Annotated in this window: 51 protein-coding genes and 1 pseudogene (2 of these 52 running past the window's edge); 24 read left to right on the top strand and 28 right to left on the bottom strand. The window is 62.9% G+C overall.

Annotated elements, in window-relative coordinates:
• From P0D96_RS14275 to P0D96_RS14245, 7 genes are all read right to left on the bottom strand, one after another.
• A protein-coding gene (locus P0D96_RS14275; RefSeq protein WP_408313950.1) for an ABC transporter ATP-binding protein crosses the window boundary here: on the bottom strand, positions 1–87 show its beginning. Its footprint begins 1758 nt before the window's first position; the window shows 87 of its 1845 coding nt (coding positions 1–87); the start codon lies at positions 85–87; the stop codon falls past the left edge of the window.
• Positions 87–1037 (bottom strand): ABC transporter permease, encoded by a 951-nt coding sequence (locus tag P0D96_RS14270; RefSeq protein WP_408313948.1) that lies wholly within the window; start codon positions 1035–1037, stop codon positions 87–89. The genes P0D96_RS14275 and P0D96_RS14270 overlap by 1 nt, the downstream gene beginning before the upstream one ends.
• Positions 1034–1987 carry an ABC transporter permease gene (locus P0D96_RS14265; RefSeq protein ID WP_132381910.1) on the bottom strand — a complete coding sequence of 318 codons (954 nt, stop codon included), beginning with the start codon at positions 1985–1987 and terminating at the stop codon, positions 1034–1036. Before P0D96_RS14265 ends, P0D96_RS14270 begins: the two co-directional genes overlap by 4 nt.
• A 131-nt stretch (positions 1988–2118) precedes the next feature.
• On the bottom strand, positions 2119–3735 hold the full coding sequence (locus P0D96_RS14260) for an ABC transporter substrate-binding protein (protein ID WP_408313946.1): 1617 nt from the start codon (positions 3733–3735) through the stop codon (positions 2119–2121).
• 81 nt (positions 3736–3816) lie between these two features.
• On the bottom strand, positions 3817–5091 hold the full coding sequence (locus tag P0D96_RS14255; protein WP_132381906.1) for an NAD(P)/FAD-dependent oxidoreductase: 1275 nt from the start codon (positions 5089–5091) through the stop codon (positions 3817–3819).
• Positions 5092–5159: 68 nt separating this feature from the next.
• Positions 5160–5828, bottom strand: coding sequence for a haloacid dehalogenase type II (locus P0D96_RS14250; protein WP_132381904.1), 669 nt, complete (start codon positions 5826–5828; stop codon positions 5160–5162).
• A 237-nt stretch (positions 5829–6065) separates the two neighbouring features.
• On the bottom strand, positions 6066–7550 hold the full coding sequence (locus P0D96_RS14245) for an aldehyde dehydrogenase family protein (protein WP_408313943.1): 1485 nt from the start codon (positions 7548–7550) through the stop codon (positions 6066–6068).
• Positions 7551–7828: 278 nt separating this feature from the next.
• Between P0D96_RS14245 and P0D96_RS14240 the strand changes: the two genes are divergently transcribed.
• The 4 genes from P0D96_RS14240 to P0D96_RS14225 all read left to right on the top strand — a co-directional run bounded on the left by P0D96_RS14240 (position 7829) and on the right by P0D96_RS14225 (position 11765).
• Positions 7829–8701 carry a GNAT family N-acetyltransferase gene (locus tag P0D96_RS14240; RefSeq protein WP_408313941.1) on the top strand — a complete coding sequence of 291 codons (873 nt, stop codon included), beginning with the start codon at positions 7829–7831 and terminating at the stop codon, positions 8699–8701.
• A gap of 5 nt (positions 8702–8706) precedes the next feature.
• Complete coding sequence (locus tag P0D96_RS14235) at positions 8707–9633, top strand: 2-hydroxyacid dehydrogenase (protein WP_408313939.1); 927 nt, start codon at positions 8707–8709, stop codon at positions 9631–9633.
• A gap of 183 nt (positions 9634–9816) precedes the next feature.
• A complete protein-coding gene (locus tag P0D96_RS14230; RefSeq protein ID WP_408313937.1) occupies positions 9817–11214 on the top strand; it encodes an aspartate aminotransferase family protein in 1398 nt (465 codons plus the stop codon).
• 53 nt (positions 11215–11267) lie between these two features.
• Entirely contained in the window at positions 11268–11765 is a 498-nt protein-coding gene (locus P0D96_RS14225) for an Lrp/AsnC family transcriptional regulator (RefSeq protein WP_011491802.1), read from the top strand.
• 50 nt (positions 11766–11815) lie between these two features.
• On the opposite strand, the gene P0D96_RS14220 is transcribed toward P0D96_RS14225, so the two are convergent.
• Positions 11816–12763 (bottom strand): LysR substrate-binding domain-containing protein, encoded by a 948-nt coding sequence (locus tag P0D96_RS14220; protein WP_132381894.1) that lies wholly within the window; start codon positions 12761–12763, stop codon positions 11816–11818.
• Positions 12764–12898: 135 nt separating this feature from the next.
• Between P0D96_RS14220 and P0D96_RS14215 the strand changes: the two genes are divergently transcribed.
• The 6 genes from P0D96_RS14215 to P0D96_RS14190 all read left to right on the top strand — a co-directional run bounded on the left by P0D96_RS14215 (position 12899) and on the right by P0D96_RS14190 (position 18913).
• The gene (locus P0D96_RS14215; protein ID WP_408177848.1) at positions 12899–13981 is read left to right on the top strand and encodes a tartrate dehydrogenase; all 1083 of its coding nucleotides are present in this window, start codon (positions 12899–12901) and stop codon (positions 13979–13981) included.
• A 33-nt stretch (positions 13982–14014) separates the two neighbouring features.
• Positions 14015–15004 carry a succinylglutamate desuccinylase/aspartoacylase domain-containing protein gene (locus P0D96_RS14210; protein WP_408177847.1) on the top strand — a complete coding sequence of 330 codons (990 nt, stop codon included), beginning with the start codon at positions 14015–14017 and terminating at the stop codon, positions 15002–15004.
• Between the two features lie 34 nt (positions 15005–15038).
• A complete protein-coding gene (locus tag P0D96_RS14205) occupies positions 15039–15383 on the top strand; it encodes a cupin domain-containing protein (protein WP_132381888.1) in 345 nt (114 codons plus the stop codon).
• A gap of 370 nt (positions 15384–15753) precedes the next feature.
• Positions 15754–16956 (top strand): porin, encoded by a 1203-nt coding sequence (locus P0D96_RS14200; protein WP_132383248.1) that lies wholly within the window; start codon positions 15754–15756, stop codon positions 16954–16956.
• A 75-nt stretch (positions 16957–17031) separates the two neighbouring features.
• Positions 17032–18390 (top strand): MFS transporter, encoded by a 1359-nt coding sequence (locus P0D96_RS14195; RefSeq protein WP_408177846.1) that lies wholly within the window; start codon positions 17032–17034, stop codon positions 18388–18390.
• Positions 18391–18583: 193 nt separating this feature from the next.
• Complete coding sequence (locus tag P0D96_RS14190; protein ID WP_132381884.1) at positions 18584–18913, top strand: hypothetical protein; 330 nt, start codon at positions 18584–18586, stop codon at positions 18911–18913.
• 16 nt (positions 18914–18929) lie between these two features.
• Here P0D96_RS14190 and P0D96_RS14185 read toward each other — a convergent pair whose 3' ends face one another.
• The 6 genes from P0D96_RS14185 to P0D96_RS14160 all read right to left on the bottom strand — a co-directional run bounded on the left by P0D96_RS14185 (position 18930) and on the right by P0D96_RS14160 (position 26607).
• Positions 18930–20090: a glycoside hydrolase family 53 protein gene (locus P0D96_RS14185; RefSeq protein ID WP_408313934.1), complete on the bottom strand. Its 1161-nt coding sequence runs from the start codon at positions 20088–20090 to the stop codon at positions 18930–18932.
• A gap of 138 nt (positions 20091–20228) precedes the next feature.
• Positions 20229–22193, bottom strand: a complete 1965-nt coding sequence (locus tag P0D96_RS14180; RefSeq protein ID WP_408313932.1) for a beta-galactosidase — start codon at positions 22191–22193, stop codon at positions 20229–20231.
• Between the two features lie 37 nt (positions 22194–22230).
• Positions 22231–23082 (bottom strand): carbohydrate ABC transporter permease, encoded by an 852-nt coding sequence (locus tag P0D96_RS14175; RefSeq protein ID WP_408286460.1) that lies wholly within the window; start codon positions 23080–23082, stop codon positions 22231–22233.
• A 19-nt stretch (positions 23083–23101) separates the two neighbouring features.
• Positions 23102–24007, bottom strand: coding sequence for a carbohydrate ABC transporter permease (locus tag P0D96_RS14170; protein ID WP_132381878.1), 906 nt, complete (start codon positions 24005–24007; stop codon positions 23102–23104).
• 85 nt (positions 24008–24092) lie between these two features.
• Positions 24093–25346, bottom strand: coding sequence for an ABC transporter substrate-binding protein (locus P0D96_RS14165; RefSeq protein WP_408177841.1), 1254 nt, complete (start codon positions 25344–25346; stop codon positions 24093–24095).
• A 121-nt stretch (positions 25347–25467) separates the two neighbouring features.
• A complete protein-coding gene (locus P0D96_RS14160; protein WP_408313929.1) occupies positions 25468–26607 on the bottom strand; it encodes an ABC transporter ATP-binding protein in 1140 nt (379 codons plus the stop codon).
• A gap of 204 nt (positions 26608–26811) precedes the next feature.
• Here P0D96_RS14160 and P0D96_RS14155 point away from each other — a divergent pair, with 204 nt between their 5' ends.
• From P0D96_RS14155 to P0D96_RS14100, 12 genes are all read left to right on the top strand, one after another.
• A complete protein-coding gene (locus tag P0D96_RS14155; RefSeq protein WP_408177839.1) occupies positions 26812–27828 on the top strand; it encodes a LacI family DNA-binding transcriptional regulator in 1017 nt (338 codons plus the stop codon).
• 180 nt (positions 27829–28008) lie between these two features.
• Positions 28009–29481 carry an NAD-dependent succinate-semialdehyde dehydrogenase gene (locus P0D96_RS14150; RefSeq protein WP_408313927.1) on the top strand — a complete coding sequence of 491 codons (1473 nt, stop codon included), beginning with the start codon at positions 28009–28011 and terminating at the stop codon, positions 29479–29481.
• A gap of 544 nt (positions 29482–30025) precedes the next feature.
• Positions 30026–31384, top strand: coding sequence for an MFS transporter (locus P0D96_RS14145; RefSeq protein WP_408177837.1), 1359 nt, complete (start codon positions 30026–30028; stop codon positions 31382–31384).
• Between the two features lie 57 nt (positions 31385–31441).
• Positions 31442–32659 carry an acyl-CoA dehydrogenase family protein gene (locus P0D96_RS14140; RefSeq protein WP_408177836.1) on the top strand — a complete coding sequence of 406 codons (1218 nt, stop codon included), beginning with the start codon at positions 31442–31444 and terminating at the stop codon, positions 32657–32659.
• 23 nt (positions 32660–32682) lie between these two features.
• A complete protein-coding gene (hpaC, locus tag P0D96_RS14135; RefSeq protein ID WP_408313924.1) occupies positions 32683–33240 on the top strand; it encodes a 4-hydroxyphenylacetate 3-monooxygenase, reductase component in 558 nt (185 codons plus the stop codon).
• A 2-nt stretch (positions 33241–33242) separates the two neighbouring features.
• The gene (locus P0D96_RS14130; RefSeq protein ID WP_408177834.1) at positions 33243–33950 is read left to right on the top strand and encodes an EthD family reductase; all 708 of its coding nucleotides are present in this window, start codon (positions 33243–33245) and stop codon (positions 33948–33950) included.
• A 29-nt stretch (positions 33951–33979) separates the two neighbouring features.
• Entirely contained in the window at positions 33980–34930 is a 951-nt protein-coding gene (locus P0D96_RS14125; RefSeq protein ID WP_408177833.1) for a LysR family transcriptional regulator, read from the top strand.
• Positions 34931–35015: 85 nt separating this feature from the next.
• On the top strand, positions 35016–35936 hold the full coding sequence (locus P0D96_RS14120) for a LysR family transcriptional regulator (protein ID WP_408177832.1): 921 nt from the start codon (positions 35016–35018) through the stop codon (positions 35934–35936).
• Between the two features lie 103 nt (positions 35937–36039).
• Positions 36040–37362 carry an MFS transporter gene (locus P0D96_RS14115; protein ID WP_408177831.1) on the top strand — a complete coding sequence of 441 codons (1323 nt, stop codon included), beginning with the start codon at positions 36040–36042 and terminating at the stop codon, positions 37360–37362.
• 97 nt (positions 37363–37459) lie between these two features.
• Positions 37460–38509, top strand: a complete 1050-nt coding sequence (locus P0D96_RS14110) for an amidohydrolase family protein (RefSeq protein ID WP_408313922.1) — start codon at positions 37460–37462, stop codon at positions 38507–38509.
• Positions 38506–39174, top strand: a complete 669-nt coding sequence (locus P0D96_RS14105; protein WP_408286478.1) for an RraA family protein — start codon at positions 38506–38508, stop codon at positions 39172–39174. The genes P0D96_RS14110 and P0D96_RS14105 overlap by 4 nt, the downstream gene beginning before the upstream one ends.
• 11 nt (positions 39175–39185) lie before the next feature.
• Positions 39186–39584 carry a hypothetical protein gene (locus P0D96_RS14100; RefSeq protein ID WP_408286480.1) on the top strand — a complete coding sequence of 133 codons (399 nt, stop codon included), beginning with the start codon at positions 39186–39188 and terminating at the stop codon, positions 39582–39584.
• A 124-nt stretch (positions 39585–39708) separates the two neighbouring features.
• Here the strand turns inward: P0D96_RS14100 and P0D96_RS14095 are convergent, their stop codons facing one another.
• From P0D96_RS14095 to P0D96_RS14035, 13 genes and pseudogenes are all read right to left on the bottom strand, one after another.
• A complete protein-coding gene (locus P0D96_RS14095) occupies positions 39709–39996 on the bottom strand; it encodes a PAAR domain-containing protein (RefSeq protein WP_408313920.1) in 288 nt (95 codons plus the stop codon).
• A 13-nt stretch (positions 39997–40009) separates the two neighbouring features.
• Positions 40010–40933: a hypothetical protein gene (locus tag P0D96_RS14090; RefSeq protein WP_408313918.1), complete on the bottom strand. Its 924-nt coding sequence runs from the start codon at positions 40931–40933 to the stop codon at positions 40010–40012.
• Entirely contained in the window at positions 40933–42102 is a 1170-nt protein-coding gene (locus P0D96_RS14085) for a DUF2515 family protein (RefSeq protein WP_408177826.1), read from the bottom strand. The genes P0D96_RS14090 and P0D96_RS14085 overlap by 1 nt, the downstream gene beginning before the upstream one ends.
• Positions 42032–42415 carry a PAAR domain-containing protein gene (locus tag P0D96_RS14080; protein ID WP_408177825.1) on the bottom strand — a complete coding sequence of 128 codons (384 nt, stop codon included), beginning with the start codon at positions 42413–42415 and terminating at the stop codon, positions 42032–42034. Before P0D96_RS14080 ends, P0D96_RS14085 begins: the two co-directional genes overlap by 71 nt.
• A gap of 13 nt (positions 42416–42428) precedes the next feature.
• Positions 42429–43352 (bottom strand): hypothetical protein, encoded by a 924-nt coding sequence (locus P0D96_RS14075; RefSeq protein ID WP_408177824.1) that lies wholly within the window; start codon positions 43350–43352, stop codon positions 42429–42431.
• Positions 43352–44521 carry a DUF2515 family protein gene (locus P0D96_RS14070; protein ID WP_408177823.1) on the bottom strand — a complete coding sequence of 390 codons (1170 nt, stop codon included), beginning with the start codon at positions 44519–44521 and terminating at the stop codon, positions 43352–43354. The genes P0D96_RS14075 and P0D96_RS14070 overlap by 1 nt, the downstream gene beginning before the upstream one ends.
• 14 nt (positions 44522–44535) lie before the next feature.
• Positions 44536–47235 (bottom strand): type VI secretion system Vgr family protein, encoded by a 2700-nt coding sequence (locus P0D96_RS14065; protein WP_408177822.1) that lies wholly within the window; start codon positions 47233–47235, stop codon positions 44536–44538.
• A gap of 366 nt (positions 47236–47601) precedes the next feature.
• A complete protein-coding gene (locus tag P0D96_RS14060; RefSeq protein WP_408177821.1) occupies positions 47602–48456 on the bottom strand; it encodes an AraC family transcriptional regulator in 855 nt (284 codons plus the stop codon).
• Between the two features lie 20 nt (positions 48457–48476).
• A complete protein-coding gene (locus P0D96_RS14055; protein ID WP_132381842.1) occupies positions 48477–49190 on the bottom strand; it encodes an alanyl-tRNA editing protein in 714 nt (237 codons plus the stop codon).
• A 164-nt stretch (positions 49191–49354) separates the two neighbouring features.
• Positions 49355–50026: pseudogene (locus P0D96_RS14050) on the bottom strand (hypothetical protein); the annotation flags it as partial.
• Positions 50027–50299: 273 nt separating this feature from the next.
• Complete coding sequence (locus tag P0D96_RS14045) at positions 50300–50707, bottom strand: hypothetical protein (RefSeq protein WP_132381840.1); 408 nt, start codon at positions 50705–50707, stop codon at positions 50300–50302.
• Entirely contained in the window at positions 50704–51858 is a 1155-nt protein-coding gene (locus tag P0D96_RS14040) for a cupin-like domain-containing protein (protein WP_408313913.1), read from the bottom strand. Before P0D96_RS14040 ends, P0D96_RS14045 begins: the two co-directional genes overlap by 4 nt.
• A complete protein-coding gene (locus P0D96_RS14035) occupies positions 51855–52736 on the bottom strand; it encodes a TylF/MycF/NovP-related O-methyltransferase (protein ID WP_408313911.1) in 882 nt (293 codons plus the stop codon). The genes P0D96_RS14040 and P0D96_RS14035 overlap by 4 nt, the downstream gene beginning before the upstream one ends.
• Before the next feature lie 390 nt (positions 52737–53126).
• Here P0D96_RS14035 and P0D96_RS14030 point away from each other — a divergent pair, with 390 nt between their 5' ends.
• Both P0D96_RS14030 and P0D96_RS14025 read left to right on the top strand, forming a co-directional pair.
• Positions 53127–53789 (top strand): DUF3455 domain-containing protein, encoded by a 663-nt coding sequence (locus P0D96_RS14030; protein WP_132381836.1) that lies wholly within the window; start codon positions 53127–53129, stop codon positions 53787–53789.
• Positions 53790–53809: 20 nt separating this feature from the next.
• Positions 53810–54886 (top strand): LLM class flavin-dependent oxidoreductase, encoded by a 1077-nt coding sequence (locus P0D96_RS14025; RefSeq protein ID WP_408313909.1) that lies wholly within the window; start codon positions 53810–53812, stop codon positions 54884–54886.
• Between the two features lie 47 nt (positions 54887–54933).
• Here the strand turns inward: P0D96_RS14025 and P0D96_RS14020 are convergent, their stop codons facing one another.
• Positions 54934–57671, bottom strand: the 3' portion of a protein-coding gene (locus tag P0D96_RS14020) for a hypothetical protein (protein ID WP_408313907.1). 793 nt of this gene lie beyond the right edge of the window; the window shows 2738 of its 3531 coding nt (coding positions 794–3531); the start codon falls outside the window, past its right edge; the stop codon is at positions 54934–54936.

Genomic DNA, 57671 nt, shown 5'->3' with positions numbered 1-57671 from the left:
ACCCTTGACGATCTCCGTCACCGGCCCCGGCGCGGCCCCCGCGACGACTCTCAGGCCCTTCACTTCGATCATGTCGCGATCAGCCATCACGCACCTCCGTGGCTACGGCTGCGACGCCGCAGGTTGTCGATCAGCAGATTCATGCCGATGGTCAGCGTCGCAATCGCGACGGCCGGCATCAGCACGGCGGGCGCGCCTTCCGACAGGCCGCCGATGTTCTCGCGCACGAGCGAACCCCAATCGGCGTTCGGCGGCTGCACGCCGAGACCGAGGAAGCTCAGCCCGCTCAGCAGCAGCACGATAAACACGAAGCGCAGACCGAAATCGGCGAGCATCGGATGAATCATGTTGGGCAGCACCTCGACCCGCGCAATATAGAAAATGCCTTCGCCGCGCGCTCTCGCCACCTGCACGTATTCGAGGCCCATCACGTTCACCGCGAGCGAGCGCGAAATGCGGAACGCGCCGGGAATGTAGGCCACCGCGGCCACCGTCATCAGCATCGGGATCGACGAACCGAACGCGGCGATCACGACGAGCGCGAACACCTTGCTCGGAATCGAAATGAGCGCGTCGAACAGACGGCTCAGGATTTCATCGACCCAGCGGCCCGACACCGCCGCGAGCAGCCCGAAGAACGTGCCGATCACGCTGGCGAGCACCGCCGCGGCAAGCGCGAGGCCGACCGTGTAGCGCGCGCCGTAGAGAATCCGGCTGAGCATGTCGCGGCCGAGATAGTCGGTGCCGAGCGGATAGGCCGCGCTGTAGCGGCCGAAAATTTCCGTCGAGGTCAGCGCGCCGCCTTTGTATGGCGCGACCAGCGGTCCGATGAACGCGACCAGCAGCCAGAACGCCACCATCAGCAGACCGATCAGGCCGAGTATGGAGAAGCGGTGCACGAGGCGTTTGAGCACGCCGTGTTTCAGCGCCTCTGCTTCAACAGGAGCCGGTTCGACGACCACTTCGTCACGGCGCACGTCGTACAGCTCCGTGCCGGCGTGAGGCACGTGGTGGGGATTGGTAGGTTGGCTCATCATCGACGCAGCCTCGGGTTGGATATGATTTGACACAGGTCGGCGATCAGCACGAGCGCGAGATACGCCGCGCAGAACACCATCACGCAGCCCTGCACGAGCGGCATGTCACGGTTGGTCACCGCGTCCACCATCAGGCTCGCGAGACCGGGATAGTTGAAGATCGACTCGACGATCACTACGCCCCCGAACAGATACGACAGGCTCAGCGCCACGGCGTTGGCAATCGGGCCGATGGTGTTCGGCAACACATGCCGCCACACCACGCGCACCGGCGAGGCGCCCTTGAGCAAGGCCATTTCCACATACGACGAATTGAGCTGATCGAGCACCGCGGCGCGCGTCATGCGCGCCATCTGCGCGACCAGCACGCAGCACAGCGTCATCACCGGCATCGCGTAGATGCGCAGCAGCGCGCCGAACGAATGCACCTCCGACAGATACGACAGCGCCGGCAGCCAGCGCAGCTTGACGGCAAAGATCAGCACGGCGATCGTCGCGATCAGGAATTCCGGCACGGCCACCGTGGAGAGGGTCAGCACGTTGAGCGTGCGATCGAGCAGGGAGCCGCGGAACATCGCCGACGAAATACCGATCAACAGCGCCACCGGCACCGAAACCAGCGCCGTCAGACCGGCCAGCACCAGCGAATTCGGCAGGCGCGTCGCGATCAGTTGACTGACGGGGAGATTGTTCGATAGTGACGTGCCGAAGTTGCCGCTCACCACGTGAAGCAGCCACACGAAGTAGCGTTGCAGCGCGGGCTGGTCGAGGCCGAACTGATGCCGCAAGGCGGCCACGGCTTCGGGGGTCGCCGCCTGGCCGAGCGCCTGCTGGGCCGCGTCGCCGGGAAGCAGCCCGGTGATGGCGAACACGACCGCCGACACCAGCAGCAGCGTGAGCAGCGCGAGGCCGAGGCGTGCGGCGATGAGACGTTGCGCATGTGCTTTCATCGTGAGTCTCCTCTGTCGACCAGAGTTAGCGCTTTAGCGCTTACTCTGGTCCCATGCAACGTAGTTGCAGTTAAAGCCGCGCGCCGCTCGATCCGCGGCGCGCGTGTTGCAGGGTGTGACCTGGGTCCGGCTCAGGTTTCGAGCCAGACGTTTTCCGCGAACATGAAGCCCATCAGCCCGGCAAGCGGAATCGAGCCGAGGCCCTTCAGCTTGTTCGTATACGCGTCGAGCGAACTCTGGAACAGAGGAATGCCGATACCGCCCGTTTCATGCACCAGCACCTGCATGTCGCCGTAGATCTTCTTGCGCTTGGCGTCGTCCGGTTCGCCGCGCGCGGCCACCAGCATCTGGTCGAACTTCGGGCTTTTCCAGTTCGCTTCGTTCCACGGTGCGTCCGACTTGAAGAACTGCGTGAAAATCACGTCGGCGCTCGGCCGCGCGTTGATGTTGCCGAAACCCAGCGGATGCTTCATCCAGTGGTTCGACCAGTAGCCGTCGGCCGGCACGCGCGAGACCTGCAGATTCAAGCCGGCTTGCGGCGCGACCTGCTGAAGGAACATCGCCATTTCAACGGAGCCTTCCGCGGCCGGCGACGCGAAGATCTGGATCGGCGCGCTGCCGACCTTGGCCTTCTGGAAATGGAACTTCGCCTTGTCCGGATCGAAGGCGCGCTGCGGCAAGCCGGCCAGGTAGTACTTGTTGGTCGGATCGATCGGCTGGTCGTTGCCGATCGTGCCGTAACCCTGGAAGATCGCGCGGCGCATCTGCTCGCGGTCCTGCAGGTACATCATGCCGCGCCGGAAATCGTCGTTGCCGGTCAGGCCGCCTTCGTCGCGCACGATCAGATCGGTGTACAAGCCGGTCTTCGTCTCCAGCACTGAGAAGCCGCCGGCGCCCTTGATCTGCGCGGTCGAACGCGGGCTCACCGCGTTGATCAGTTGCACGTCGCCGGAGAGCAGCGCGTTCACGCGCGCCGACTCGTCGCCGATGCCGATCAGTTCGACCTCGTCGAGATGCGGCATGCCCGGCTTCCAGTACTTCTCGTTTTTCACACCGACGGTGCGCACGCCCGGCGAGAATTCCTTGAGCTTGAACGGGCCCGTGCCGACCGCCGTTTTGAAATCCTTGGTGCCGTCCTTGATGATCTGGAAATGCGAGGTGGCGAGAATCACTGGCAGATCGGCGTTCGGGCCGTCCAGCGTGATGGTCACTTCATTCGGGCCGGTTGCCTTCACTTCCTTGATCTGGTCGGCCAGTGTCTTCGCTTTCGAAGCGGTGGCCGGATCCTTGTGGCGCATGATCGAGTACACCACGTCGGCCGGGGCGAGCGCTTTGCCGTCGTGGAACTGCACGCCGTTGCGCAGCTTGACGACCCACACGGTCGCGTCTTTCGTATCGAGCGAGGTCGCCAGCGACATCTTCGCGCCCAGATGCGGGTCGAGCTCGGTCAGGCAGTTGTAGAACATGAAGCCACGAACGTAATCGGTGCCGAGCGCGCCCTTCGCGGGATCGAGCGTATCGGCCGCGGAGGCGGACTGCGTCGCCACGCGGATCTTGCCGCCCTGCTTCGGCTTGGCTTGCGCCAGGGCCTCGCCGCTCGCGGTCAGAAGACCGGCGCCTGTCACTGACATCATCCCGGCTGCAGCCATCGCGCGCAGCACACCGCGCCGCGACGCACCTTTGGCGGTCAACCGCTCCAACTCGCTGCCGAGCTGAAGAGCGCCATGTTGCGAGTTTTCCTTATTCATCGAACTTCTCCGCGAGGGTAAGCAATGGGGGTTGAGCAGACTTGGCTGCGTGGTTTTAATTGCCAATCGAACAACGAACGATCAATAAAAAATGTCCTTGATGCGGTAGTACGTGCCCACGAGCGGCAGGAACCAGGGTTTGCCGGTATGGCCGGGAATCGCGGGCCACTCCGACTCGCGCCACGGATTCTGGTCTTCATGGCCGTCCATCACGTCGGCCATCACCTGGCCCATGTGCGTCGACATTTGCGTGCCGTGACCGCTGTAGCCCATAGAAAAATAGATGCCGTCGTGCTGGCCGGCGTGCGGCAAACGGTCGGCGCTCATATCCACCAGACCGCCCCAGCAATAGTCGATGCGCGCGCTCGCGAGCATCGGGAACATCGCGGCGAGGCCTTCCTGCAGGATGCGTCCGCTCTTCGCATCGGACGGCCGCTCGGACGCCGTGAAGCGCGCGCGGCCGCCGAACAGCAAACGCGAATCGGGCGTCACGCGGAAGTAGTTGTGCATCAAACGCGTAGTGGTATACGCGCGCCGGTTCGGAAACACTTGCGCCAGCAACTCCGGCGACACGGGCTCCGTCACGACGATGAACGAACCGACCGGCGCGAGACGCCGCCGATACCAACCAAACGGCCCATGCCGCGACGGGCCGGTCGCGATCAGCACCTGCTTCGCGCGCACTTCGCCACGCGCCGTGGTGATGCGAAAGCCGCCGCCGTCTTTCACGATGGCGGTGACCGCCGCGTTCTCATACAACTTGGCGCCGCGGCGCACCGCGGCCTCGGCGAGACCGACGGTGAACTTGCCCATATGCATCTGGCCGCCGTGCCGTTGCAGCAATCCGCCGTAAAAACTGTCGGACTGGATTTCGCTGCGGATGCGGCTGCGGTCGATCAGTTCGATATCCGTATCGACTTCACGGCGGATTGCCTCCGCCGTCTTCTCCAGATGCGCAAAGTGATGCGGCTTGGAGGCCAGCTTCAGCTTGCCGGTCGCAATATAATTGCAGTCGATGTTTTCCTCGCGGATCAACCGCTCGACCGTGTCGACCGCATCCGAAAACGCGCGATAGCACGCGCTCGCGCGCTCCACACCGAGTTGCGCGACCAGCGCGACGAAATCCTGCGCGACCCCGGTATTGACCTGTCCGCCGTTGCGCCCGGACGCGCCGCCGCCGATGCGGCCCGCGTCGAGCACGGTCACCGCGGCGCCGCGCTTACCCAACGCTTGCGCCGCCGACAGTCCGGTGAAGCCGCCGCCGATCACCACCACATCGGTCTGGCCGTCGACCGGACCCTCGCACGCCGACAGCAGTGGCGGCGCGGTGTCGAGCCAGTAGGAATCGAGCTTCATCCGGTCTGTCCTTGAGATGGGCAATGAGCGAGGCGGCAGGCAGTCTTTGGCGCGTGAAAAAACGGCGCTTACAGGCCGAGTTCCGAAGCCAGATGCGGAATGTCGTTGACCTCGTAGTACTGGTAGTACGGCGTCGACGGTTCATGGCCGCGCTTGACGAACACCTTGTGCTTGATGCCCAGGTCGTGCGCGGTCATCAGGTCGTAGCGCAGGCTCGACGACACGTGCAGCACGTCTTCCGGATTGCAGTTGAGCTGATCGAACATGTATTCGAAGCCTTGCATGCGCGGCTTGTACGACTGCGCCTGCTCCGCCGTGAAGACCTTATGGAACGGCGCGCCGAGCTTGTCGACATTGCTTTGGATCTGGTTGTTCGAAGCGTTCGAGAGAATCACCAGCTTGTACTTCTTCGCCAGACGAGCGACGCCTTCCGGCACGTCCGGATGCGGACCCCACGTCGGGACTGCGTCATAGATGCTCTGGGCGCCCGCTTCGTTGAATTCGACGTTCATGCGCTTGCAGGCACGGCGTAGCGCATTGACCACCACCTCGCGGTACGGCTTCCACGCACCGAGCACTTCATCGCGACGATAGCCCGAGTAAAACGCGATGAGCTTTTCCAGGTCTTCGCCGTTCAGCAAGTGGCCGTACTGTTCGCGCGTCATGTCGGCCATGTGGAATTTCGTCAGCGTGCCGTAGCAGTCGAAGGTGATGTATTTCGGTTCGAATTCGATCATGGTGCAGTCCTATCGTGATGGTGAACTCGCTGTCGGAGCTCATTGGCGAAAACAGGCAAAAGCTCATTCCTGTTAAAGATTTAATCAGCGCAAAAACATAGATGTTCCTGATTAGGGCATGGCTGGTGACACAAACCAGGCGTTTTGAGGCCGCGGACAGCACAGAATGCGGTGATCGGCCCGAAAGCCTTGCCCATAATGGGTTTGCGGCCGGCATGCCAGGCGGATGACACGCGATCAGGCGCGCAGGTCGATCAAGACGCTCTTGAAACGCAGGTTCGCCTCGTAGGCCTGGCGGCCCAGGTCCTTGCCGATGCCGGAACGCTTGAAGCCGCCCGTGGGAATCATGAAGTCCGAGGTGCGGCCATAGCGGTTGACCCACACCGTGCCCGCTTCGAGTCCACGCACGAAACGCAGCGCCCGGCCGAGGTCGGCGGTATGCACACCAGCCGCGAGGCCGTACTCGGGATGCTGCGCGAGCGCGAGCGCTTCTTCTTCGGTATCGAAGGTTTGCAGCGTCAGCACCGGGCCGAAGACTTCTTCGCGTACCGCTTCGGAGTGCGCCGTGACGTCCGTCAGCAAGGTCGGGCTGTAGAACGCGCCGTCCGCGCCGCCGTCGGCACGGACGCCGCCGTAGCGCAGCGTCGCGCCGGCTTCCAGCGTGCGTCCCACGATGCCTTCGATGCGCGCCGCCTGCGGCGCCGAGATGATGGGCGAAAGCGTGGTGCCGGCGGCCCATGTCGCGCCGGGCTTCAGCTCGGCGAAGATCTTGCCGATGCGCTCGGCAAGCGGCTCGGCGAGACTTCGCTCGACCAGGAGACGCGAGCCCGCCACGCACACTTGCCCCGCGTTGCCCGTGATCGCGCCGGCGATGCGGCGCGCCACGTCGTCCAGACGCGGCGCGTCGGCGAAAACGATTTGCGGGCTCTTGCCGCCCAGTTCGAGCGTGACCGGCTTGGTGCCGCTGTTCGCACACGCGGCCATGATCGACGCGCCGGTGCGCGTGGAACCCGTGAAAGTGACCTTGCTGATCTTCGGATGACGCACCAGTTCGTCGCCGGTCACGCGCCCATCGCCCTGAATCACGTTGAAGATGCCCGCGGGCACGCCCGCCTGCACCGCCAGTTCGGCGAGCCGCAGGACCGAGAACGGCGTCATCTCCGAAGGCTTCAGCACCACCGCATTGCCCGCCGCAAGCGCGGGCGCGATCTTCCACGAGGCCATGACCAGCGGGAAATTCCACGGTGCGATCGCGCCGATCACGCCGTACGGCTCGGCGATCGTCATGCCGAGATGATCGTGATCCGTGGCCGCGACGTCGCCGCCCAGCTTGTCGGCGAACTCGGCGTAAAAGCGAATGCCCTCGGCGGTGAACGGCACGTCCCAACCGATTGCCTGCGCAATCGGGCGCGTCGAGCCGAGCGCTTCGAGTCTGCCGAGCGTCGGCGCATCGGCTTCGACCAGCTCGGCGAAGCGGCGCAGGATCTTCGCGCGCTCACGCGGCGCCATGCGCGCCCAGCCACAGTGCTTGAAAGCCTGCCACGCGTTCTCGACCGCGCGGTCCACCATGCCGGCATCGGCGAGCGGCACCGACGCGTACACCACGCCGTCCGACGGCCGCGCCACTTCGATGCGGCGCTCGCCCGCCTCTACATCTACATATTCACCGCCGATGTAATGGCCGCTGCGAATCGCGACGTCGTCCGGATTGAAGCTGTCCATGAGCAAGGTTTCCTGTGTGACTGGCTGGTGGTCCGTGCGGTGCGTTTCGTGAACGCCGCCGCCATGACAAAATCGTAGAGCCGCGGGCGTGGCATATGTCGCCGACAAAAATCGCCACGCAGCAGAACTCACCTGTAATGCGCGCCCAGACCTGGCGTTTTGTATCGAATTTGAACGGGGCCCTTTCCGGGGCCCGCGATAAAAAGATCGTCCTAGTCACACCGCGCACCGGATGACACAGTGACGGCGTAAGCCTTCAGTCAATCAGGGAGTACGGCGTGGCCGATTCGATTACCTATAGACGCTTCACCCTCGACGACATCGCCGCCGCGCACGCGTTGACGGTCGAACTCAAATGGCCGCATCGCGCGGACGACTGGAGATTCGTCGCGCAGCTGGGCGTGGGTTTCGTCGCGGAAGACGCGAGCGGCGTGATCGGCACCGCCCTGTGCTGGAAATACGGCGCCGAGTGCGCCTCGCTCGGCATGGTGATCGTGTCGCCGGCAAGCCAGGGGCGCGGTATCGGCAGAAAGTTGATGGACCTGGTGCTGGACGAACTGGGCGGCCGCGTCACGTTCCTGCACGCCACCACCGCCGGCCAGCCGCTCTATGAAAAGCTCGGCTTTCGCGCGGCCGGCACGCTCGACCAGCATCAGGGCGCCGCGTTCCAGCCGCCGCTCGTGTCGCTGCCGCCGGGCGAGCGTTTGCGCCCGCTCGGTTCGAGTGACACCGCGCGGCTGGTCGAACTGGCGTCGCGGGCCAGCGGTCTGGATCGCGGCGAAGTTTTGCCCGCGCTGCTCGGCACCGCCGACGGCATCGCGCTCGACCGCGACGGCGAACTGATCGGCTTCGCACTGTTTCGCCGCTTCGGACGCGGCTTTGCGATCGGTCCAGTGGTCGCGCCCGCCTCCGAGGATTCGAGCCGCGCCAAGGCACTCATCAGTCACTGGCTGGCGCTGAATGAAGGCGTGTTCGTGCGTATCGATACCCCCGGCGATAGCGGTCTGACGGAGTGGCTGGAACAGTTGGGCTTGCCGCGCGTGGACACGGTCGTCAAAATGGTCCGCCCCGCCACGCCGGTCGAACCCGCGAGCGGCGCACAGGACGCGCATTACCTGCAATACGGCATCATCAACCAGGCAATCTGCTGACCATCATGGCCTTCCTCTATAAAGCCGACCCGGCGCGCGGCGCCCAGTGGGCGAAACTCTTCGCGCAGAAGGCGCCGGAGCTGCCGTTTCATATCTGGCCCGATCTCGGCGATCCGGCCGCGATCCGTTATCTCGCCGCCTGGCAGCCACCGGAAGATCCGACGCGCACCTTCCCTAATCTGGAAGTCGTGTTCTCGGTCGGTGCGGGCATCGACCAGTTCGATCTTTCGGGCGTGCCGGAGCATGTGCCGGTCGTTCGCATGATCGAGCCGGGGATCGTCGAAGGCATGGTCGAGTACGTCACGCAAGCCGTGCTGACGATTCATCGCGATCTGTTCGACTACGGGCTTCAGCAACAGCAGCAGGTCTGGCGCGAGCTGCCGCTCAAGCCGGCCAGTCAACGCCGCGTCGGCGTGCTCGGGCTTGGCGTGTTGGGCACGGCCGTGCTGGAAAGGTTGCGCCTGTTCGGCTTCGACTGCGCGGGATGGAGCCGTTCGGGTCGCGAGATCGAAGGCGTGGCGTGTTATGCGGGTGAAGGCGCACTGGATGCGTTTCTCGCGCGCACCGATATTCTGATCTGCTTGTTGCCGCTCACGCCTGCCACGCGCGGGCTGCTCGACGCGCAGTTGTTCGCGAAGCTGCCGCGCGGCGCGTCGCTGATTCAAACGGGCCGCGGTCCGCATCTGAATCAGCAGGACCTGCTGGCGGCGCTCGAGAGCGGCCAGTTGCAGAACGCCATTCTCGACGTCACCGATCCCGAGCCATTGCCCGCTGGGCATGCGCTGTGGACGCATCCACGCGTGCGCGTCACGCCGCATATCGCCAGCGCGACGCGGCCCGAAACCGCCGTCGAGGTGGTGCTGGACAATCTGCGCCGCCATCGCGAAGGCTTGCCGATGGTCGGCCAGATCGACCGCGCGCAAGGCTATTGAGGGCAGCACCGCATGAAACGCCCGCGCGGCGCCGCTATTCAGCGTCCGCAGCAGAAAATGCCAAGACCGCGCATCAAAACGCGTCGTGCGCGCTTTTCAGGCAATTGTTTAGGTGAGCAGGCGATCGTCGCTGATCAGTAGTATGGAACGGTCAACAGCCCCTTCCCGCGACGAGAAACCATCATGCCGATTCAATCGCTCATTGAAGCCGACCGCAAGCATCTGATTCATCCGGTCATCAACTACCGCGTGCACGAAGCACGCGGCGTCACCGTCCTCGAGTCCGCCAGCGGCGCATTTCTGCGCGACGCGGCCGGCAACGAACTGCTCGACGCGTTTTCCGGACTCTGGTGCGTGAACGTCGGCTACGGCCAGCAGAGCATCGTCGATGCCGCGACCGCGCAGATGCAGAAGCTGCCCTACGCGACCGGCTACTTCCATTTCGGCTCGGAGCCCGCCATCGAACTCGCGCAAAAGCTGGTCGAGGTGTCGCCCGCTTCGCTGCAACACGTGTACTTCACGCTCGGCGGCTCTGACGCGGTGGACTCGGCACTGCGTTTCATCACGCATTACTTCAACGCCACAGGGCGTCCGTCGAAGAAGCACATCATCGCGCTGCAACGCGGCTACCACGGCTCGTCGACGACCGGCGCCGGCCTCACCGCCCTGCCCGCGTTCCACCGCAACTTCGATCTGCCGCTGCCGAACCAGCATCATCTGCCGTCGCCGTACGCGTACCGCAGCGATTTCGCCGACGACACCGCGCTGATCGCCGCCTCGGTGGCCGCGCTCGAAGCGAAGGTGGCCGAACTCGGCGCCGACAACGTCGCCGCGTTCTTCTGCGAACCGATTCAGGGCTCGGGCGGTGTGATCGTGCCGCCGGTCGGCTGGCTCAAGGCGATGCGTGAAAGTTGCCGTAAGCTGGGCATCCTCTTCGTCGCCGATGAAGTCATCACCGGATTCGGCCGCACGGGTCCGTTGTTTGCGTGCCAAGGGGAAAACGTCGAGCCGGATCTGATGACGGTGGCCAAAGGCCTGACCTCGGGCTACGCGCCGATGGGCGCCGTGCTGATGTCGGACGAAATCTATCAGGGCATTGCGAACGGCGACGCTGAAGCGGTGGTCGGTCATGGCCATACGTATTCGGCGCATCCGGTGAGCGCGGCCATTGGTCTCGAAGTGCTGCGCCTGTATCACGAAGGCGGGCTGCTCGCGAACGGCGTGGCGCGCGCGCCGCGTTTCGCGCAAGGCCTCGACGCGCTGCTCGCGCATCCGCTGGTGGGCGACTCGCGCCACCGTGGCCTGCTCGGCGCGCTCGAACTCGTCGTCGACAAGGACAGCAAGGCGGGCTTCGACCCGGCGTTGAAACTGTCCGAACGGATCGCCGCCGCCGCGTATGAAAACCGCCTGATTTTCCGCGCCTTCGGCGACAACATTCTCGGCTTCGCACCGGCGCTCTCGTACACCGAGGCCGAGTTCGATCTGATGTTCGAACGGCTTGAAAAGACCCTCGACGACGTTCTCGCACAAGCCGACGTGCGCGCCGCGTTGAAGGTCAAAACTCATGCCACCGCATGCTAGAGTAGAGGGCCATCCCAGCCCCACACACCGATCGCCGGAGCGACAACGTTAAGATGAGCAGCGACTGCAAGCTAGACCGGATTGATCTGCGCATACTTTCCCAATTGCAGAAGAAAGGCCGCATAACCAACGTCGAGCTTGCCGACGCGGTCGGCCTGTCGCCCAGTCCTTGCCTGATCCGGGTCAAGCGTCTGGAGAAAGCCGGCTACATCATCGGCTACGGCGCGCAGATCCAGCTCGAAAAGCTCGGCGACGTGCAGATCGTGTTCACCGAAGTCACGCTCGCCGATCATCGGCGGGAAGACTTCATCAAGTTCGTGAATGCGATTCGCGACGTCGACGAGATTGTCGAGTGCCATCTGGCAAGCGGCGGCTATGACTACCTGCTGAAGTTCGTCACGCGCAGCGTGAGCCATTACCAGAGCATCGTGGAAGGTTTGCTGGAACGCGATATCGGCATCGAGAAGTACTTCAGCTACGTGATCATCAAGTCGCCGTTCGTGAAGAGCCATTACCCGCTCGAAACGCTGTTCTCGCAGAATCATCACTAGGCGTTGCTTTGTCCTTGATCCGCCGGACCTTGTCGCTCAGGGTTCGGCGTTCAACGTTCCGCCATGTCCGCGCCTGCTGCACCGTCGGCCGGCGGACTCGATTGCGCGAATTCCTCGCTGAGAAAGTCCACGCAGACCCGCACCTTCGCCGATTGCGCGAGCCGCGCCGGATACACCGCCCACAGATTCGCCGGTTGCGTGACCTCGGGCAGCACCTGCTGCAACTGGCCGCTTTCGAGCAGCGGCCGCACGTCCCACATGGAACGCAGCACGATGCCGCGTCCGGCCAGCGCCCACTCCACCGCCACTTCGCCGTGATTGGTCGACAACGGTCCCGTGACCTTGATCGAGACCGCCTCGCCGCGCACCGTCAAACGCCACAGACCGAACGGATGGTCGCGCTCCTTGATGGCGAGACACGCATGCGAGGACAGCTCGGCGAGCTGGCGCGGCGCGCCATGCCGCGCGAGGTAGCCGGGCGACGCGCACAGCACGCGATAGTTCGACGCGAGCCGCCGCGCGATCAGATGCGGCGCGATCTCGTCGCCGATGCGCACATCCAGATCGAAGCCTTCACCGCCCACATCGACGAGACGGTCGAACAGATCGAGCCGCACGCTCAATTGCGGATAGCGCTCGGAAAAGCGCGCGAGCGCGGGTGCCACGAAGCGCCGGCCAAAGCCGAAGCTGCTGGAAATGCGCAGCTTGCCGCCGGGAATGCGGCGCGTGGTGGAGACGTCTTCCACGAGTTGATCGACATCGTCGAGAATCTTTTCGGCCCACGTGTAGACGCGCTCGCCCGCTTCCGTGATCGCGACCCGGCGCGTGGAACGGTGCAATAAACGCGTACCGAGCGTAGTCTCGAGCACGTTGATGCGTTTGCTGACGTACGCCGCGGACACCGACAAGGCCTCCGCCGCCGCGCTGAAACTGGACTTGCGCGCGACTTCGCAAAACACGCGCAAATCGCCGAGATCGGGTGATGGGACGGCGCTCATAGGTTGATGGATGGCAGCGGCGTTTGTACACGAATCGTGCACAGTGGCTTAACTAAAGCGACCATTTTAGTCTCAAACAGCAGGAATAAAATAGCCCTTGTCGAATCATCCAGAAGCCCAACGGAGGAGCACAACATGTCGAAGAAATATCGGATCGCAGTCATTCCCGGCGACGGCATTGGCGTCGAAGTCATGCCCGAAGCCATTCGCGTGCTGGAAGCGGTGAAAACGCGCTTCGGCATCGAGCTGGAGTATCAGCACATTGAATGGGCGAGCTGCGAGTACTACGCGAAGCACGGCAAGATGATGCCGGACGACTGGAAAGCGCAACTGCAATCGGCCGACGCGATCCTGTTCGGCGCGGTGGGCTGGCCCGACACGGTGCCCGACCATATTTCGCTGTGGGGATCGCTGCTGAAGTTCCGCCGCGAATTCGACCAGTACATCAACCTGCGCCCGGCCCGCCTCTTTGCCGGCGTGCCTTCGCCGCTCGCGGGCCGCAAGGCGGGCGACATCGACTTCTGGATCGTGCGTGAAAACACCGAGGGCGAATATTCGTCGGTGGGCGGCGTGATGTTCGAAGGCACGGAGCGCGAATTCGTGCTGCAGGAATCCGTCTTCACGCGGCACGGCAGCGAACGCGTGCTGAAGTTCGCGTTCGATCTCGCGCAACGGCGCGAGCGCAAGAAGATCACGGTGGCCACCAAGAGCAACGGCATTGCGATCAGCATGCCGTGGTGGGACAAATGCGCGGCCGGCGTCGCCGCGCAGTATCCGGACGTGACGTGGGACAAGCAGCACATCGACATTCTCTGCGCGCGCTTCGTGCTGAATCCGGATCGCTTCGACGTGGTGGTGGCCACCAATCTGTTCGGCGATATCCTGTCTGATCTCGGTCCTGCCTGCACGGGCACGATCGGTCTCGCGCCGTCGGGCAACCTGAACCCGGACCGCAAGTTTCCCTCGCTGTTCGAGCCGGTGCACGGCTCGGCGCCGGACATCGCCGGCAAGAACATCGCCAATCCGATCGCGATGATCTGGTCGGCCGCGATGATGCTCGACTTCCTCGGCAATCACGCCGGCAAGGAGCGCGAGGCGCACGACGCGATTCTCGCCGCGATCGAAGCGACGCTGGTGGAAGGCCCGCATACCGGCGACCTCGGCGGCAAAGCGAACACCACCGAAGTCGGCCAGGCGATCGCGGCAAAGCTCGCCTGAGTCTTTCGCTCACTCTCTGCCAGGACAACTCGCATGAGCATGGAAGCCTACCCCATCGAAGTCGAATTCCCCGATATTTCGCGCCACGAACAATCGGCGTCCGGCATCGCCTACGTCCATACGTTCGACTCGGGCGCGCCGGGTCCGCACGTGATGATCAACGCGCTCACGCACGGCAACGAAGTGTGCGGCGCGATCGTCGTCGACGAATTGCTGCGGCGCGGGTTGCGGCCGCGGCGCGGGCGCCTCACGCTGGCGTTCGCGAACGTCGCTGCGTATCAGCGCTTCGATCCCGCCGAGCCCGATGCGGCCCGCTTCGTCAATCAGGATTTCAATCGCGTGTGGACCGCCGCGGTGCTCGACGACGCGTCGCGCACGTCCAGTGAATTGACGCGTGCGCGCGCAATGCGGCCGGTGATCGACACGGTCGACGCCCTGCTCGATCTGCATTCCATGCACGAGAAGAGCAAACCGTTGATCGTCGCGGGACCGCTGCCAAAAGGCATCGACCTCGCCGTGCGGCTCGGCACGCCCGCCACCGTGATCTGCGACGAAGGCCATCCGGAAGGCCGCCGCATGCGCGACTACGAAGGCTTCGGCGACCCCGCCAGCGCGAAGAACGCGCTGCTGATCGAATGCGGACAGCATTGGGAACAAAGCGCCGTTGCGGTCGCGCGCGACACCACCGCGCGCTTCCTGTTGCTGGCCGGCGTGGTCGACGAAGCGGATCTGCCGGCGGGCTGGCTCGCGCCGTTGCCGCCCGCGCAGCACATCGTCCGCGTGACGCAGCCGGTGGTGGCCACCAGCATGGATTTTCGATTCGCGGCGCCCTACACGGGGCTGGAGATCTTCGCCGAGGCCGGCGCCGTGATTGGCTGGTCGAACGGCGAGGCGGTCACCACACCCTACGACAACTGCATGCTCGTCATGCCTTCGCTGCGGCAACTGCGGCCCGGCGTGACCGTCGTACGGCTGGGCAAGATCGAGCAGACCGTGACGAGCACCCAAACCAGCGGCCAATGACACGACCCGTGCACACTCAAAAGGTAACGAGAAGATGAAGGTACAGCAGCTCAAGCAAAGCGTGAATCTGCAGAATCTGGAGGACTGGGGCAAGGCCGGGCTGCCCGGCACGACGCCGATTCAGGTGTCGGGCGTGCAACGCGTCATCAAGGGCAGCGAATCCATCGATACCGGCATTTTCGAATGCACCGCCGGCACTTACCGCCGCTCGGTCAAGCAGGCCGAGGTGATGCACTTCATCGCGGGGCGCGGCCGCTTCACGCCCGATAACGAGGAGACCATCCACTTCGAGAGCGGCGACACGCTCTTCTTCGAAGCCAATACCGAAGGGCTTTGGGAAGTCGAGGAGACGATGCGCAAGGTCTACGTCATCTTCTGAACGCCGCGTTACACGTCACGCGTTGCACCGGGCGCCGCGCCGCACCATGCGGTGCCTGTCAGGCCGGCGCTCCTCTCTCTTCCCAATCCCATCCCCTCCCGGCGCGCCGACGCGCGCCGCGGCCTGCGTGACCCTGCTCGCTGTCCAGCGCCTTTTTCCAACCGATGTGCATCCGCAACAAAGTCGGGTAATCCCGCGTTGACCCTTCCTTGTCATATTACTTACAGTGCAGACTTGTTCGCATAAAGAATCGCAGTTCTATATACGAACAACTCGCACACAAGAATTTGATGACGACCGGGTCGCCGGGACTGCCGTCGCAGTCGAGGCAGGTCGAATTGGAGAACACCTCTTGAATCGCAATATCACAATGACCCGGCTCGCCTGCGCGATCGCCGCTCTGGCCAGCGCACCGGTTTTCGCGCAAAGCAGCGTGACGCTGTACGGTATCGTGGATACGGGTATCGGCTATCAAAGCAGCCAGGCCCCTTCGCTCGGCTCGACCTCGGGCGGCAAATCGAACGTGAAGATGGTGCAAGGCGTGTGGGCCGGCAGCCGCTTTGGCCTGAAGGGCGCGGAAGACCTCGGCGCCGGCACCAAAGCCATCTTCCAGTTGGAGTCGGGTTTCAATTCCGCCACCGGCGCGCAGCAATATACGAACGCGATGTTCGGCCGCCAGGCATGGGTCGGCGTGACGAACCCGACGTACGGCACGCTGCAGGCCGGCCGCCAGTACACCGCGTACTACTCGCTGCTGTCGCCGTATAGCCCGACCACGTGGCTCACCGGCTTCTACGGCGCACACCCGGGCGACGTCGACGCGCTCGACACGATTTACCGCGCGAACAACTCGCTGGTCTATACCTCGCCGAAACTGTACGGCTTCACGTTCAGCGGCTCGTACTCGCTCGGTGGCGTGCCGGGCAGCCTGAATCGCGGCTCGACGTGGAGCGGCGCGGTGCAGTACATCAACGGCCCGGTCGGCGTCGCGGTCGGCTTCATGCGCATCAACAACTCGACGCTCGGCGGCGGCGCCTACGGCGCGGACTCGACCGTCTCGAACAACGGCGCACAGCCGGGCGTGTCGGCCGTGACCAACGGCTATCAGACGGCGCAGGCGCAACAGCGCTTTGCCGTGACCGGCGGCTATAACTTCGGCAATGGCTGGGACGTGTCCGCGGCCTACTCGAATGTGCAGTACATTCCGGGTGTCGGCTCGAGCTTCCGCGATACGGCGATCTTCAACACGGGCGGCGTCGTGCTGCACTGGAAGCCGACCGTTTCGTGGGACTTCGCGACCGGCTACAGCTACACGCGCGCCACCAAGGCGAATGGCATCACGAGTTCGGCGCAGTACCAGCAGGTCAACCTGTCCGAGTACTATGCGTTGTCGAAGCGCACCGGCCTCTATGCGTTGCAGGCATTCCAGCGTACCAACGGCAATACGCTGGGCACCGCCGGTTCGGGCCACATCATCAGCGCGACGGCAACCATCGGCGACGGCTTCCAGAGCGCGCCGTCGTCGTCGCGCAGCCAGTTCGCCGCCGGCGTGGGCATCGTGCACCGCTTCTAAAACGGCGTCCGATCGTATAAAAAGAAAAGGCTCGTACTCACGAGCCTTTCCGTATTCAGCAGTGAGGAGACCATCATGAACCGCAGCACCGCTGTGAACGTTCAGACCTTCATCAACGAACATCCGTTTTCGCCGTTCCAGTGGCTCGTGTTCTTCATGTGTTTCATCATCGTCCTGCTGGACGGTTTTGACACGGCCGCGATCGGCTTCATTGCGCCTTCACTGATCGCCGAATGGGGCATCACCAGGCCGGCGCTCGCGCCCGTGCTGAGCGCGGCGCTGTTCGGCCTCGCCTGCGGCGCGCTCGGCTCGGGACCGCTGTCCGACCGGCTCGGGCGACGCTCGCTGCTGCTCGGCTCGGTGCTGCTGTTCGGCGTGGCGTGCCTCGGCTCGGCATTCTCGACCAGCATCGAGCAACTGACGACGCTGCGCTTCATCACCGGCGTCGGACTCGGCGCGGCCATGCCGAACGCCGTGACGATGATGGGCGAATACTGCCCGGATCGCCGCCGTGCGACCTTGATCAACCTGATGTTTTGCGGCTTCCCGCTCGGCGCCGCGTTCGGCGGGTTCCTCGCCGCGTGGATGATTCCGCATTTCGGCTGGCGCAGCGTGCTGCTGCTCGGCGGCATCACGCCGCTTCTGCTCCTGATCTTGCTCGTGATCAAGATGCCGGAATCGGTCCGCTATATGGTGGCCAATAGCCAGCCGGTCGAACGGGTTCGCACGGCGCTCGCGCGCATTTCGAGCGAAGCGGCGCAAGCGGGCAGCTTCATCATGACCGAAACCGCGCCGCAGACCGGCGGCAAGGGCATGGCGGTGGTGTTGTCGCGCTCGTACATCATCGGTTCTGTGATGCTGTGGATCGCCTATTTCATGGGCCTCGTGATCTTCTACGCGTCGATCAACTGGATGCCGATCCTGCTGAAGGACGCCGGACTCACGCCGCAGCGCGCGACACTGATTTCCGCGCTGTTCCCGCTTGGCGGCGTGGGCGCGGTGCTGTGCGGCGTGCTGATGGACCGCTTCAACGCGAACCGCATCATCGCGGCCTGCTATGCGTTGACGGCCGTGAGCGTGTATTTCATCGGCCAGGCGGTGGGCAACGTGGGCGCGCTGGTGTTCATCGTGTTCGTCGCCGGCGTGTTGATGAATACCGCGCAATCGTCGATGCCGGCGCTCGCCGCCGCGTTCTATCCGACCGAAGGCCGCGGCACGGGCGTGGCGTGGATGCTCGGCATCGGGCGCTTCGGCGGGATCGCGGGTTCGTTCCTCGTGGCCGAACTGACGCGCCGCCATTTCACGTTCGGGGGCATCTTCGCGATGGTCGCGGTGGCGGGTCTGATTTCTTGCGTGGCTTTGCTGATCAAGCAGGCGGCACGGCCGCATGTGACGAACGTCGGTGCGTCGAAGGCGGAGTCGTTCGGGCATTGAGTTGCCGTGCGCGGGATGATCTGATGGTTGTTTGAAGCCGCCTTTCGAGGCGGCTTTTTCTTTGCTGCCTCGCGTCAGAAAACGCACCACGTAACTTCCCGATAAACTATGCGGTTGTTGATCCATTCGGTTGCCGCGGTGGTGGATGCCAGCGCTTTCGCACCGTTGCTCATCTAACCACAGGATTCAGGGAATGAAACGCGTAGTCGTATCCGCGCTGCTTGCGGTGTGTCTCGCGCAGCCGGCCGTTCAAGCCGTTGCACAAACCGTCAGCGACCAATGCTTTGCGATCGGCGATATCGCCGGGCAGGTCGCCTCGTGGCGCGCGCACAAAAAGACCAAGGCGCAAGCACTCGATCAGGCCGCCAAGTACTACAAGGATGCGGCTGACCGGCAAGCGGTCAGCGCCATCATCGAGAAGATCTACAGCCCGGACGCGCCGCACATGACGCCGGATCAGGCGAGCATGATGTTCACGTCGGATTGCGCGAACCGTAATAAGGCGCAGGCGCCCACGCAATAGCGGCTGGCTCTAGCCGCTAGCGTTTTCGAAATGCATCCAGCGACGTCAGCGCGTTGCCGTGGAAATCGAACAACGTGTTGTTGTCCCACTGATCGCCGGTGCCGACTTTCCATCCGACGTTCGGCGTCGGAATCCATTCGGGCTCCCACCAGAACACGCCTTTGCCGTGGCCGTCCGGTATCGCCTTGACGATGTCCGTCAACGCGCCGAGAAACTGCGCCTGGCCTGCCGGGGTCTGCGGGTAAGTCGCGGACCCCACGTTGGTCATCGAGTTCGGTTCAGAATCGCCGTCGCTGGTGGTCCACGGGTATGCGGTCTCGACCACCATCACATCCTTGTCGTAGCGCGTCGCGAGATCGTTCGCGTTGTTCTGCAAGTCGCTCAGCGAGCCTTGCCACTGCGGGTAGTAGGACAGACCGATCACATCGAACGTGACGCCGCGCTGGGTCGCGCTGTCGAACCACCAGCGGCTCGTCGCGTTGTTGCCGCCGCTGTCCACATGCAGCATGACCTTGATGCGTTCATCGACGGATTTGACCGCGTCGTGCCCCGCCTTCAGCAATTGCGCGAGGTTGTCCCACTGATCGTATTTGCCGAGCGGCCATAGCATGCCGCCGGTGATCTCGTTGCCCACTTGCACCCACTCCGGATGCACGCCGTCGCGCTTGAGCATCTTCAGCACGCTCGACGTGTACTCCGACAGCAATGCGCAGGTCTGCACGATGTCCTTGCCGGCCCAAGCGTGCGGCGGATACTGCTTGCCCGGATCGGCCCACCAGTCGCTGTAATGGAAGTCGATCAGCACGCGCATGCCGAGCGCGGCGGCGCGGCGCGCGAGCACACGCACATGCTCGGCATTGTTGTAGCCGGCAGCGGGACTTTGATCGGCCGGGAAAAAGTTCGGATTGCCAGGATCGTTCCAGACCTTGATACGAATCGAATCGACGCCGTGGCTTCTCAGCAGCAGCAGACAGTCGTGCGGTACGCCGTGCTCATAGAATTTCGCACCGTTCGCCTCCAGTTCGAGCAGCGTCGATAGGTCCGCGCCTTTTGCAAACCGACTGCCACGGCTCGAGGCTTGCAGTTCGGCCGCGAGCGCCGGTGCGCCGAGCGTTGCACCGGCGCCGGCTGCCGCCGCCGTCGATGCGAGCCAGCCGAGCATTTCTCTTCTGTTCATCTGTCATCCTCCATCTATTGATGGGCGGCTATTCTGAAGGCCGCCTGGTCCCAGGTTGAAGCGCTTGAGTTTCACCCTCCGACAAACACACACTTTTTCGACTCGATTCGATTCGATTCCGTCGAACAGCCAACGGCCTCAGACGTTCTTCCACGCGCAGACATCGCCCGTTTTCAACAGCGCGTTACCGAGCACGAACGTCGTGTCTGTCGGCGCCGGCGCATGCACGTGCTCCGCGCCAAAATTGAATGCAAACGTCAGATCGCCGCGTCGCCGAATGCGCAAGCCTTCCGCCAATAGCTGCGTGTCGATCCCGGCCTCGTGCGCCGCCTGTTGCAATACCGTGCGATGCAACGCGTGCGACAGCCAGCCCGCCACATAGCGAACCTTGCCGTGCGAGAGGATCGCCGGCCACGTGTCGTCGAATTGCGCGTCGACCTGCGTGTCGCCATTAGCCCGCACGTGCTCGCGCCAATGCATCGCCGCACCATGCATGCCGCCGATCGACACCGCGGGCGCCAGCGTGGGCCGCAACGTTTCGACTTCGAGCACCTGCATCGGCAGAACGCGTTGCAAGGCGCCGGGCGGCAGAGTGGAAGGAATGGCGAAGCTGTCGGTTTTTGAGCCGCTGCGCGGGCCGAAGACCCATTGCGCTTCGCTCCGCTCGATCTGATGCACGAGCGCGTCGTCGATCACCGCAATGCTGGGCACTACCACCATGGCATAGCCCGTTAGATCCGCGCGGCTCGACACGATATCGACGTCGAGCCCGAGTTCGCGCAACGACTCGTAGTAGTCGAACGCGAGCGTCTGATAATCGAAGGTTTTGCCATGACGCTGAATCTCGAACATCCATTGCGTCTCGTAGTCGAATACGAGCGCAACAGATGCGCGCGACGGCGCGGCGAGTTCCGACAGCGCGGCGCAAGCTGCAATCTCGCGCGCCGCCTGTTGCACTTCGAGGCCGCCCGGCGACAATTCGTTATTCGGCAGATTGAGCCCGGAATGCATCTGTTCCTGCGCATACGGACACTGACGCCAACGGAAATACGACACCAGTTCCGCGCCATGCGCGAACGCCTCGTAAGCCCACAGCCGGACCATGCCTTTCGCGGGCACCGGATTCCACGCCGCCCAGTTGACCGGCCCGGCCTGCTGCTCCATCACCCAGAAGCGTCCGTTGCCTATCGCGCGGTAGCGGTCATGGTCAAACGCGGAAACATCAGGATGCGCGGTGCGCGCATAACGCGCCTTCTGCTCGTCGGGCAGCGCGATCGATTCGGTGCGCGCGATCGGATAGCTGTCCCACGCGGCGACATCGAGCGCATTGTCTTTGGCGAAGCGGTAGTGATCGAAGGTCGTGAAAAAACCCATGAAGTTGTGCAGCAAGTCCGCCTTCGGCGCGTACTCGCGCAATACATCGATCTGCTCGCGATGAAAACTCGCCACCTCGTCCGACATGAAGCGGCGGAAGTCGAGCAGATGAATCGGATTGGCGTCGGTGGGCGTGAGGTTCGGCAAGCCGATCGCCTCGAACGACGGGTACTCCATGCTCCAGAACACGTTGCCCCACGCGTCGTTGAGCGCCTCGACGGTTTCATAGCGCCGCCGCAGCCAGCTTTGAAAGCGCCCGAGCGCTGCTGGCGAATAGCTGGGTACGGTATCGTGGCAGCCGAGTTCGTTATCGGTCTGCCACGCGACGATGGAAGGATGCCTTCCATAGCGCTGCGCCATCGCCGTGACGATTCGCAAGCACTCGCGGCGATAGATTTCGCTGGATATATCGTAGTGACGGCGCGAGCCGAAATTCCAGCGCGTGCCGTCGGCGCGCACCGGCAGCACTTCCGGATACGCGTCGATCAGCCACTTCGGCGGCGAAGCGGTCGGCGTGCCGAGCACGAGTTTCAACCCGGCGGCCGCCAACGTGGCGACGGCTTCGTCGAGCCATTCCCACACGAATTCGCCGGCGCGCGGCTCCATCCGGCTCCACGCGAATTCGGCAATCCGCACATGCGTGATGCCGAGCTCGACCATACGTTTCGCGTCGTCGGCCCACATCGTGCGCGGCCATTGTTCCGGGTAATAACAGACACCAAGTTGCATGAGAAAGTCTCGTTGTTGGATGACGTCGAACAGGCGCTCAGCCCTTGCTTGCACCGAAGGTCAGACCGGCGACGAAATGCTTTTGCATTGCGAAGAACATCAGCACGGAAGGCAACGCGGCCAGCACCGAACCGGCGGCGACCAGATTCCATGCGGTCGTCCATTGGCCCTTGAGCGCCGCGACGCCCACCGTGATCGGCGCGGCGTCGTCGCCTTGCGTGAGACACAGCGCCCAGAAGTAGTCGTTCCACACGAACGTGAACACCAGAATGCCTAGCGCGGCGAGCGCGGGCCGGATCAGCGGCAGCACGATGCGCAGGTAGATAGTCCATTCGCTCGCGCCTTCCACGCGTGCGGCCTCGATCATTTCGAACGGCAACTGTTTGATGAAATTGCGCAGAAACAGTGTGCAAAACCCGGTCTGAAACGACACGTGGAAAATCACCAGCGCCCAGACGCTGTTGAAGAGTCCGACCTTCAGCGCCATATCGCGCACCGGGATCATCAGGATCTGGATCGGCACGAAATTGCCGGCGACGAACGCGAACAACACCGCCGTATTGCCCGGAAACCGATAGGTCGCCAAAGCAAAACCCGCCATCGACGCCAGCACGATCGCGCCGATCACCGACGGCACCGTGATCAGCACGCTGTTGGTGAAGTAATGCAGCATCGGCGTTTGCGTGAGCGCGGCACCGTAGTTTTCGATCAGCGCGAAGTGTTTGGGCCAGCCCCAGTAATCGCCTTGCGAAAGCTCGTCCGATGAACGGATCGACGTGATGAGCACGGCCAGCATCGGCAGCAGCCAGATCAGCAGCGCGATGGGCAGCGACGCTTTGTAAAGCGTGCGATTGAGCGGTTTCCAGCGTTCGACGGGAAGCGGATACATGACGCGTAACTCCTGGAGATCAGCGTTCTTCGCGCAGCATGCGGCGCAAATGGAACACGATGTAGACGAGCATGATGGCGAACAGCACCACGGCAATCGCCGCGGAATAGCCTTCGCGGTAGTACTTGATGGCCTGGTCGTACATGTAATAGGCGAGCACGGTGGAGCTGTCGAACGGACCACCGCCGCTCATCACCGCGATCAGATCGAAGCTGCGCAGCGCGCCGATCACCGTCAGCACCACGGCCATGAACGTGGCGGGCCGCAGTTGCGGCAGGATCACGTACCACAGCAACTTCACGCCCTTGGCGCCTTCCATGCGCGCCGCCTCGACCACTTCCGGATTGATACCGGTCAGGCCCGTGAGATACAGCACCATGCAGAACGGTGTTTGCGGCCACAGCGCGGCGAAGACGATGCCGAACGTCACCGTGTGCGGATCGCCGAGCACGGGAATACCGTGGCCGACAATCAGACGAAGCAAGCCGAAGCCCGGGTCGTAGAACCAGCTGAACACGAGACCGACCACCACGCCAGAAAGCACGAATGGCGCGAAGAACAGCGACTTCACGACGCGCATGCCACGGATATGCTGGTTCAGATACAACGCGAACAGCAGGCCGAGCGGCGGAGCGAGCAGGAACAGCACGAGCCAGATGAGATTGTTCTTGAGCGCCGTATAGAACGTGTCGGCATGAAACAGCTCGATGTAGTTGTCGAAACCCGCGAAGGTTTTCGGCGTCATGCCGTCCCAGTGGTAAAAGCTGAGCGAAATGCTGCTGATGATCGGATACACCACGCACAGGCAGAACAACGCACAACCCGGCAACAGGAAGAAAAACGCGGCGCGGTGCTGGTGACGGCGCGTCGTCGAGACGTGACGGTGCGATGCCGCGGGTAAGCGGCGCGCTGCGGAATGAGACATGGATCGGGCCTCGTCGGAAAATCGAAGGCGAATCGAGGACGAGCGCCGGCCGTCGCTACGCCGCCGGCGCTCCAGGACTGCTTCTTTACTTCTGGTAGATGCGCTTGCGGGTCGCTTCGAGACGCACGAGCACGGCGTCGAGTTGCGACGGATCGCTGTAGAACTGCTGCATCGCTTTCATGCCTTCGTCGGCCATTTCCTTCTGCATGTCGCGATCGTAGAACTGCGCGATGCCGCCTTTGGTGTTAGCGAGCGTCTGGAAGCCGACCTTCGAAATCGCGTCTTCAGGTTCCGCCGACTGGCTATTCGACGGCAGTTGGCCCCAGCCCTTCGCGAGATCGGCGTTGATCTGCGGCTGTTCCATGAAGGCGAGCAGCCTGCGCGCGTCGGCCTTGTTCTTCGCTTTCGCGGGAATCAGCAGCACGTTGACCGGACCGTCTTCGGCCATCGGCACATTGGCATCGATCACCGGGAAGCGGAAAAAGCCGGTTTGCGGTTTGAGGTTCGCCGGAATGCTCGCAGAGAAGAACGTGCCCATCAGCATCATCGACGCCTTGCCGTTCACGAGAAACGGCGCGATCGAATCGAGGTCGTAGGAGAGCGCGTTGTCGATGAAGTAGTGATCGTCGATCAGCGTTTTCCACGCGGTGTACACCTTCTTGACGCGCGCATCGGTGTAGGGAATTTCGCCCGCCATCAATTGCTGATGGAATGCGTTGCCGTTGATGCGCAGATCGAGATAATCGAACCAGGCGGCGAGCGTCCAGCTATCGCGCGCGGCCACGGCGATCGGCGCCACGCCGCTCGCCTTCAGCTTCTTGCAGGCATCGAGAAATTCGTCCCACGTCTTCGGCTCGCTCTTGATGCCGGCCTTCTCGAACAGATCCTTGCGATAGAAGAAACCGTAGGCGTCATAGCCGAGCGGCGCCGCGTACTGCTTGCCTTTATACGTCGACGCTTCCTTCACCGACGCGTACTGCTGCGACCAGCCGTTCTTGCTCCAGTCCGACGACAGGTCTTCGAGCAGGCCGCGTTGCGCGTAATACGCCATGCGCTCACCGTCGTGCCACGAGACGACGTCGGGCGGATCGGTGGCGAGCCAGCCGCTCATCTGCACCTTGTACGCTTCTTCGGTGATGTAGGTCACCTTGAGATCGACATCGGGATTGGCTTTCTTGAACTTGTCGAACGCGTCCTGCCACGTCGAGCGCTGATTACCGCGCGCCGATACGTTGACGTTGAGCGTGGCGGCGTCGACGGCGGCACAGCAGAGCGAGCCGGCAACCAGCGCGGCTGCGATCGACACGTGTGCAAGACGGCGAAGGCGAAGAGCAATCATCTTGTGTCTCCTTGATACCTTGTTGACCGGCAGCGTGTGGCTGCCGGCGATGTAACCCGCTCTGTGGCGGAATTCGGCTTTGATGAATCAGTGGGTGCTGTCAGCGCTCACGAATGAAAACTCAAGCGGCGGCCCGCTCGGGCTCGAACGTGCTTCGCCGCAATGCCAATCCATCCGCGTCGAACAGATGACACGCGGAAGGTGGAACATGAATGGCGATGCGCTCGCCGGAACCGATCGGCGTATCGCCCGCAGCCTTGGCGATGAGCGTGCCCGCCGCGTGATCCGCGTGAATATAGCTGTGCTCGCCGAGCCGTTCCGAGAGCACCGTCGTGCACTGCACGAACTGATCGTCGCCATCGAGGCGCAGATGTTCGGGTCGCACGCCGAGCGTGACAGGCTGGCCGCGCTGCAAGCGTTGACCATCGACGTGCGCGATCAAGCGCTCGCCGCTTTTTAGCAACGAGACCGTCACACTGCCTGGTTCGATCGAGTTGACTACGGCGTCGATGAAATTCATGCGCGGCGAACCGATGAAGCCCGCCACGAAGCGCGACTTCGGATGGTGATACAACTCGAGCGGCGCGCCGCTCTGCGCGATGCTGCCGAAGCGCTCCGCATCCGCGCCGGCGTGCAGCAGCACGATCCGGTCGGCCAGGGTCATCGCTTCAACCTGATCGTGGGTCACGTACACCACGCTCGCGTTGGCGAAGCGCTGATGCAGACGGGCGATTTCGACTCGCGTCTGACCACGCAGCGCAGCGTCGAGATTCGAGAGCGGCTCGTCGAACAGAAACACGCCGGGCTCGCGCACGATCGCCCGGCCGATTGCGACGCGCTGCCGCTGACCACCCGAAAGCGCCTTCGGATAGCGCTGCAAATAATCATCCAATTGCAGAATGCGCGCGGCTTCGCGGACCTTGCTGTCGATCACGTCCTTGGGCTGTTTCGCGAGTTTCAGTCCGAATGCCATGTTGTCGAACACGGTCATGTGCGGAAACAGCGCGTAACTCTGGAACACCATCGCCACGCCGCGCGCTGCGGCGGGCACGTCGTTCACGAGACGGCCGCCGATGTGCAACTCGCCTTCGCTCAGGTCTTCGAGACCGGCGATCATTCTCAGCAGGGTCGACTTGCCGCAACCCGACGGCCCAAGAAAGACACAGAACTCGTGCTGCGCGATTTCCAGGTTCACGCGTCGGATCACCGGCGGATGGTCACCGTACGACTTCTGCACATTCGTCAAACGAATCGCTGCCATGCTGCCTCCTTCGGATTTAACCGCTTAAATTTCTGTGAAAAATAAGTGGCTAGCCCTTGTGCGGCAAGCATTTAATCGCTTAAATTCGAGTTCGAGGGAAAAAGTCATGGTGGGTGTCTCCGCTGTGTTTTCCAGCAAGTTATCAACGTCGTCCTCAGCTTGCAACATTTGAATCGCATTCCCTGAATATGGGATAAATCGCATATGGTCACTTTGTCCGAAGTCGCGAAGCGCGCTCACGTTACTGCCGCGACCGTCTCCAACGTGCTGCGCAACCGCGAGAAAGTGCGCCCGGAAACGGCTGAACGCGTGCTCAAGGCAATCGCCGATCTCGGCTACCGGCCCAATCTGAATGCGCGTGCGCTGGCCGAGGGCCGCTCGTCGACGCTCGCCTTGATGCTGTCGAATATCTCGAACCCGTTCTACCCCGAGTTCGTGCTGGCCGCCGAGCGCGCCGCGCGCAAAGCCGGCCACTTCCTGATGGTTTGCAATACTGACGATGACGCCGAGATCGGCCGCGCCTATCTGAACCAGATCGCGGGCACGCTGGCCGACGGCGTGCTCGTCATGAACACGGACATCACGATCAACGACCTGTGCGCGTCGGCCACGCACAGCGCGCCGATCCTGCTGGCCATGTGGGAACACCCGGAAGCGCCGCCCGCGCTGCCTTGCATCGCCGTGGACTTTGCTCACGCGGGCGAGCTGGCCGCGCGGCATCTGCTCGAACTCGGCCACCGCGAAATCGGCCTCCTGATCGGCGACGGTTGCGGCGGCTTGCAGGACGCGCGCTCCAACGGTTTTCGCGCGGCGATGCGTGCCGCCGGCATCGAGGCCGATGCGGCCGCGGTGCTGCAGATCCGCGACTCGATCGACGCCGGCTACGCCGCCTGCATGCAACTGATGGCGAACCGGCCGCACCTCACCGCGATCTTCGCGACCAACGACCTGCTCGCGATCGGCGCGGCGCAGGCCCTGATCACGCTGGGCCGTTCGGTGCCCAACGACGTTTCGGTGATCGGCATTACCGACATTCAACTCGCCCACCAGGTGCACCCTGCCCTCACGACGGTCGCGATTCAAACCGCGGCGATCGCGGAGTTGTCGATCGAAAGTCTGATCCGGCTGATCCAGACGCCGCACCAGCAGCCGTCGATGGTGCTCGCGCCGCCGCCCACCTTAGTGGTGCGCGCGTCGACCGGCCCGCGACGGTTGAAATGAATTTGCAGGGTAATCAGCAGAAAATGCTGTCATCGCCGAAAAAAAACGGCGCGCAAACCGCCGGCGCCTCGATTGGCAATTTCATCGATTGCGGTAGAGGCGTAGCATCGATCCATCAATCGACGCGCGTACGCGGCCGCGAGCCTCGCTACGTCAAGGGCAACCTGAAGGAGCAACCGAATGTCTCTCGCATTGACACGCAATGAACTGATCCGCCCGCAGAACCTGATCGACGGAGCATGGACCGGCGCCGCCGACGGCGCCCGCTTTGCCGTCACCAACCCGGCCACCGGCGAAACGATCGTCGAAGTCGCGGACAGCGGCGCCGCGGACGCGCGCGCCGCCACCGACGCCGCCGCCCGCGCATTCCCCGCCTGGCGCGACAAGCTGCCGCGCGAGCGCGCCGAGATTCTGCGCCGCTGGCACGCGCTGATCGTCGCCAATACCGACGACCTCGCGAAGCTGATGTCGATGGAACAGGGCAAGCCGCTCGCGGAAAGCCGCGGCGAAGTCGCTTACGGCGCGTCGTATGTGGCGTGGTTCGCCGACGAAGCGACCCGCATCTACGGCGATGTGATTCCGCAGCAGCAGCGCGGCAAGCGCATGAGCGCGGTGAAGGAACCGGTCGGCGTAGTCGCCGCGATTACGCCGTGGAATTTCCCGCTGGCCATGATCGCCCGCAAGATCGCGCCCGCGCTCGCGGCCGGTTGCACCGTGGTCGCCAAGCCGGCCGAAGACACGCCGCTCACCGCGCTCGCCCTCGCCGCGCTCGCGCAGGAAGCCGGTTTACCGGATGGCGTGCTGAACATGCTGTCGGCGTCGCGTGAACAGGGCATTGCCGCCGTGGCCGATTGGCTCGCCGACGCGCGCGTGCGCAAGATCACGTTCACCGGTTCGACGCCGGTCGGCAAGCATCTCGCGCGCGAATCCGCGGGCACGTTGAAGAAGCTGTCATTGGAATTGGGCGGCAACGCGCCCTTCATCGTGTTCGACGACGCCGATCTCGACGCGGCCGTTGTCGGCCTGATGGCGGCGAAGTTCCGCAATGGCGGCCAGACCTGCGTGTGTCCGAACCGCGTCTATGTGCAAGCCGGCGTCTATGAACGCTTCGCCGAACTGCTCGCGCGACGCGTCGCTGCTTTGAAGGTTGCGCCCGCAACGGACCCGGACGCGCAGATCGGCCCGATGATCAACGAACGCGCGATCGACAAGATTGCCCGTCACGTGGAAGATGCCGTCAAACACGGCGCGAAAATCCTGGTCGGCGGCAAGCGTTTGACGGAACTCGGCCCGAACTACTACGCGCCGACCGTGCTGACGGACGCGCGCGACGACATGCTCGTCTGCTGCGAAGAAACCTTCGGCCCGGTCGCGCCGCTATTCCGTTTCGACGACGAAGCCGACGCGATCCGCCTCTCCAACGACACGCCGTTCGGTCTCGCCGCCTACTTCTACACGCAGGACGTGCGGCGCATCAATCGCGTGGCCGCGCAGCTCGAAGCGGGGGTGATCGGCATCAATGAAGGCGCTGTGTCGAGCGAAGCAGCGCCGTTCGGCGGCGTGAAGGAATCGGGCTATGGCCGCGAAGGGTCGAAATATGGACTCGACGATTACATGTCGATCAAGTACATGTGCCAGGGCGGGCTTGATTGACGAGCCTCTCGCTGCCCGTGCTTTGATGCCTTGATGCCAGAACGCTCTGCCGCCGAACGCCATCGCTTCTCACTTGTAAGAAGCGCTGCGCCGAGGCGGCAGTTCTCATTTGCCTGCGATAAATCCAGCACGACGCCGGCACGGCCGCTTTCGCCGGTTCACGGTCGTGAAAGAAGCAAGTAGTCGAAGCTCAGCGTATCGAAGTCGGTCAGTTGCATTGCAGATCCCCTCCGTTGTTCGCAGGATAAGACCGCCGTTCAGCGGCTCGCTCTGCACTCCGCCAAATCTCAGCTCCCCGAATCAAAGCCCGTTCCCCTCTCCAGAGAACGCCAACACGCCCGTCGCCGCAACGGCCTCGCGCGAAGTACCGTCACCGTCATGCACACGATTCATGACGGCCATTTTTGGCCCGAATTTGACCGCGTTATTTCCCGGTCCTATCGTTCGATCATGCCTGCCGGGCTCGTCTCGCCGCTCCTGCCGAACAACATGGCGAGAACGCGCGACCCTCCACATCGTGACCTTCCACCTGCCATGACCCGCCATGAATTCTGACGCGACAGCCGCTCTGACATCCCTAACCTCAACCCGGCCCACCAGCAAGGTTCGTCGCGCAGTGACGACCGCCGTGCTCGGGCAGGTTCTCGAATGGTATGACTTTTTTCTCTACGGCACCGCCGCGGCGCTTGTATTCGGCAAGCTGTTCTTTCCGGTCGGCAGCGATCCGCTGACGGGTACGATCGCGGCATTTGGCGGCTTTACGGTGGGCTTCATCGCGCGGCCCATCGGCGGCGTGTTGTGCGGCCACATCGGCGACCGCTACGGCCGCAAAACGGTCATGATGCTGACGCTGCTCGTCATGGGCACGGCCACCGTCTGCATGGGTCTTCTGCCGACGTATCAGCAGATCGGCCTCGCCGCGCCCGTCATGCTGGTGCTGCTGCGCATTCTGCAAGGTCTCGCCGCCGGCGGCGAATGGAGCGGCAGCATCCTGCTGATTCACGAAAGCGCGCCCGCCTCCCGGCGCGGTGGGCTGGCAGCCTGGAGTCCGTGCGGCGCTGCATTCGGCTTCGTGCTGTCCACCGCCGCGTTTCTGCTCGTGCAAACGCTCTCGCCCGCCGACTTCCACAGTTGGGGCTGGCGCGTGCCGTTCCTCTGCAGCGCCGTGCTGGTCGCGCTCGGTCTGTGGATGCGCCGCTCCGTCGACGAAAGCGCGGAGTTTGCCGAGGTCAAGGCGACTCGCCGCGATGCCCGTATGCCGATCGTCGAGGTGCTGCGCCAATGTCCGCGCCAGGTACTGACGGTGTTCGGCCTGCGTTTCGGTGAAGGCGCGGCGTCGTACATCTTCTTCGCGTTCTCGATCGCGTATGGTCAGTTCATCGGCCTCAAATCGAGCTGGGTGTTGGGCGGCCTGACTGTGTCGATGCTGCTGATGATTCCCGTGTCCTTGTTCATGGGCCGTCTCACGGACCGTGTCGGCCGCAAGCCGGTCTACCTCGCCGGCGCCGTGGCGATGGTGCTGGTCGCCTATCCGTATTTCACGTTGCTCGGCTCGGGCGTGCTGTGGAAAGTCATCACCGCGCTCGTACTCGCCAACAGCATCACGCTCGGCATTCTGGAGGGCGCACAGCCCGCTTTCATCAGCGAGTTGCTGCCCGTTCATCTGCGCTTCTCGGGGCTCGGTATCGGCCGCGAGATTTCATCGGTACTCGGCGGCGGACTTTCGCCGATGGTGGCGACCGCGCTGCTCGCGCACTATCGCAGCGCTGCGCCGGTGGCGATTTATCTCGTCGTGCTCGGTTTGATCACAGTGCTCGCCACCTGCTTCGCACCGGAGACCTTTCCAAAGGCGCTGCGGCTTCAGGCGAAAGCCAGAGAGCGCGTCGAGCACGAAAGTGCTTAACGCTTTATCGACGCCACTTCGTCCGCACTCATTCACTCTCACTCCCAAGCCGTCATCATGCAAAGCCTTCAGATGAGCAGTCTTTCGACCTACGCCTACGAACCTCGCGCAATCGATCACGCCGATCCGTATCCCGACTACGCCGGCCCGATCACAATCGACGCGCTGATCGGCGAGATCGAGCGCCGCCGCGACGAGTTCGATCAACTCTCCCACGTTCCGCGCGACATGATCGCGAAGATGAAGCGCGCCGGCATCTTTCGCGCGAGCACGCCGCAACGTTTCGGCGGCGACGCGCTGCCGCCGGCGCAATTCCTGCGAATGCTCGAACGCATCGCGATCGCCGACGGCTCGGCCGCCTGGGTCGCCGCATTCGGCTCGGCGAATACCTATCTGGCCGCATTGCCCATCGAGACGCAGCAGCAGATTTACGCCACCGGCCCCGACCAGGTTTTCTCGGGCGGCCTCTATCCGCTGCAACCCGCCACCAAAGCGCCCGGCGGCTTCGTGGTCAGCGGGCAGTGGCGCTTCGCGAGCGGCTGCAAGGGCGCCGACTGGATCGGCGTCGGCATCGGCGGCACGCCCGCCAATTCCGGCGATGCGGGCGCGGGCAAACCGTTCACCGCCGTGTTCCCCGCGCATGAAGTCGAGATCGTCGAGAACTGGAACGTGGTCGGCATGCAGGGAACCGGCAGCCACGATTTGCGGCTGCGCGATAAATTCGTCGATGCGCAATGGACCTTCGTGCGCGGCGGCGCGGCGCTGATCGACGAACCGCTCTACCGCTACCCCGCCGTCGCCTATCAGGCGCAGGTGCACGCGGCCGTCAACATCGGCCTCGCGCGCGCGGCGCTCGATCTGCTGACGGGCCTGTCCGGCTCGACGAAAACCACCACCGGCGCGCCGCGCCTCGCCGATCGCGGCTATTACCGCTCGGGCCTCGCAAAGGCGGAGGCCAACTGGCGCAGTGCCCGTGCATTCTTCTACGAATCCGCCGAAGCCGCGTGGCGGACGATTATCGACGGCGATCCCGTGTCGCAGGAACAGGCCAATCTGTTGCGCCTCAGCGCGACGCACGCCGCGCAGATCGGCGCGGAAGTGGTGATGCAGGCTTATCAGATGGCCGGCATCGCCGCGATCTATCGCGAGAACCGGTTGCAGCGTCTCGTGCGGGATTCGATCGTGGTGACGCAACATGCGTTTCTGGGCGAAGGCACGTACGACGCGTCGGGCGCATTGTTCGCCGGCGTGCCGCCGGTCACGCCTTTTCCGTAACGCGGTGCGTCCTGCCTCATGCCATGCAAAAGGAAAAGAACGTGACGATCGAAGACACCAGAAAGCGTTTCCGCGATGCGATGGCGTGCCTGCCCGCCGCCGTCAACATCATCACCACGGACGGACCCGGCGGCCGCTGCGGCATCACCGCGAGCGCGGTGTGCTCGGTGACGGACGCGCCGCCGACCATGCTCATCTGTATCAATCAGGCAAGCTATGTGCACGACGTACTGCATCGCAACCGCAGCGTGTGCATCAACGTGCTTGCCGCCGAGTGCCAGGAACTCGCGCGTGATTTCGCCGGCATGACAGCATGCTCGATGGACGCGCGCTTCGGGCGCCATGCCTGGACGAGCGGCGCGTCGTCGGCGCCGGTGCTCGCGGATGCGATCGCCAGTCTCGAAGGCGAGATCGTCGACATCAAGACGGTCGGCTCGCACTCGGTCATGTTCGCGCAGATTCGCCACATTGCGCTGCGCTCGGATGGCGACGGGCTCATCTATTTCGGCCGCCAGTTTCATCGGCTGACGCGGCCGCTAGCGACGACGGCGCCATCAGTTGCCGCGCAAGGCGCGAGGTGAACGTGGAAGTCTGCTTCTTTCTCGTCTGCCACGGTAAGCCTGCGCGTGAAGCGCGGTCTCTCGATCTGTCGCGGTTCGAACTTACACAGCGAGACGTAGAGGGACTACGCCGTTTCGTGATCCACCTGCCCGCGGAATCGGACGACTGCGATCCTTTGTCGAAGTCCGACGCTTCCGCGCGACCTCGTTGCGTGCTGCAAGGGTACTTCGACGACCTCGACCTGCTTGAACAAGCGCTGCAACCTGAGGGCGCAATACACGACGTCGTAAACGAATCTTCGAGCACGGGTCTCACCTTCACCCAGCAAGCGATGGCGGTCAGGCGATTCGCCACCCCCGATCCAAGCGACTTCGGCACTCGCGCCGAACGCTGCACCTACCTCGTCAGCTACGAAGGCGAAGCGCAGGACTTCAACGCATGGCTCTCGCATTACCTGGCGCATCATCCACCGCTAATGGCGCAATTGCCCGGCATTCGCGAACTCGAAATCTACACGCGGCTCGATTACCGCTCGGGTCTCGGCATCGAACGCGCCACGGCCATGCAACGCAACAAAGTCGTCTTCGACGATCCCGCGTCGCTAGCGGCTGCCCTGGCGTCGCCGATTCGCGCCAGCATGAAGCAGGACTTCAACACCTTTCCGCCCTACAGCGGCGCGACGCTGCATTTCCCTATGCGCAGCATTTACGGTAATCTGAAACCCAAATAAATGCCCTCTCTCGCCGCGATCCGAACGTCATGACCAAGTCGCACCCCGGCATTACGGATTTGAACCTCCTGCGCGTATTTCTGGCCATCTCCGATCTGCGCAGCCTGACCGCCGCAGGGGAGCGTCTCGGACTCACGCAACCGGCGGTCAGCCACGCCTTGCGCCGGTTGCGCGTTTTATTCGACGATCCGCTGTTCGTTCGCACGCCCACCGGCATGGTCCCCACCGACGCCGCCCTGCGCTTGCACGCGCCGCTCACGCAGGCGTTCGGCATCATCAACGACGCGGTCCAACAAATCGCCAAGTTCGATCCCGCCACGGCGCAGCGCGTGTTTCGTGTGTCCATGTCGGATATGTCGGAGTTCTATTTCCTGCCGCCGCTTCTTTCGATGCTCGACCGCAGCGCGCGCGGCATTCGCCTGGAGATTGCGAATGTTTCCGTCGATTCGGTGAGTTCGGCCATGCGCAGCGGCAAGATCGATCTGGCGCTCGGCTATGTGCCCGGTCTCGATCCAGGTTGCGTGAGCAAGACGCTCTTCGTCGACGAACATGTTTGCGTGGTGCGCGCCGGTCATCCGCTGCGCAAACAGAAGCCGACCAAGGAGGACCTCGCCAGCTTGCGATACGTGTATGCCAGCACCAACGCGACCGGTCACCGGATGGTGGAACAGTGGCTGGAAGAATTGAATCTGCGCCGGGATATCGTGCTGCGCCTGCCTCATTTCGTGGTGGCGCCGGAGATCGTTCAGCATACCGACCTTGCCGTGATTTTTCCGCGGAGTATTGCGCAGCGCTTCAACCGCAACAAGGCATTTCGCATCCTGCCCTTGCCGTTCGCGCTGCCACCCATCGAAATTCAGGTCCACTCGCACTCGCAATTTTCAGCGGATCCGGGCATTGCCTGGCTGCTCGATGAGATTTACGGCATGTTCCATCAACCGTCGATTAGCGCAACGACGCGAGCGCCGGCTGAATCGTGAGGGCGTCAGGCCGATTCGCGGCTAGTGGCTTATTTCAGGCGCAAGGATTGCCCCGCCACCTGAACAGGAGACCAGGAAAACCGATATGAACATCAGAGCCCTGCAGTGCTTCGTGATTCTCGCGGAGGAGCTCAATTTCAGCCGTGCCGCCGAGCGTCTGCATATCGCGCAGCCCGCGCTGAGCCAGCAGATCCGTTCACTCGAAGAACGGCTCGGCACGCAACTGGTCGATCGGGCAAGACGTCCGCTGAGTCTGACCGAAGCGGGCCATTATCTGTGCAGCGAGGCGCGTCAGATACTCGGCTCTCTGGAACAGGTGACGCTCGTCGCGCAGGAAATCGGCGTCGGCCGGCGCGGCTGGCTGAGCGTCGGATTCACCCGTTCGTCGATGTACAGCGTTTTGCCGCCCGCGCTCAAGGCATTTCACAAGGCGTATCCGCAAGTCGAACTCAAACTCTTCGAGATGCTCACCGAGGAACAGACCGATGCGCTGCGCGACATGCGCATTCACATCGGCATCGGCCGGCAGCCGCTGACGGTTGAAGGTTGCACGTCGTATCCGCTGCTGCGCGAGCGCGTCGTGGCCGCGCTCGAACCCAGCCATCCGCTTGCCGCGCACAAGAAGGTGAGCATTGCCGATCTCGCCGATACGCCGCTGATTCTCTATCCAAAGCATCAGAACGCCCAGTTCAAACGCTCGGTGCAGTCGCTCTATCGCGATGCGGGAATCACACCGCTCGTCGCGCATGAGGCTTATGAAATCCAGACCGCGATTGCCCTGGTTGCGGCGGGTCTCGGCGTGACGTTTATCGGCGAATCGGTGGCGCGGCACGGACGCACCGACGTGGTTTACCGTCACCTTACGGGACCGGGCTCGTCGTACCGCTCCACGCTCGCGGCCACCTTTCGCACCGACGATGCTTCGCCTCACCTGCGGGCATTTCTGGCTTGCCTTCCCGCCCCGCTCACCGAGGCACACTATAAGCAAAAAATTATAGAAGCATAAGCAACCGGTCTTGGACTCCCTGTCCGCGCGTTCGTATCATTGACCTCACACATGATTAGAACGCAGCCACGGCTACGGCCGTCGCCGCAAGGTAGGAGACAAGATGACCGCGATCAACGAAGCCGTAACCATGCGAAAAGTTTACGGGCGCCTCATGCCCTTGCTCTTCGCGATGATGTTCTTCAACTATCTCGACCGGATCAATATCGGTTTCGCCGCGCTGGACATGAACAAGCAGCTCGGTTTCAGCCCGGCCGTGTTCGGCTTCGCAGGCAGCATCTTCTTCGTCGGCTACATGGTGCTGGAGGTGCCGAGCAACCTGTTGCTGCATCGCGTCGGCGCACGCCGCTGGATCGCGCGCATTCTTCTGACGTGGGGCGCGGTCGCGGCGGCCACAGCCTTCGTGTTCAACGATTCGAGCTTCTACGTGCTGCGCTTTCTGCTCGGCGTGATGGAAGCGGGTTTTCTGCCGGGCGTCGCGGTCTATCTGACGAAATGGTTTCCGGTGCGTTACCGTGCGCGCGCGGTTGGGGGATACATCATCGCCGGTTCGTTTTCGGCGGTGCTGGGCGGTCCGATCTCGACCGCTTTGATGACCTACGCGAACGGCATTCTCGGTTTGCAGGGCTGGCAGTGGATGTTCATCCTCGAAGGCGTGCCGGCCATGCTGCTCGGCCTGTTGACGCTGCGCATCATGACCGAACGCCCCGCCGACGCCGACTGGCTCTCCGACGACGAAAAGCGCTGGCTCGAATCGACGCTCGCCGCCGAGCGCGAGGCCGTGGGCGGCAACACGCATTTTCCGCTGCTGCGCGTGGCGGGCGACATCCGCGTATGGAGCCTAGCGTGTCTGTTCGGTTGCGCGCTGGTCGGTATTTACGGCCTCTTCCTCTGGCTGCCGCAGATCGTCAAGAGTCTCGGCCATCTGAGCAATCTCGAAGTCGGCTTTCTGTCGGCCGCGCCGCCCTTGCTCGGCGTATTGGGCACCTTCCTCATCAGCCGCAGTTCCGACCGCACCGGCGATCGCAAGAAGCACCTCGCATTCGTGTACGGCATGAGCGCGCTAGCCATCGCCGGCAGCGCGTATGCGCCGAACCCGGTGATCGCTTATGCGCTGCTGTGCGTGACCGGTTTGTTCATCTATGCGGGCAACCCGCTGTTCTGGAGCCTCGCGTCGTCGTTCAGAACCGGCGCGGCGGGCGCCGCGACGATCGCGCTGATCAACACCATCGCGCAGTTCGGCGGGCTGGTCGGTCCGTGGAGCATCGGCCTCGTGCGCAACGCCACCGGCAACTTCAAGCTGGCTTTGCTGACGATCGCCGCCTTTCTGATTGTCGCGACGATCATCGCGCTGGTCATGCGAGTCACACCGGCTGAGGACGAAGCGAATTCGCTCGCCGCCGGCGACGCCGCCCCGCGCGCCTGAGAAGCGAAGCGGCCGCACACACAGTTTGGAAAAACAGCCGACTGAATCTGCGCGCGCCATGTGCGCGCGCAAGGACAACTCACAGGATTTGAACACCATGATCATTGATTGCCACGGTCACTACACGACCTCGCCGCGTCAGCACGAAGCCTGGCGCACGCAGCAGATCGCCGCGCTGAAGGACGGCGGCACGCCGCCACCGCGCCCTGTCATTACCGACGACGAGATTCGCGAGAGCATCGAGGGCGGCCAGTTGCGGATTCAGCGCGAACGTGGGACCGACCTCACGATCTTCTCGCCGCGCGCGGCCGGCATGAGCCATCACCTCGCCACTGCCGAAGCCAACGCGCTCTGGTCAAGCGAATGCAACGACCTCGTGCATCGCGTATGCGAACTGTTCCCGCGCAACTTCGTTGGTGTGTGTCAGTTGCCGCAGGCGCCCGGCGTGCCGCCCGCAAACTGCATCGCGGAATTGCGGCGCTGTGTCGAAGAGCTTGGCTTTATCGGCTGCAATCTGAATCCGGATCCGTCCGGCGGCCACTGGTCCGGCTTGCCGCTCACGGACCGCTCCTGGTATCCGCTCTATGAAGCGATGGTGGAGCTCGACGTGCCGGCGATGATCCACGTCTCGTCGTCGTGCAATCCGAATTTTCACGCGACGGGCGCGCATTACATCAACGGCGACACGTCGGCGTTCATGCAGTTGCTGCAGGGAGACCTGTTCGCCGACTTTCCGACACTGCGCTTCATCATCCCTCATGGCGGCGGCGCGGTACCGTATCACTGGGGGCGGTATCGCGGACTCGCGCAGGACATGAAGCGTCCGCTGCTGAGTGAATACCTGCTGAAGAACGTGTTCTTCGACACCTGTGTGTATCACCAGCCCGGCGCGGAACTGCTCGCCAAGGTCATTCCGGTTGACAACATCCTGTTCGCGTCGGAAACCATCGGCGCGGTACAGGGCATCGATCCGGAGACCGGCCACTATTACGACGACACGCGCCGTTATATCGACGCCATCGAATGGCTCAGCGACGCGGACCGCCAGCGTATTTACGAAGACAACGCGCACGCCGTGTATCCGCGGCTCTCGCGTCAACTCGATCGACAACTCGCAGCACAAGGAACTCAAGGGGCAACGGTATGAATCCAATCGGATGGCGCGAATACGACTCCGCAGCGCAGGCCAACCCGGCCACACTCGAAGCACTCCGTGAACTGGCCGTCTCGCTGCTGAGCGACAACATGGCGCGCGCGAGCGGCATGGTGGGCTTGCGGCCTTATCATCGGACGCGTCCGATGGCCGGCACCGCCGTCACGGTCCACACGCGGCCGGGCGACAACCTCGCGATTCATCGCGCGTTCGACTTTTGCCGGCCCGGCGACGTGCTGGTGATCGACGGCGCGGGCGACCTCACGCAGGCGCTAATGGGCGAGATCATGGCGAGCTACGCGGAAAGTCTCGGCGTGCAGGGCCTCGTGATCGACGGCGCGATCCGCGACGTCGGTGCGTTGCGTCAGCGGGAGTTTCCGGTGTATGCGCGCGGCGTGACGCATCGCGGGCCGTACAAGAACGGACCGGGGGAAATCAACGTGCCGATCACGGTCGGCGGCATGGTAGTGCATCCAGGGGATATCATTGTCGGCGATGAAGACGGCTTGCTCGCAATCGCCCCCGCCGACGTGGAGGCGGTGATCGAAGGCGCGCGCCGTCAGCACGCGAAGGAAGCGGCGGCGCTGAAGTCGATTGCCGACGGCAGGTTCGACCGCTCGTGGGTCGTTCCGCACCGGGAACGGATGATGAACAACTGATAGTGGACTTCATGGCGCGATATCTGAACGCTGCAACACTCCTCGAACTCGCGCGCGATGCACAGACGCGCGCCACTGCGCCCTGCTCGTGCACGAAGACGCCGCTCGACGGCTGGCAATCTCAGCCTTTGTCGCTCGATGAAACGCAGTTCGAGGAAATCGGCACGCTGTTGCCGGAGGACGATCCGGAGCCGACGTTCAGCGAGTATCTGCCGGGAAAGACCAGTTACTGGGCAGCGGATGCGCCTATCGCGCCGCGGTACTTTCCGTATAACCGCTGCGCCGTGTGGCAATGCTCGTTGTGCGGGCGGCTTTATCTGCGGTATGTGGAAGGTGGTGGGTATTTCGTCGACCGCAGGATTCGTGCGGTGAAGGCGGAGTTGATTGAGGATGTGCCTTTGGAGGGGTGATGGGGGGCGGGCGAGTCGAACGAGCGACCGGATGATGTTGCAGTCGCACTGCGCATCCTCGCACGTGTTCGTTTGTCCGGTTGCCTGAAGCTGCTGCCACTACTCGTTTCTTGTTACCGTGAAGTCAATTGCCGCGCGGCGCAGGTTGCGCAATCAGGATCGCGTTACACGTCGTTTTGTGACCTTCCACCGCCATTGGCTGACCGAGATCATCGCAGCCGTCCAGACCTTCGGCGATTTCAAACAGATGTGGCGCGCACAGCGGACACGTCACCCGATCGCCCTTCCGGGCAATGGGAATTTCCGCTGCGCTCCAGGTCGATGAAGGACTGCCCGAAATCACCTTGCCGACGTGACTGGTGGTGTCGCCTACGACAATCTGCGCTTTTCCTTGCAGGTTTGCCCGTTCCATTGCGGGTTCTCGCCTATTGGGTCGCCGTACCGGAAAGCGATTGGAGCGCTTTGATCGGTGGGTCTTGATACGTCGTGTCGATCGTGAAGCCCTGGGCTTTGAGCGCAGCTTCCGTCTTGAGTCTCATCGCGTGGTATTTTTCGAGTTCGGCGGGAAGGAGGGTTTTCCAGTTATGAATTTTGTCCGCGTCGCCGGGGAAGTAGCCAAGACCATAAAAAGCGTACTCGTTCTTTATGTTCACACCCAGAAGATACGTACTCTTACCGACGAAGCCTCCCATGTTGCTCTCAAAAATCGAAAACTCAAGATATACGCCATCCGCATAGAAAACCCATTTTGGAAATTTCCCTTTTGCTTTGATCCATTCATCCATCGTTGGCGTGTAGGTAGAATCCAGCGAGTACGCCCAGTTTGCTGCGCGCGAAGCGGCGAAATTCCAAGCCTGCTTGCCAGTAAGGCGTGGGTCTTCTACGTCGATATATCGCTTCCAGCCCGCTGCCCGCAATTTGGCAAGGACCTCCATGACGCGATCACGGGCAAGCTGGTGCGCGTCAGCCTGCTCAGCACTGACACCGAAACTGATGTCCCAACTGTAGATCCCTTCGGGCTCGTCCTTGTCGGCAAAGCCAATGACACCTAGTACGTTCTCTACTGTGAAGCTGTGTTTGCCTTGCTCATATTCCACCACGCCGAGTTTCCCGCCTGTCCATTCCCGCTGGTAGAACATCGCGCCAGTCGGATGATTGTCGACGGAGGAGCCGACTCCGGCCAGATCGGAGCCTTTCGGGTCCCCGAGACGAACTAGCGTGAGGGTGGGAGGCATGTTGGTACCTTTTGAAGAGAGCGAACTGAAATTCAGAAAGTGTGTTGCGGCAGCAATGCATATTGCAATGACCCCGAGGCACACAGAAAAGTAAGCTAGTTTTTTTGAGTTCATCACTTGTCCGGCAAGTCGCCCCATTGACCGATCCTAACGAGCGAGTCCTGCATCTTCTGTTTGTACGCTCCCTGCATAAGGCCATGATATTTCTTGGCAACTCCTTTGATCCAGAACATCCGCTGCCGATAATCTTGCAAGACGGTCCGGTCCGGGGCTACCGACAGGAAATCCGGGTCATCGGTCGTATCGTCGGAAGTCAGAACCAGTTGCAGATTTGGCACTAGCGCCCGAATCAGTGCCATTCCAGCCAGATCGGATCCGTCCGATGGAAAGTAGCGCGAGGATTCCATCCGGTCATTGAATGACGTGTCGTCGGATGCGGCGAGCCCGTCATGCTGACGGTTCAGCCACCAGGCGAAATTTTGATCGTCGTAAATCAGACCTTGAAGAACCTCGCCTTGTTCATGCTTCGCAATGCAGAGCAGATGGTCGAGCGCGATTCCAGGTCGTTTGTACGGCGACGCCGTCTCCCAATCCGCCACCTTAGCAAACCCCTCGACCACCAGCGGCGTGGCACGTAAATAACCCAGCTTCTGCTTTTTGACTCCAGTCTCACCATCGATCTCATACGGAGTCTTATCGATCGACCTCTCAAAGCCCTTCTGATTACTCAAGTTTCTTCCGACCGCATCGACGAAGTGCCGACTATCGCGCGCCGTCACGCATTCACTGAACGTCGCCGCCCCCGCCGCATAACCATAATGCCAGGGCAGTACATCATTGAAGAGCCACAGATTGCTGTTACCCAAACCTTCATACAGCGCGCTCCACCTGGCAATGCGCACCCGTTTCAACTCCAGCGTGATCGCCACCTGCTTGGCAGCGAACGCTCCCAGTCCCAGCCAGTAGAACCGACCGATCTTGTCCTTGTGTCCAAGATGAAACTCCTCGAGGTACATCCGGGCATAGGCCGAGGCGATGCGCCGTGCCCGCACGGCGTAGTTGCTCACGAACTCCGGGCGGGCGTTCTCAACCTGTGCGCCAGACAGGGAATGCTCGTTGTCCCGGTAGTCCGGAATACCATGGTCGGCGCGCACATGATTGGAGATCTGCCGCATCGCGAACTGCTGCGCGAGCGACCAGATGACGCTGCAATCACACTGCGCATCCACGCACGTATTCGGTTGCGGGTTCGTCCGCCCGCTTGCCTGAAGATTGGCTGCCACTACTCGTTCCTTGTTGCCGTGAAGTCAATTGCTGCGCGGCGCAGGTTGCGCAATGAGGATCGCGTTGCAGGTCGTTTTGTGACCCTTCTACCGCCATGGGCTGACCGAGATCATCGCAGCCGTCCAGACCTTCGGCGATTTCAAACGGATGTGGCGCGCACAGCGGACACGTCACCCGATCGCCCTTCCGGGCAATGGGAATTTCCGCTGCGCTCCAGGTCGATGAAGGACTGCCAGAAATCACCTTGCCACCGTGACTGGTGGTGTCGCCTACGACAATCTGCGCTTTTCCTTGCAGGTTTGCCCGTTCCATTGCGGGTTCTCGCCTATTGGGTCGCCGTACCGGAAAGCGATTGGAGCGCTTTGATCGGCGGGTCTTGATATGTCGTGTCGATCGTGAAGCCTTGGGCTTTGAGCGCGGCTTCCGTCTTGAATCTCATCGCGTGGTATTTTTCGAGTTCGGCGGGAAGGAGGGCTTTCCAGTTATGAATTTTCTCGGCGTCGCCGGGGAAGTAGCCAAGACCATAAAAAGCGTACTCGTTCTCTACGTTCGCACCCAAAAGGTACGTACCCTTTCCGACAAAGCCACCCATATTGCTTTCCATAATGGAGACCTCCAGATAGGTGCCATCCGCATAAAAAATCCATGTGGGTGATTGTCCTTTTGCCCGTATCCATTCCTCCATAGTCGGCGTGTAAGTGGAATCCAGCGAATATATCCAATCCACAGCGGGCGAAGCCGCATAATTCCACGCCTGTCTGCCGTTAATTCGCGGTCTATGAGGTTCGATAAATCTCTTCCAGCCTGCAGCGCGCAAATTCGCTAGAAAAGCCATCACCCTATCGCGGGAGAACTGATGAGTCTCTGCCTGCTCAGCACTGACACCGAAACTGATGTCCCAACTGTAGATCCCTTCGGGCTCGTCCTTGTCGGCAAAGCCAATGACACCTAGTACGTTCTCTACTGTGAAGCTGTGTTTGCCTTGCTCATATTCCACCACGCCGAGTTTCCCGCCTGTCCATTCCCGCTGGTAGAACATCGCGCCAGTCGGATGATTGTCGACCGAAGCGCCGACGCCGGCCAGATCGGAGCCTTTCGGATCACCGAGACGAACTAGCGTGAGGGCGGGAGGCATGTTGGTACCTTTTGAAGGGAGCGAACTGAAATTCAGAAAGTGTGTTGCGGCAGCAATGCATATTGCAATGGCCCCGAGGCACACAGAAAAGTAAGCTAGTTTTTTTGAGTTCATCACTTGTCCGGCAAGTCGCCCCATTGACCGATCCTAACGAGCGAGTCCTGCATTTTCTGTTTGTGCGGTCCTTGCATAAGGCCATGATATTTCTTGGCAACTCCTTTGATCCAGAACATCCGCTGCAAATAGTTTTGCAGAACCGTCCGGTCCGGCGCTACCGACAGGAAATCCGGGTCATCGGTCGTATCGTCGGACGTCAGAACCAGTTGGAGATTTGGCACGAGCGCTCGAACAAAGACCATTGCAGTCAGATCAGAGCCGTCCGACGAACTATAGCGAGCGGACTCCATCCAATCGTTGAATGCTGTCTCATCAGATGTGGCGAGCCCGTCATGCTGACGGTTTAGCCACCAGACGAAATCGGGATCATCGTAGATCAGGCCTTGAAGGACTTCGCCCTGTTCATGCTGAGCGATGCAGAGCAGATGGGCGAGCGCGATGCGGGGACGATCGTTTGGCGAAGCCACCTCCCAAGCCTCTACCCTCCTGAACCCATCCACAACCAGCGGCGTGGCACGTAAATAACCCAGCTTCCGCTTTTTGACTCCAGTCTCACCATCGATCTCATAAGGGACCTTATCGACCGACTTCTCAAAGCCTTTCTGATTACTCAGGTTTCTTCCGACCGCGTCGACGAATTGTCGGCTGTCGCGCGCCGTCACACATTCACTGAACGTCGCCGCCCCCGCCGCATAGCCATAATGCCAGGGCAGTACATCATTGAAGAGCCACAGATTGCCGTTACCCAAACCTTCATACAGCGCGCTCCATCTGGCTATGCGCACCCGTTTCAACTCCAGCGTGACCGCCACCTGCTTGGCAGCGAACGCGCCCAGTCCCAGCCAGTAGAACCGGCCGATCTTGTCCTTCTGCCCAAGATGAAACTCCTCGAGGTACATCCGGGCATAGGCCGAGGCGATGCGCCGTGCCCGCACGGCGTAGTTGCTCACGAACTCGGGGCGGGCGTTCTCAACCTGTGCGCCAGACACGTAATGCTCGTTGTCCCGGTAGTCCGGAATACCATGGTCGGCGCGCACATGGTTGGAGATCTGCCGCATCGCGAACTGCTGCGCAAGCGACCAGATGACGTCGCAATCACACTGCGCATCCACGCACGTGTTCGGTTGCGGGTTCGTCTGCCCGCTTGCCTGAAGATTGGCTGCCACTACTCGTTCCTTGTTTATTCGTGTGTGCCAGGGGTGTGCGACTTACCCGACGCGGGGGCCAGTTCGTCCCAATGCAATTCGAACTTCACGTCTTGTTGATCGGGCGAATTCAGCGCCGGTGAATGGCCACCCGAATTGGTGCGGAAGATATGGCCGCCGGATAGCGTTGTCATCCTGTAGTCAACACCGGGGAGCGGCTCGCCGGTTGGCGTCAATACCTTGAATCTTTCGTCGTTGGCCTCGACTGTCGGCATGCCCTTCGCATCCACGCCTAACGGTTCGGGCGCCAGGTTGCTCAGCTTTGCGTTGACCTGGTAATGGATCGCCCCTACGGTAATCTTTCCGTCCTCAAGCCGGATGTAGCTGTCGCCACCGTTGAGCAGTAGCTGCTTTGTGGCCTTGATCGTGATGCCCTCCGCAGTCTGCGTGATATCGAGTTTCGCCAGCAAGTTGATGTTCTTTTTCAGTGCCGTGATATCGATATCCTCCGCGTACGAAACAAGCCGCACGCCGAGCTTGTGCGCGAAGAGACGAATGGCGTTTCGTGCGGATGCCAGAAGATTGTTGCCGCTGCTTACGCTAACGTGCCCGCCGCTGGTCAAAGCCGTGTGCGCACCACTGGCGAGGTGCGTGCTGCCAGCGGTGGTCGCTTCAATACCGGCAGGGGACGCAATGAGCAGGTGAGGCTTGGCGAGTTCAGGAAAGTCTCCTGGTTCGCCGGTTTTCGTTCCCCTGATCTCGTCGTTCTGTTTTTTCAGCGCACCTGCAATATCGAACTGGTCCTGCTGGTCGTGAGCCCGCGCCTGAACCGCTGCATTGGCCAGCGTCTCGTGCTGGTCACGCGCCTGCGTGAGCCGCTGCACCGTCTCGCCCATGTCCTTCGCGGGGGCAGCTGCACCCGTGCGCGTCTCGGTGCTGATCAGCATGCCCTGGCCTGCACGCAGCACGCCCCATGCGTCCGTCGCCAGTTCCCAGCCCTGGCCACGTTCCTCTGTGCGTCCCTTGTTGCCGTCGATGCGCGTGTTATAGCCGAGCACCAGCCGTGACTGCGCGTAGTCGCTGCTGACCTGTACCTGAAGTTTGCCGGGCGTGTCGTCAGCGACGATCTGGTTAGCCTGGAATCCTGCCAGGTCTCGCGTGCGTGTGCCGCTCAGCGCATGATTGGCCGGCAGTTTCCACGGCGGCTGTCTGAGCCGGTTGACCATCCGGTCAGCGATATACGGCTTGTCAGGATCCCCCTCGTGGTAGTTGATCGTCACTTCCTGGCCGATACGCGGCACGTAGATCGTGCCGAACGAGTCGCCCTGCCATGGTGAAGACACGCGCACCCAGCAGCTTGCGTTTATGTCCCTCGGCGTTTCCAGGTCCCACAGGTAGCAGATTTTGACCCGGCCGTACGCATCGACCCAGGTCCTCTGATCCTTGGGACCGACCACCACGGCCGTCTCCGCGTGACAGCGGGGCTTCTTCTTCGGCCTGTTCCTGAAGAACCGGTTCGGCGACTGCAGCACGAAGTCGGTCACGCACTGGTACTGGCCCGCGCCTGGCGTTCTGGCCGATGTTCTGCCCGACATCGTCGTCTCGCTCACGTTGCGGATATCGAGCGCGGTGGACACCACCAGGTACTCGGCATTGATGTCCGACTCCGGGTGATCCGTGAGAAAGAATGTCCTGCCGGTTTTCAGGCCGAGCAGGTTGCCTTGGCCCCTGAGACGTTCGTTGCGCGAGAAAAGCGCATGGGCGCGCACACCCGCAAGATAGTGTGCTTCCTCCAGATAGTTGTTCGGCTGGCCCGACAGGCCCATTGCGCCGGCAAGGGGCTGTGAGTAGTCGCCCCAGTGGCGCTCTTCGGCCTGCTCCAGTTCCCCGAACGCATCATGTTCCTCGGTAAATTTCTGACTCCCACGCGTGTAGTCGTAATCGATCACGCTCACCCTGGCCGCCGTGATCCTGCGCGACGCCTTCAGCTTGTGGATATGTTCCTCATCGATACGCGCACCGTCGGGCGCGTGGTAACGGATCGAGTCATAGGCATTCCGGTGCGGCTCGTGGACACCGGGCCCGTCGCATAGCACCAGCCTGTTGCTATCCTCGAAGTAGTAAATGCCCCATTCTCGCCATAGCCGGGTCAGAAAATGGAAGTCGGATTCCCACACCTGCCGTACGAAGTCGCGCAGCGGGTAGCCACCTTTTAATCCGTGCGCGGACACCTTCACTTCAAACAGGATCGGGTAATCGCGCAGCACCTCGCGCGTAATATCCACCACGCTCTTATTCTGGAATATGCGGCTCCGCGAATTCTTCGTGGTCAGCCACAAGGCCGGACGCACGACGAACCGGTAGTACGCGTGGCGGTCGTCGGCGCCCGTGAACTGCATACGCGTGATGACACCCGATATCAGGCGGGTGCCCGCGCCCAGGTTGCTCTGGCTCCGGTTCCCGGGCAAGCCGGGAATGAAGGTTCCCTTCCCGTCGAACTCGATCGCAATGGTGATGTCCCTGCCAATCAATTTATCTGGCACGACCTGCAGTTTGGTGTCGATCTGGGAAATTCTCGGCGAGTACTTCGTCGCCATGTCGAGTGTGTATTTGTATAGCTTGCCGAGCGCCTCGGTGCCACGTAGACGAATGGGAGACAGGATCGGTTCACCGTACTCGGTGGGGAAGGCATCGCACGTCACGCTGAGGGTGCGTGACTGAATGGGGCTATACATGAACCCGCCCCGGCCCGACGTGAAACGTATTTGCCAGACTGAACGAGACTTCGATCAACGTCCGGCTATATTGCGCCTCGTCTCCCAAGCCAACGGGCGGATGCTTACTCCCATTCTTCACTGCGGCTATCCTTTTTAGAAATTGCCTGCCAATTATCCGGGGGGCAGCGGCAATCGCATATAGGACAACTGTAAAGATTGGTCAAGACATTAACTTATATATAGTTTGGATAACAAAACATATCTCAAACTCGCATCGAGCTATTGAACGGGCTTAAAGACGCGTGCAATCCTTGCTCAGAAATCGGACTATCCTGCATCGCGGGCTGCAATCCGCACGCGGCACCGCCGACAAGGCAAACCCGCCTACCGCCCCGGCTTCAACGCCGCATACACCCCAGGCGTGATCCCATAAGCCCGCTTGAACAACCGGTTGAGATGGCTTTGATCGTAGAAGCCCACAGCCGCCGCAGCGGTCGCCGCACTCTGGCCCGAGGCAAGCATGCGCTTCGCCGCCAGCAACCTCACCTGCGTCGCGTAGGCGTGCGGCGGCAGCCCGAATTCCTTGCAGAACGCACGCGTGAGGTAATAACGGCTCAGCCCCACCAGTTCCGCCAGCTCATCGACCGAGATATCGCGCTCGTAATAGGCGGCGACATACTCACGCACCAGCTCCATCTTGCGCGCTTCGCGCCGGGGTTCGCCCAACTCCTGACCTGAGCGTCCATAGCGCCCGACCAGCATCCCCATCGCCGCCCACCAGTTCGCCTGGCGCTCCATCAGCGAGACGGCGCCCTGTTCATCCAGGCTCGCATGTGCCTTCACGAGCAGGCCCGCGAGATGCGGATCCTGATACAGCCCCGGTGGAATCAGCAGCGGTTTGTCGGCGCGCGCGTCGGGAGAGAAAACCGCACTGAGCGCGCCGAGCCCTTCCATGTCGAGATAGATCGCGCGATAAATCCATTCGCGGCCTTCCCAGACCTCGCCGCTATGGTATTCGCCCGGCCCGAAGACCAGCACGCTGCCGGGCCCGGCCACCTCGCTGCCCGCGCGCGTATGACATTGGCCCGCGCCGGTCTCCGTCATGACGATGACGAGTTCGTCATGCAGATGCCGGTCGAACTTGTGATTGCCATAACGGGCGCTCGCGAGACATGCGCCGTCGAGCGCGCCGTCGCGCCAGCAGACCACTTCCGGCTCGCTTTTATCCGATGTCTCCATAGCTCGCGCCCCCATGCCCTTCAAACCAGCTCGATTCTGACCCGGCGATTCCGGCGGCCCTTGTTCTCTATCTTCGCGATGCGGATGGGCCGCGACTGCGCGGTATTGGTCAGGTGTGTGCCGCCGCACGCCTGCCGGTCCAGATCGCCGATCTCGACGATGCGCACCGTGCCGTCCGGCGTCGGCGGCGGCGCCACCGAGAGGCTGCGGATCAGACCTTGCGTCGCTTTCGCCTCATCGGCGCCGACATAGTAGGCGCGCACGTCCATGGCGTTGCGGATCACCTCGTTGACGGGTTCTTCCAGCAGACGCAGCGCGTCGTTATCCGCGTCCGGCAGATCGAAGTCCATGCGCGCGGTGCCGTCGGCATTGATCTGCGCGCCGGTCACGAGCGCGCCGGCAAAGCGCTGATACACCAGCGCGTTGAGAATATGCGTACCGGTATGGAGCTGGGCGACCGTGGCGCGGCGCGCCGCGTCGATGGCGACGTGCACGTTGCCGGCCAGCTCCAGCGGTTCGTCGAGCAGATGCCAGAGTAGGTCGCCTTCCGCCGCGACGCCGGTAATGCGCACCGCGCCGTGCGCGTGCGTCAGCGTGGCCGCGTCCGACACCTGGCCGCCGCCGCCCGGATGCAGGGCGGAACGGCCCAGCACGACCGCGCCGGGCCGCGCGGCGATCACGGCCGTTTCAAAGTCCAGCAGGTCCGGCTGCTCATGGCAAAGATAATGCGGCACCTTGATGTCCTCGCAGGAATTGACTGGGTATGCCTAGCATAACCAGTCCCGTGGGAGGCCGTCTTGGTTAAAAATGCCCTGCGGGGGGCGGATCGCCGCGACTTGGCTTTCGATCAGGCTGACAGCGTCTGCGGGTAGTTCGGATTGTTCGACGCGCCCAGCGACAGATCGACGTTCAGCTCGTTGAAAGGAGACGAGCCGCTGCCCGAGGCCATCTGGTCGAGGCCCCCTTGCGCGGCCCACTGGAAGTTGCTCACGCCGGATACGCCGTCCGCGCCGGCCACGTCGTGAGTCTCGATCTGCTTGTAGACGTCCGGATTCTGCAGCATGTACGACGCCGCGGCGGACACGTCGGGCGGCGTGCCGGCAGGCGGATTGTTGGCCAGCTTGTACAACTGGTCAGGATCGAGCGACGCGATGCCGTTCTGGCTCATATAGCTCGACAGTGCGCCGGCCGCGCTTTGCGCGCCCATCATCGCGCCCTGGGTCGACGTGGAATCGAGCGTATTGGCCGTCGCCGGCGGTGGCTCGCTATCGAGGCCGCCTTGCGCCGCCCACTCGAAGTTACCCACGCCGGAGATGCCGTCCGCGCCGGCCACGTCGTGGGTCTCGATCTGCTGGTAGACATCGGGATTCTGCAACATGTACGACGCCGCCGACGACACCGCGGGCGGCGTACCGGCCGGCGGGTTATTCGCCAGTTGATAGAGCTGGTTCGGATCGAGCGACTTGATGCCGTTCTGGTTCATATAGCTCGCGAGCGTGCCCGCCGCGTCCTGCGCGGTCGCGTTCTGCCCAAGCGAAGAGGAACTCTGCTGCAGCGCCTGATTGATCATCTGGTCGACCTGCTGCTCCAGTTGCTGGATGCTCTGGTTTTCCGTACTGAACGAGCTGTCGAAGCTGGGCGTGGCAAGACTGGAGACGGAGTCGTTTGCGATAACGGTCATGGAGTCCTCGGCAAGGAAAGATCGACCGCCATCGGCACAGCGGAGGTGAAGCGAACAGAGCGGCGGTCCGGGGTCGTCTAATGCTAATTGGGCGAATCGTGACGATCCGGCGCATCCGAAAAGCGCGCCGGAAATGCGAAGCGAAGTGCGTGCCGCCGGCCGTCACTGGAACTGCGCGGCGCCGCGCGCGGCTTGTGCTTCGCAGTAGGCCAGATACTTGTCGTAGGCCTCTTGCGGCGGCATTTTGGCGTAGCGTCCGTACAGACGTTCAATGAAAATCGACAACTCCGCCTGCGCATAGACCTGACGTTCGATCGGCATCGCCGCGGCCACGCCTTGTGCCTTGTGCAGTTCGTCCGCTTTGCTCACGCCGGCGTCGCGGTCCTGCGCGATCAGCTTCGCGTTGTTCGCCCGCATCGTGCAGACCTGCGTCATCGCCGACGAGGCCTGCGCGTATGCGGCAAGCGGGGTCGACAGCGCCGCCGACGTCAACACCATCGCCGCCGACACGCGGCGTATCCATGGCAGATAGCGGACATGCCGCGGGTCGCTTCGGTTTGCTGCGTTCATCCGGTCCTCGATGTAGTCGCTGTGTTGGATAGATTCGTTCGTGACGGCGCGGCTTCGCGCAGCAGCGCCGCAATCGTTGCGTCGTCGGCAAAACGGCTGATCGACAGCACGTGATCCAATGCCCACACGCAGTGAAACCAGCCGGTTGGAATCACCAGCAGGTCGCCTGGTTCCAGCACGACGTCGACACTTTGCGCATCGGCGAAACGCGGGAAGCGGGTCAAGTCGGGCACCGCCGCATCGACCCGGCACGGCCGGTAGGTGTTGAAGGCATCGAGCGCATAGACCGCGTTTTCTTGCCTGGGTGAATAAAGCCGCACGCGTTTGCGGCCGTGAATCTGCGCGAGAAACGAGTTCGCCAGATCGCAGTGCAAACGCGTGACCAGCGCAGCCGCGCTCGCTCGCCCGAACCACAGCTGTCCCGCGCCGAACAGGCGGGCCGGCAGCATCGGCAGTGAAAAGCGCGCTTCCCACGCGGGCGGCAACAGGCAGCCTTCGGTGTAGGTCGCGGCGCCCGCGTCGGACGCGTGATGCGCTGCGAATCCGTCGATGAAATCGGCGACGCTCTGCGCGGCGCCGCTCGATGGGTCCGCACGCAACACGGTCGCGCCTTCATGGGCGCGCCAGTCATCGAGCGTCCACGCGACTTCCGGCCAGTCGATCATGTCGCGCAATAGCAGCGGCACGCAAGCATCGAGCGTGTCGGCAAGTACCGCGCACAGGTCATGAGCGTCGCCATCGCTTGCGCGTAAAGTCGGCACATCGTCGAGCGAGGCCGGTGCGCGCCGCCGCGCGCGTTCGAGCGCCGCGCGGCCCGCCGCCGAGGGACGTTTGAGCAATTGCAGCCAGTACGCGGCAAGCCGCGCCGAGCCCTCGATCCGCACGCCGCCAAGCGCCATGGCCGCGGCGCTGCGCGGGTCGAAACCGGTTGGTTCGTCGAGCATGGCGCTCAACAGCGTGCGGTTCAACGTGATGCGCGCCTTGGCGCAATACGGATTGCGAGCGGCAATCGGTGTCGATTCGATCATCGGGCCGAGCACGAAACGGCGGCTCTCGTCCGCGCAATCGCTGACGATCAGATCGACGGCCACCGTTTGCGGCGGCGCCAGGTAATGCTCTGCGAGCCGCGCGTGCAACAGCGCGTTCATCATGGCTTGCACCAGTAGACCGCCTGGCCGTTGACGCGCACCAGCGGCGCATCGATCCGATGCAGCGCGCGATATTCGTCCACGGCGCGCGCGCAACCCGTCGGCAAACCGTAGTCGTCGACGATCACGAAGCCGCCCGGCGACAAACGCGGATATAGCGCCTCGAGCGCCACGCGTGTCGATTCGTACCAGTCGCCGTCGAGCCGCATCAACGCGAGGCGCTCGATCGGCGCATCCGGCAGCGTGTCGGCGAACCATCCCGGCAGGAAGCGCACGCGGCGATCGAGCAGCCCCGCCCGCGCGAACGACTCGCGCACGGTCGCCAGATCGCTGCGCAGCAGACTGACCGCGCCCATCAGGTGATGCCAGATAGCCTCGCGCAAATCGCTGGCCGGGTCCGGCGCCGGCAGGCCAGCGAACGAATCCGCGACCCATACGTTGCGGCCACGATCGCCGAACGCGGTCAGCGCGGCGCGCATCAGAATGGTCACGCCGCCGCGCCAGACGCCGGTTTCGATGAAGTCGCCCGGCACCTGCTGATCGATCACCCCGCGCGCCAATGCCACGACGTTATCGAGCAGCACGTCGTCGCACATCGTCAGACGGCGCGACTCGTGGTGCATGTGGTTGAGCGCATCCGCCATGCGCGCCGGTTCGACGCCGGCGACTTCGGCTGCCGTGCGCTGCAGGGGCGCGAGCCAGTCGGCGAACATACGGTCGGCAGCGGCGAGACGCGCGCTGCAATCGGCGGCGATGATCGGCGGGGTCTCGCGTGTGTTGTCCGATGGCGCGAGCCCGTCAGGTTCGACGGCCCCGCCGCCGATGTAGCGGCGGATCATCGCCAGATAGGCGGCGGCGCGAACGTCTTGCGCAAGCGGCATGAATGACCGCGGTTCCGGATCGAGCAAGGAGTCAAAGGACACGCCTGGGGGAGTCGGGTGAGTCAATTCCATCGCCGGTTCGGGTGGGGGCGCGGGCCGTTGTCAGAAGGAGAACTGCGAAGACGCTGTCACGTGTGCCGTGATGATCGCGGCGGCAAACCTGAGCCAGTATCGACCGACGCCGGCTGACGTTCGACGGGATCGCGAACGGATGCATGGTCACGCGAACCACCGCCTGCCGCTGCTGCGCTATCTCGCCGCCAAGCTTCACAGCGCCGACGCGTCCTCATCCGCCACGTGCGCTTTTCAATCCGCTCTTTCGTATCGACGCCCCCATCCACGCGCCGGATCAGGTGTGATGGCAGCATCGCTCGCCCTTCCTTGCCACCGATGACTGGTTTTCCGCCCCGCCTCGCGCCCTCGCTGCGCCCGTCGCTGACCTGCCTCGCCGCGTGCTGCGCGCTGGCGCTCGCCGCCTGCGCGACGCCGCCCATGCCGCCGCCCACCTCCGACGCGTCCTTGCCCACGGAACTGCGCGCCGGCCAGCACGAAGTGTTGCAGGAAGTGATGACCACGCACGGCGACGAAACCTACGTGTGCCGGCGTATCAAAGCCGCCACGCAGCCCGGCATGGCGCTGCCCGGCGTCGCCCGCGACGGCACCCAACTGCTGTGGGACCCGCTGGGTTCGGAAGCCATCCTCGTCGACTCGAACGGCCAGAGCGCCGGCACTGTCGCGCCGGGCCGCTACTTCCTCTCGTACGACGGCAGCTACGTGATCGGCAAGGTCGCGGCGGAAAGCCAGGTGGGCGCGAATGCGCTGACGTGGGTGCGCTACACCGCGCGCTTCGTCGCCGCGCCGCGTCCCGGCGAGGGCCGTTTCGCCGACATCAGTTCGATCCAGCGCATCGATACCTCGGGCGGCCTGCCGCCGCAGCCGGATTGCGAGGTCGAAGGCGCGCATCTGCTCGTACCGTATGGCGCAACCTACATGTTCTATCGCGCCAAAGGCCTCGCGCCGGTCGCCTTGTCGGCGAACCAGGCTGCGCACTGACATTCGCTCAGGAGTCGACGATGCAATTCGGTTTGTTCATGACGTTGCCGGCTCCCGAGCCCGCGCCCGCCGCCGAGCTTTACCAGCGCGCCATCGCCATGGCGGAAGCCGCCGACACGCTCGGGTTCAGTCATCTGTGGCTCGCCGAGCATCACTTCACGAATTACTCGCACTCGTCGCGACCGTTGATGCTGCTCTCGCATATCGCCGCGCGCACCCGCCATTTGCGGCTTGGGCCGGCGATCGTGCCGGTGCCGCTGCATCATCCGCTGGTGATCGCGGAAGAACTCGCCACGCTCGACGTGCTGAGCGGCGGACGCGTCGAAGCCGGGCTCGGCAGCGGTTACCACCGCTACCAGTACGAGCGCTTCCAGCTCGTCAAAGGCACGACCTCGGCGCGCGACGACGAAGCGATCGACGTGCTGCTCAAAGCGCTGCGCGAGCCTCTGTTCTCGCATCACGGCGAGCACTTCAGCGTGCCGCGCACGGGCCTCGTGCCGCAACCGCTGCAACGTGCAATCCCGTTGTGGCTGGTGGTCAATTCGAGCCGGCGGGCGTCGGTCGAACAGGCTGTGAAGCGGCGCGCCAATCTCTTCACCGGCGTGCTCGAACCGATCTCGAAGCTGACTGACGTAAGGCGCCACTATCCGGACCTTGCCGGCGCGCTGGCCAGCGTGCGCATCGGCACGCAGCGGCCCGTGTTCGTCGCGCAAAACGAGGCGCAGGCGCGCGAGGCCGTCGAGCATGCGCGCTGGAATGGACGTGCGACGCTGCGTCTGCGTCACGACATGGGCGAGGTGGTCGACGGCATCGTGCCGGCGGCGCCGCTACCCGATGAACCGTCCGACGCGGTGCTGCGCAGCGACTTTCTCGTGATCGGCACCGCCGACGAATGCATTCACCAGTTGCGCCGGATTCAACAAGGTCTCGACTGCGATTACTTCAGCGCGAGCTTCTGGTTCGGCTCGATGCCGCATGACATGGCGATGGAGTCGATGCGCCGGTTCGCGCGGGACGTCATGCCTGCGTTCGCGCGTGACCGTGATTCGGGCGAGGAGAAAGCGCCCCATGCGTGGGAGTCGACGCTAGCGTGGTGATGTTGCGGTGACACGCGGGTCCGCAATGCGGCCCCGCTCAAGCGAGACTACTCGTTCATCCTGCCGAGAACTTCTCCCAGGAAGCCGCCTACGGGCTCGATGGCCGGCAACTGCGGCGGGCGGCTGCTTTCGGTGCTGGCGCGCGGGGAAGATGAAGGTGTGGTCGTCGTGGATGTCGAAGTCGTGGCGTTCTCCGGCGTCGATGTCTCTGCCGCGCTCACTGCCGGCGCGATAACGTTAGCCGATGCCGCCGTGTTATTCGACGTCGATGCGCTAGCGTTGTTCGACGGCAAAACATTGCCCGCCCCCGACGATGCGACGCTTCCGCTTCTCGAAGGCGCACGACCCAGCGCGTTCCCCAAGTCAGGCTTGCCGCCGTGCAGCGTGAAAGTGCGCTTCGACTGACTGTCGTAGCACACCACGGCGCCAATTGGCGCATGGGTGCTACCCGTGCCGCCAATACGCCGAAGCCCCTGCCCAGCCGCCGTATCGACAAGCGCGACCGTCGCACCCTGCTTGCCGAAAACGCCCGCCGCGACGTTCACGATAGTCTCCGCGTCACGCGCCACATCGACAGGCAGCAGCGGCCGAGCATGGCTGGCTTCGCCCTCACCTTCGGCTTGACTCTGATTCCCCGCCTCGGCTTCGGTCCGCTGTCTGCGCAACTCTCCGATCACCGCCTCGCGCGCCTGCATCACCTGCTTATGCATCGTGCTCGAAGACGCGTCGCTCTTACCCGAGAAATTCTGATGCAGCGCGTACAACATCGAATCGAGGCCCGGCGTGCCGGGGTTGTCGATCACGTCGACGCCGGCCTCTTCGAAATGACTGCGCCACTGCAAAGGCTCGGCTGCGTCCGACGGTTCGAGCTGAACATGCCGGGCCGCATTCGCCGCGCGATTGCGGCCCGGCTGGTCGAGCGCGACCGTGGAAAAACGCCGCCGCACGTTCTCACCGAACAGATGACCTTCGAGCCACTTGCACGCGTCTTTCTCCGGCATGTCATTGAGGGTGGCGATGTCCTTTTCGGTGAAGCGGCAATCGCGCAACATGTTCCGCGCCTGCACGCCGCCCTCGCCGCCCGCCCGCCAGCTCGCGACAAACTGCCGGATCGCGAACGGCGGATTGTCCTGCGCAAAGCGCGTTCTGAACTCCGTGGCGATGTCGTCGGGATTTCTGCCCTGGTATGGGGCTTTGTCGAAACCCACCTCGCCCTTCACCGTCCCTGCGGACAATTGTTCGGATAACGTTCTGATCGCCGTGTCGGGCCGGTAAGCCGCATGCTCGAGAAAGTGGGTCTTGAGTGCGGCAAACGACTCATCCGGATTCGAGCCGTCGGCGATAGCTCGCAACTCGTCGGAGTCGTATGTCTGAGCCTCGTCGTCGATCAGCTTGCGCGCCTCGTTGCGATGAAACTCCGAGCTCACCCCGCCGCGTTCATCGGCCAGCTTGCGCAGGGCGATCAATACATTGTTCTCGGGATGCTTTGCCGCGAGAAACTCCCGCGCGCCCGCATGGTTGCCGCTCAACTCCAGTGCGTTGAGCTTCCTGATATCCGCTTCGCTGAGCTTCAGTTCGCCGCGCAGAAACATGTCGCGGTTCTTCAGATCCTTCGTCGGCGCGCCGCCTGTTTCGATTCTTTCACGCAGACGTGGCATCGCGCGCATTAGCGCTTCCTCGTGCATCTTCGAGTCGATCGGCCGCGCGTTCTTTTGCGTGATGTAGCTGACGATGCCGCGGCGGCCCGCATAGATCAGATACACCGGACTCAGCACCGCGCGCGACGCGCTCAGCTGTCCGGCAGTCGCGGCGGCCACGGGATTGACGGCGAGTTCGGCGACGCCCATCGCCATGTTCACTCCGCCGTACGCGATCTGCACCTTGGCGTGGCGCTTTTCTTCCTTGAGGTTATCGAGGTTGAGCCCCTGGTATGCCGTCAAGTGATGCTTCAGCATCTCGGGAGGCTCGGCGGTCTGCGCCGGTATGCCGCTCGGTTTCAACGGCACGACCTTCGCGTTGTAGCGCCGCTTGAGCGTTTGCAGCCGCTCGATTGTCGCGCCGTCGGAGAAATGCTTCACCAGCGCCACGCGAATATCGCTGCGCTGATATCTCGTCGTGGGCAAGGTGGCATCGCTTCTCCAGAAACGCCACGAGTCGAAGTGCAGCGTGTCGCGCACGCGCGTCTTGTCGGCGGCGGACAGGTTCTGGTAGCGGGCCAGAAAGGCCTCCGGATTGCCTGAACGGGCGATGGCCGACAAGGCGTTCTTGTCGAGCTCGCCGGTCTTGAGTTCGTCGGGTAACGTGCTCAGGTCCGGGCCGACGCGCCTGCCGCGCGACTCCTTCCTGACCGTCTTCATCTCGTCGAGCACCGCGCTGATTCGCGCCGGGTCCGCCACCGCGCCGGCCCCGCCATGCTCGCTCACCGTACCGGTTCCGCCCTCCATCGCCGCCGCGCTGGTTCCGCCTTGCTCCAGCGCCGCGTTGGCTCCGCCCTGATTCAGATCGGACTTGATGAACGCATCGATCACGTCCTCGCGAATCGCGCGGCGCGTGCTCGCCGTGTTCAGATTCGTCTTGCGGGTGAAGTTCAGCACATTGAGCTTGTTCTGCTCGCCCGCGAAATGCAGCGTCTTGTTCAACGCCCGCTGTCCGTCGGGACCAAGCGCGTCGAACTTCTCCACGAATTTCCGCACGTCGCCTTCGCCGCGCTGACGCAAGATCGAATAGACGTTCGGGTCGATATCGCGCCTGCTGTGCAAATCGTCGAGCGCCTGCATCGTCTCGC

It is taken from the genome of Paraburkholderia sp. RL17-347-BIC-D (assembly GCF_046027915.1).
Lineage (GTDB): Bacteria > Pseudomonadota > Gammaproteobacteria > Burkholderiales > Burkholderiaceae > Paraburkholderia.
The sequence above is the reverse complement of the archived record's forward strand: the minus strand, read 5'-3'. Positions and strand labels throughout refer to the sequence as shown.

Bases quoted from the DNA above. Each gene is read 5' to 3' on its own strand.
- P0D96_RS14270 (WP_408313948.1), bottom strand. From the start codon at position 1,037: ATGATGAGCCAACCTACCAATCCCCACCACGTGCCTCACGCCGGCACG.
- P0D96_RS14265 (WP_132381910.1), bottom strand. From the start codon at position 1,987: ATGAAAGCACATGCGCAACGTCTCATCGCCGCACGCCTCGGCCTCGCG.
- P0D96_RS14260 (WP_408313946.1), bottom strand. From the start codon at position 3,735: ATGAATAAGGAAAACTCGCAACATGGCGCTCTTCAGCTCGGCAGCGAG.
- P0D96_RS14255 (WP_132381906.1), bottom strand. From the start codon at position 5,091: ATGAAGCTCGATTCCTACTGGCTCGACACCGCGCCGCCACTGCTGTCG.
- P0D96_RS14250 (WP_132381904.1), bottom strand. From the start codon at position 5,828: ATGATCGAATTCGAACCGAAATACATCACCTTCGACTGCTACGGCACG.
- P0D96_RS14245 (WP_408313943.1), bottom strand. From the start codon at position 7,550: ATGGACAGCTTCAATCCGGACGACGTCGCGATTCGCAGCGGCCATTAC.
- P0D96_RS14235 (WP_408313939.1), top strand. From the start codon at position 8,707: ATGGCCTTCCTCTATAAAGCCGACCCGGCGCGCGGCGCCCAGTGGGCG.
- P0D96_RS14230 (WP_408313937.1), top strand. From the start codon at position 9,817: ATGCCGATTCAATCGCTCATTGAAGCCGACCGCAAGCATCTGATTCAT.
- P0D96_RS14225 (WP_011491802.1), top strand. From the start codon at position 11,268: ATGAGCAGCGACTGCAAGCTAGACCGGATTGATCTGCGCATACTTTCC.
- P0D96_RS14220 (WP_132381894.1), bottom strand. From the start codon at position 12,763: ATGAGCGCCGTCCCATCACCCGATCTCGGCGATTTGCGCGTGTTTTGC.
- P0D96_RS14215 (WP_408177848.1), top strand. From the start codon at position 12,899: ATGTCGAAGAAATATCGGATCGCAGTCATTCCCGGCGACGGCATTGGC.
- P0D96_RS14210 (WP_408177847.1), top strand. From the start codon at position 14,015: ATGAGCATGGAAGCCTACCCCATCGAAGTCGAATTCCCCGATATTTCG.
- P0D96_RS14205 (WP_132381888.1), top strand. From the start codon at position 15,039: ATGAAGGTACAGCAGCTCAAGCAAAGCGTGAATCTGCAGAATCTGGAG.
- P0D96_RS14200 (WP_132383248.1), top strand. From the start codon at position 15,754: ATGACCCGGCTCGCCTGCGCGATCGCCGCTCTGGCCAGCGCACCGGTT.
- P0D96_RS14195 (WP_408177846.1), top strand. From the start codon at position 17,032: ATGAACCGCAGCACCGCTGTGAACGTTCAGACCTTCATCAACGAACAT.
- P0D96_RS14190 (WP_132381884.1), top strand. From the start codon at position 18,584: ATGAAACGCGTAGTCGTATCCGCGCTGCTTGCGGTGTGTCTCGCGCAG.
- P0D96_RS14185 (WP_408313934.1), bottom strand. From the start codon at position 20,090: ATGAACAGAAGAGAAATGCTCGGCTGGCTCGCATCGACGGCGGCGGCA.
- P0D96_RS14180 (WP_408313932.1), bottom strand. From the start codon at position 22,193: ATGCAACTTGGTGTCTGTTATTACCCGGAACAATGGCCGCGCACGATG.
- P0D96_RS14175 (WP_408286460.1), bottom strand. From the start codon at position 23,082: ATGTATCCGCTTCCCGTCGAACGCTGGAAACCGCTCAATCGCACGCTT.
- P0D96_RS14170 (WP_132381878.1), bottom strand. From the start codon at position 24,007: ATGTCTCATTCCGCAGCGCGCCGCTTACCCGCGGCATCGCACCGTCAC.
- P0D96_RS14165 (WP_408177841.1), bottom strand. From the start codon at position 25,346: ATGATTGCTCTTCGCCTTCGCCGTCTTGCACACGTGTCGATCGCAGCC.
- P0D96_RS14160 (WP_408313929.1), bottom strand. From the start codon at position 26,607: ATGGCAGCGATTCGTTTGACGAATGTGCAGAAGTCGTACGGTGACCAT.
- P0D96_RS14155 (WP_408177839.1), top strand. From the start codon at position 26,812: ATGGTCACTTTGTCCGAAGTCGCGAAGCGCGCTCACGTTACTGCCGCG.
- P0D96_RS14150 (WP_408313927.1), top strand. From the start codon at position 28,009: ATGTCTCTCGCATTGACACGCAATGAACTGATCCGCCCGCAGAACCTG.
- P0D96_RS14145 (WP_408177837.1), top strand. From the start codon at position 30,026: ATGAATTCTGACGCGACAGCCGCTCTGACATCCCTAACCTCAACCCGG.
- P0D96_RS14140 (WP_408177836.1), top strand. From the start codon at position 31,442: ATGCAAAGCCTTCAGATGAGCAGTCTTTCGACCTACGCCTACGAACCT.
- hpaC (WP_408313924.1), top strand. From the start codon at position 32,683: ATGCAAAAGGAAAAGAACGTGACGATCGAAGACACCAGAAAGCGTTTC.
- P0D96_RS14125 (WP_408177833.1), top strand. From the start codon at position 33,980: ATGACCAAGTCGCACCCCGGCATTACGGATTTGAACCTCCTGCGCGTA.
- P0D96_RS14120 (WP_408177832.1), top strand. From the start codon at position 35,016: ATGAACATCAGAGCCCTGCAGTGCTTCGTGATTCTCGCGGAGGAGCTC.
- P0D96_RS14115 (WP_408177831.1), top strand. From the start codon at position 36,040: ATGACCGCGATCAACGAAGCCGTAACCATGCGAAAAGTTTACGGGCGC.
- P0D96_RS14110 (WP_408313922.1), top strand. From the start codon at position 37,460: ATGATCATTGATTGCCACGGTCACTACACGACCTCGCCGCGTCAGCAC.
- P0D96_RS14105 (WP_408286478.1), top strand. From the start codon at position 38,506: ATGAATCCAATCGGATGGCGCGAATACGACTCCGCAGCGCAGGCCAAC.
- P0D96_RS14100 (WP_408286480.1), top strand. From the start codon at position 39,186: ATGGCGCGATATCTGAACGCTGCAACACTCCTCGAACTCGCGCGCGAT.
- P0D96_RS14095 (WP_408313920.1), bottom strand. From the start codon at position 39,996: ATGGAACGGGCAAACCTGCAAGGAAAAGCGCAGATTGTCGTAGGCGAC.
- P0D96_RS14090 (WP_408313918.1), bottom strand. From the start codon at position 40,933: ATGAACTCAAAAAAACTAGCTTACTTTTCTGTGTGCCTCGGGGTCATT.
- P0D96_RS14080 (WP_408177825.1), bottom strand. From the start codon at position 42,415: ATGGAACGGGCAAACCTGCAAGGAAAAGCGCAGATTGTCGTAGGCGAC.
- P0D96_RS14075 (WP_408177824.1), bottom strand. From the start codon at position 43,352: ATGAACTCAAAAAAACTAGCTTACTTTTCTGTGTGCCTCGGGGCCATT.
- P0D96_RS14065 (WP_408177822.1), bottom strand. From the start codon at position 47,235: ATGTATAGCCCCATTCAGTCACGCACCCTCAGCGTGACGTGCGATGCC.
- P0D96_RS14060 (WP_408177821.1), bottom strand. From the start codon at position 48,456: ATGGAGACATCGGATAAAAGCGAGCCGGAAGTGGTCTGCTGGCGCGAC.
- P0D96_RS14045 (WP_132381840.1), bottom strand. From the start codon at position 50,707: ATGAACGCAGCAAACCGAAGCGACCCGCGGCATGTCCGCTATCTGCCA.
- P0D96_RS14040 (WP_408313913.1), bottom strand. From the start codon at position 51,858: ATGATGAACGCGCTGTTGCACGCGCGGCTCGCAGAGCATTACCTGGCG.
- P0D96_RS14035 (WP_408313911.1), bottom strand. From the start codon at position 52,736: ATGCCGCTTGCGCAAGACGTTCGCGCCGCCGCCTATCTGGCGATGATC.
- P0D96_RS14030 (WP_132381836.1), top strand. From the start codon at position 53,127: ATGACTGGTTTTCCGCCCCGCCTCGCGCCCTCGCTGCGCCCGTCGCTG.
- P0D96_RS14025 (WP_408313909.1), top strand. From the start codon at position 53,810: ATGCAATTCGGTTTGTTCATGACGTTGCCGGCTCCCGAGCCCGCGCCC.